At 39.4% G+C, this 57671-nt stretch carries 38 protein-coding genes and 1 pseudogene (2 of these 39 cut by a window edge); 29 read left to right on the top strand and 10 right to left on the bottom strand.

Going from position 1 to position 57671, the window contains the following annotated elements; genetic code table 11:
- The 7 genes from nusB to EZ449_RS22595 all read left to right on the top strand — a co-directional run.
- Window positions 1–613, top strand: partial view of a transcription antitermination factor NusB gene (nusB, locus tag EZ449_RS06140; RefSeq protein WP_131557093.1) — the 3' portion only. Its footprint begins 338 nt before the window's first position; the window shows 613 of its 951 coding nt (coding positions 339–951); its start codon lies off the left edge, out of view; the stop codon is at window positions 611–613.
- Between the two features lie 85 nt (window positions 614–698).
- Entirely contained in the window at window positions 699–1157 is a 459-nt protein-coding gene (locus EZ449_RS06135; protein ID WP_131557092.1) for a DUF1573 domain-containing protein, read from the top strand.
- A gap of 84 nt (window positions 1158–1241) precedes the next feature.
- Window positions 1242–1565, top strand: coding sequence for a preprotein translocase subunit YajC (yajC, locus tag EZ449_RS06130; RefSeq protein WP_131557091.1), 324 nt, complete (start codon window positions 1242–1244; stop codon window positions 1563–1565).
- Between the two features lie 117 nt (window positions 1566–1682).
- Window positions 1683–2630, top strand: coding sequence for a YbbR-like domain-containing protein (locus EZ449_RS06125; RefSeq protein WP_225872244.1), 948 nt, complete (start codon window positions 1683–1685; stop codon window positions 2628–2630).
- Complete coding sequence (gene coaE / locus EZ449_RS06120) at window positions 2630–3238, top strand: dephospho-CoA kinase (protein ID WP_131557090.1); 609 nt, start codon at window positions 2630–2632, stop codon at window positions 3236–3238. The genes EZ449_RS06125 and coaE overlap by 1 nt, the downstream gene beginning before the upstream one ends.
- A gap of 90 nt (window positions 3239–3328) precedes the next feature.
- A complete protein-coding gene (locus EZ449_RS06115; protein WP_131557089.1) occupies window positions 3329–4273 on the top strand; it encodes an exonuclease in 945 nt (314 codons plus the stop codon).
- 84 nt (window positions 4274–4357) lie between these two features.
- On the top strand, window positions 4358–4501 hold the full coding sequence (locus EZ449_RS22595) for a DUF5522 domain-containing protein (protein WP_162799929.1): 144 nt from the start codon (window positions 4358–4360) through the stop codon (window positions 4499–4501).
- 20 nt (window positions 4502–4521) lie between these two features.
- Here the strand turns inward: EZ449_RS22595 and EZ449_RS06110 are convergent, their stop codons facing one another.
- The 4 genes from EZ449_RS06110 to EZ449_RS06095 all read right to left on the bottom strand — a co-directional run bounded on the left by EZ449_RS06110 (window position 4522) and on the right by EZ449_RS06095 (window position 7243).
- Window positions 4522–5157: a Uma2 family endonuclease gene (locus tag EZ449_RS06110; RefSeq protein WP_131557088.1), complete on the bottom strand. Its 636-nt coding sequence runs from the start codon at window positions 5155–5157 to the stop codon at window positions 4522–4524.
- Window positions 5158–5229: 72 nt separating this feature from the next.
- Window positions 5230–5952: a ZIP family metal transporter gene (locus tag EZ449_RS06105; protein ID WP_131557087.1), complete on the bottom strand. Its 723-nt coding sequence runs from the start codon at window positions 5950–5952 to the stop codon at window positions 5230–5232.
- Window positions 5952–6515 carry a phosphatase PAP2 family protein gene (locus EZ449_RS06100; RefSeq protein WP_131557086.1) on the bottom strand — a complete coding sequence of 188 codons (564 nt, stop codon included), beginning with the start codon at window positions 6513–6515 and terminating at the stop codon, window positions 5952–5954. The genes EZ449_RS06105 and EZ449_RS06100 overlap by 1 nt, the downstream gene beginning before the upstream one ends.
- Window positions 6512–7243 carry a class I SAM-dependent methyltransferase gene (locus EZ449_RS06095; protein ID WP_131557085.1) on the bottom strand — a complete coding sequence of 244 codons (732 nt, stop codon included), beginning with the start codon at window positions 7241–7243 and terminating at the stop codon, window positions 6512–6514. The genes EZ449_RS06100 and EZ449_RS06095 overlap by 4 nt, the downstream gene beginning before the upstream one ends.
- A gap of 771 nt (window positions 7244–8014) precedes the next feature.
- On the opposite strand from EZ449_RS06095, the gene glmM reads away from it, so the two are divergent.
- From glmM to EZ449_RS06060, 7 genes are all read left to right on the top strand, one after another.
- Window positions 8015–9403: a phosphoglucosamine mutase gene (glmM, locus tag EZ449_RS06090; protein ID WP_131557084.1), complete on the top strand. Its 1389-nt coding sequence runs from the start codon at window positions 8015–8017 to the stop codon at window positions 9401–9403.
- A 3-nt stretch (window positions 9404–9406) separates the two neighbouring features.
- A complete protein-coding gene (locus EZ449_RS06085) occupies window positions 9407–10555 on the top strand; it encodes a cysteine desulfurase family protein (protein WP_131557083.1) in 1149 nt (382 codons plus the stop codon).
- Window positions 10556–11642: 1087 nt separating this feature from the next.
- On the top strand, window positions 11643–11843 hold the full coding sequence (locus EZ449_RS06080; protein WP_131557082.1) for a hypothetical protein: 201 nt from the start codon (window positions 11643–11645) through the stop codon (window positions 11841–11843).
- A 134-nt stretch (window positions 11844–11977) separates the two neighbouring features.
- Window positions 11978–12181 (top strand): hypothetical protein, encoded by a 204-nt coding sequence (locus tag EZ449_RS06075; RefSeq protein WP_131557081.1) that lies wholly within the window; start codon window positions 11978–11980, stop codon window positions 12179–12181.
- A 77-nt stretch (window positions 12182–12258) separates the two neighbouring features.
- A complete protein-coding gene (locus EZ449_RS06070) occupies window positions 12259–13158 on the top strand; it encodes an MBL fold metallo-hydrolase (protein ID WP_131557080.1) in 900 nt (299 codons plus the stop codon).
- 184 nt (window positions 13159–13342) lie between these two features.
- A complete protein-coding gene (locus tag EZ449_RS06065) occupies window positions 13343–14668 on the top strand; it encodes a cytochrome ubiquinol oxidase subunit I (RefSeq protein WP_131557079.1) in 1326 nt (441 codons plus the stop codon).
- Window positions 14669–14755: 87 nt separating this feature from the next.
- A complete protein-coding gene (locus EZ449_RS06060) occupies window positions 14756–15760 on the top strand; it encodes a cytochrome d ubiquinol oxidase subunit II (RefSeq protein WP_131557078.1) in 1005 nt (334 codons plus the stop codon).
- A gap of 74 nt (window positions 15761–15834) precedes the next feature.
- On the opposite strand, the gene EZ449_RS06055 is transcribed toward EZ449_RS06060, so the two are convergent.
- The gene (locus tag EZ449_RS06055; RefSeq protein ID WP_131557077.1) at window positions 15835–16611 is read right to left on the bottom strand and encodes a DUF2625 family protein; all 777 of its coding nucleotides are present in this window, start codon (window positions 16609–16611) and stop codon (window positions 15835–15837) included.
- A 296-nt stretch (window positions 16612–16907) separates the two neighbouring features.
- The gene (locus tag EZ449_RS06050) at window positions 16908–18944 is read right to left on the bottom strand and encodes a M13 family metallopeptidase (RefSeq protein WP_131557076.1); all 2037 of its coding nucleotides are present in this window, start codon (window positions 18942–18944) and stop codon (window positions 16908–16910) included.
- Between the two features lie 572 nt (window positions 18945–19516).
- Between EZ449_RS06050 and EZ449_RS06045 the strand changes: the two genes are divergently transcribed.
- The 6 genes from EZ449_RS06045 (at window position 19517) to EZ449_RS06020 (ending at window position 30178) form a co-directional block, all read left to right on the top strand.
- On the top strand, window positions 19517–21499 hold the full coding sequence (locus EZ449_RS06045) for a heavy metal translocating P-type ATPase (RefSeq protein WP_131557075.1): 1983 nt from the start codon (window positions 19517–19519) through the stop codon (window positions 21497–21499).
- A 206-nt stretch (window positions 21500–21705) separates the two neighbouring features.
- Complete coding sequence (locus EZ449_RS06040) at window positions 21706–22290, top strand: Uma2 family endonuclease (RefSeq protein WP_131557074.1); 585 nt, start codon at window positions 21706–21708, stop codon at window positions 22288–22290.
- Between the two features lie 515 nt (window positions 22291–22805).
- The gene (locus EZ449_RS06035) at window positions 22806–25496 is read left to right on the top strand and encodes a valine--tRNA ligase (protein WP_131557073.1); all 2691 of its coding nucleotides are present in this window, start codon (window positions 22806–22808) and stop codon (window positions 25494–25496) included.
- A gap of 669 nt (window positions 25497–26165) precedes the next feature.
- Window positions 26166–27521: a Gfo/Idh/MocA family protein gene (locus EZ449_RS06030; RefSeq protein WP_131557072.1), complete on the top strand. Its 1356-nt coding sequence runs from the start codon at window positions 26166–26168 to the stop codon at window positions 27519–27521.
- Window positions 27522–27620: 99 nt separating this feature from the next.
- The gene (locus EZ449_RS06025) at window positions 27621–28985 is read left to right on the top strand and encodes a 3-keto-disaccharide hydrolase (RefSeq protein WP_131557071.1); all 1365 of its coding nucleotides are present in this window, start codon (window positions 27621–27623) and stop codon (window positions 28983–28985) included.
- Window positions 28985–30178, top strand: a complete 1194-nt coding sequence (locus EZ449_RS06020) for a Gfo/Idh/MocA family protein (RefSeq protein WP_131557070.1) — start codon at window positions 28985–28987, stop codon at window positions 30176–30178. The genes EZ449_RS06025 and EZ449_RS06020 overlap by 1 nt, the downstream gene beginning before the upstream one ends.
- 860 nt (window positions 30179–31038) lie before the next feature.
- Here the strand turns inward: EZ449_RS06020 and EZ449_RS06015 are convergent.
- A complete protein-coding gene (locus EZ449_RS06015; RefSeq protein WP_131557069.1) occupies window positions 31039–31497 on the bottom strand; it encodes a type I restriction enzyme HsdR N-terminal domain-containing protein in 459 nt (152 codons plus the stop codon).
- Between the two features lie 125 nt (window positions 31498–31622).
- Between EZ449_RS06015 and holA the strand changes: the two genes are divergently transcribed.
- On the top strand, window positions 31623–32645 hold the full coding sequence (gene holA, locus EZ449_RS06010; RefSeq protein ID WP_131557068.1) for a DNA polymerase III subunit delta: 1023 nt from the start codon (window positions 31623–31625) through the stop codon (window positions 32643–32645).
- Window positions 32646–32735: 90 nt separating this feature from the next.
- Window positions 32736–33098 (top strand): VOC family protein, encoded by a 363-nt coding sequence (locus EZ449_RS06005; RefSeq protein WP_131557067.1) that lies wholly within the window; start codon window positions 32736–32738, stop codon window positions 33096–33098.
- 1081 nt (window positions 33099–34179) lie between these two features.
- On the opposite strand, the pseudogene EZ449_RS23610 reads toward EZ449_RS06005, so the two are convergent.
- Window positions 34180–34436, bottom strand: a pseudogene (locus tag EZ449_RS23610) (transposase); the annotation flags it as partial.
- Between the two features lie 238 nt (window positions 34437–34674).
- A complete protein-coding gene (locus EZ449_RS05995; protein ID WP_205942952.1) occupies window positions 34675–36090 on the bottom strand; it encodes a hypothetical protein in 1416 nt (471 codons plus the stop codon).
- Window positions 36091–36770: 680 nt separating this feature from the next.
- Here EZ449_RS05995 and EZ449_RS05990 point away from each other — a divergent pair.
- Together EZ449_RS05990 and EZ449_RS23455 are read left to right on the top strand one after the other, a co-directional pair.
- On the top strand, window positions 36771–38765 hold the full coding sequence (locus EZ449_RS05990) for a PAS domain S-box protein (RefSeq protein WP_131557066.1): 1995 nt from the start codon (window positions 36771–36773) through the stop codon (window positions 38763–38765).
- Between the two features lie 514 nt (window positions 38766–39279).
- Window positions 39280–39624: a response regulator gene (locus tag EZ449_RS23455; RefSeq protein WP_131557282.1), complete on the top strand. Its 345-nt coding sequence runs from the start codon at window positions 39280–39282 to the stop codon at window positions 39622–39624.
- A gap of 764 nt (window positions 39625–40388) precedes the next feature.
- Here EZ449_RS23455 and EZ449_RS05980 read toward each other — a convergent pair.
- Window positions 40389–44564, bottom strand: a complete 4176-nt coding sequence (locus EZ449_RS05980; protein ID WP_131557065.1) for a hybrid sensor histidine kinase/response regulator transcription factor — start codon at window positions 44562–44564, stop codon at window positions 40389–40391.
- A 362-nt stretch (window positions 44565–44926) separates the two neighbouring features.
- Between EZ449_RS05980 and EZ449_RS05975 the strand changes: the two genes are divergently transcribed.
- The 5 genes from EZ449_RS05975 to EZ449_RS05955 form a co-directional block, all read left to right on the top strand.
- A complete protein-coding gene (locus tag EZ449_RS05975) occupies window positions 44927–48160 on the top strand; it encodes a glycoside hydrolase family 2 TIM barrel-domain containing protein (RefSeq protein WP_205942951.1) in 3234 nt (1077 codons plus the stop codon).
- Between the two features lie 166 nt (window positions 48161–48326).
- Complete coding sequence (locus EZ449_RS05970) at window positions 48327–51080, top strand: glycoside hydrolase family 2 protein (RefSeq protein WP_131557064.1); 2754 nt, start codon at window positions 48327–48329, stop codon at window positions 51078–51080.
- A 21-nt stretch (window positions 51081–51101) separates the two neighbouring features.
- Window positions 51102–52358, top strand: coding sequence for a PQQ-dependent sugar dehydrogenase (locus tag EZ449_RS05965; protein WP_225872243.1), 1257 nt, complete (start codon window positions 51102–51104; stop codon window positions 52356–52358).
- 1537 nt (window positions 52359–53895) lie between these two features.
- Window positions 53896–57003, top strand: a complete 3108-nt coding sequence (locus EZ449_RS05960) for a SusC/RagA family TonB-linked outer membrane protein (RefSeq protein WP_131557063.1) — start codon at window positions 53896–53898, stop codon at window positions 57001–57003.
- Between the two features lie 20 nt (window positions 57004–57023).
- On the top strand, window positions 57024–57671 hold the 5' end (the start) of the coding sequence (locus EZ449_RS05955) for a RagB/SusD family nutrient uptake outer membrane protein (RefSeq protein WP_131557062.1). Its footprint extends 1143 nt past the window's final position; 648 of the gene's 1791 nt are visible here — the first part of the coding sequence; the start codon lies at window positions 57024–57026; the stop codon falls past the right edge of the window.

Below are 57671 nucleotides of genomic sequence, written 5' to 3'. Positions count from 1 at the left end.
AATCCGTAAAACAGTTTACAACTCTCTAAAAGCTTCAACCGAGTATGCAGAATATCTTGCAGATCCTAATGAAAGCTTAGAATCATCAAAAGATATTATCAAGTATATTTTCAGGAAAATTATTCTTAAAAATCAGGGAATTATTCAAGTTTTTGAAGAAAAATTTATCAATTGGCAAGTAGATCACGAAGTGATGAAAGGCATGGTTGCCAAAACATTAAAGAACTTTACCTTTGATGATCCTTTCAAAAATAAACTAACTGAAATTAGTGCAGATTGGATTGAGGACAGTAAATTCGTTCAGGATTTATTTGTGCATACTTTACAAAACGATGCAAAATACCAGGAATTGATTGCCGAGAGAACCAAAAATTGGGAATCTGAGCGTATTGCCTTAATGGATACGATTTTAATGAAGATGGCAATTTGTGAATTGTTAAATTTTCCATCAATCCCAGTTAAAGTAACCATCAACGAGTATTTGGAGCTATCAAAAGATTACAGTACTCCGAAAAGTAATTCGTTTATAAACGGTATTTTAGACAAAATTTTGGGTGATCTTAAGAAAACTAATACGATCAAAAAGATCGGTAGAGGATTAATAGAAGATTAAAAAAAAAGCCATTGTGTAAGTACCTTTCTTAATTGTAATGGTCATGCTTATATGCTTTGGTTAACATTTAAAAAACATTATACTGATGAAAAAAATATTCATCCTTGCAATTGCAGCATTATCTTTTTCGGCTTGTCGCAATGCGAATACTTCAAATGGAGAAACAAGCTCAAATGTTTCTGTAGGAAATGATACTTCTAAGAAATCGGCAATTGCACCCGCCGATGCTCCAGTAATTGTTTTCGAAAGAGATATATTCGATTTCGGAAAAATTGAACAAGGAGAAAAAGTGATTCATGAGTTTAAGTTGAAAAACACTGGAAAAAGCCCTTTAATTATCTCCAATGCGACAGCAACTTGTGGATGTACGGTTCCTCAAATACCAGGGGAGCCAATTTTACCTGGCCAAGTGGGGAAAATTAATGTAGTTTTTAATAGTGAAGGAAAAATGGGTATGCAAGATAAAGTGGTTACGGTTACTTCGAATGCTAACCCAACAATTACAACAGTTCATTTAGTAGGCGAAGTGCTTACTAAAAAATAATTTGATTGATAACTAATGGCAGACGGTTTTTTAACTGTAAACTATTAGCTATAAACTATTCATAAATAAACAAATAAATAAGAAATGACATCAACAGTAATTTTACAGGCAGCAGCAGGTGGTTTTGGTCAATACGGTCAATTAATCATGTTGGGTGCTATCGCGGTAGTATTCTACTTTTTCATGATTCGTCCTCAAATTAAAAAAGCTAAAGACCATAAAAAATTAATTGAAGGCTTAAAAAAAGGCGATAAAATTATCACCACTGCAGGAATCCACGGTCGTATTGCTGATTTAAACGATACAACTTTCTTAATTGAGGTTGAAGGTGGTGTAAAAATCCGTTTCGATAAATCTGCAGTTTCTTTGGATGCGACCAAAGCGGTTGAGCCTAAGGCAAAAGCATAGTATTTTCTTAAATGAATAACTGACAGTCTCGAATGTTTTCGGGACTGTTTTTGTTTCATTACATTTGGCTATATTGTTGCAATAGATTAATTTTTAATTATTCGCTAAAATTGTTTTATGCCCATTATTAGATTAACTAAAATTGAGAGAAGACGTGTTTTCAGCCTTTTAGCTTGCTTATTGCTCGCTATAGCTGCATGGCTTTTTATGGCATTGAAAAATAAATATATTTATAGCGCAAAAACGGTTTTAGTTTTTAAAAATTCGCCCACAAAACGAGCATTTTATCCATTACAATCAGATACTGTTGATTTGCAGGTAGAAGGTACCGGTTGGCAACTCTTGTTTGATCGCTTGCGAATTAGCCCGCCGTCTATTAATATATATCTCAGTCAGTTAAATACGAAAGATTTTATTGTTTGCTCTGACCAACTTTTTAATATTAATAAACAGGTAGAAAGTACACAAAAAGTAATTTCCATCAAGCCAGATACTTTATACTTCGACTTTACAAAACGAGTGGTTAAAACTGTTGACGTTAAATTAATTCAAAAACTAAGTTTTACAAAGCAATATGGAATCGCAAGCGAGATACTTCTAAATCCAAAATCTGTAAAAGTTGCAGGTCCGATAGAAGAATTGAGTAAAATTGAATTTTGGCCAACAGATACTTTGAAATTGAACAATGTTCAGAGCAGTAGTACTTTAAGGATTGCCCTGCAACATAGTATTCATAAAAACATAAGTATTTATCCATCGTCAATCGAGGTGAAACTACCTGTGGATGAGTTCACTGAGAAAACCCTCGAAATTCCCCTAAAAATCACCAACAATAGGAATTATAACAGCATAAAACTTTATCCCAAAAAAGTAAAAGTAACTTTTCTGGTCGCTTTAAGTAATTTTGATCAGGTTAACGAAAGTTTTATTACTGCAACAGTGAATACCGATGAATGGTCTGTTCTGCACCATAATCAATTTACGGTAAAGCTGACCGAGTTTCCAGATTATTGTAAATTGATAAATATAAGTCCATCGAAAGTAGATTTTGTAGTTGAAAAATAATGTATAAAGTTGGCATAACAGGTGGGATTGGCAGTGGTAAAACTACTGTTTGCAAAGTTTTTGAAGTTTTAGGAATACCTGTATTTTATGCAGATACCGAAGCTAAAGAAATCATGATTAAAGATGCTGAACTTATTGAGGGGATAAAATCAACCTTTGGTAAGGAAAGTTATTTGGAGAATGGAAAACTAAATAATAAACACATCGCAAGCATAGTATTTAATAGCGAAGCTGAACTTGCTAAACTAAATGCCTTGGTTCATCCAGCGGTTTTCAGAGCTTTTGATACTTGGGAGGAACAGTTTAGTACGAACGTTCCATACACACTAAAAGAAGCCGCTTTGCTTTTTGAAAGTGGTTCTTATAAAATGTGTGATACCAATATCCTGGTTACAGCTCCAGCAGATATCAAAATAAATCGTGTGATGCAACGCGATAATGTTACTGCAGCGCAAGTTAAGGCCAGGATGGATAAACAAATGAGCGATGGCGAAAAAGCTAAAATGGCCAATCATTTTATCATTAATGATGAAACACATTCCATTATTGAGCAAGTTTTAGCTTTACATAAACAGTTTTTGGAAGTAGCCGCTAATTCGCAGATTTAATATTTTCTAATTTTTTGTCAGATAATTTTTTAACAATATGCCTAATCGAATAAAATCCTGCCTTATCCTTAAATCCCACAAATCCTGGTCATGATTTTAGACGATTTTATTACCATTACCCCAACAGGTTTATACTGCGTTTATGGCGATTTTTATCTAGACCCGCAACAGCCCGTGCAAGAAGCTGTGGTTTCTCACGCTCACGGCGACCACGCCATAGGCGGAAGTCAGAATGTATATTGTACAGCTGCTACCGAAAGTTTTATGAAACATCGTTACCGTAAGTTTGCCGCGGTTGATTTTCATGTAAAGAAATACCACGAAACTTTTAAGATTAAAGATGTAGCCATCACTTTTTATTCTGCTGGACATATTTTAGGCTCTGCACAGGTCTTAATGGAATATCAAGGAATCAAATATCTTTACACAGGCGATTACAAAATTGAACCCGATGCAACTTGTGAGCCTTTTGAGTTTGTTAAGGCCGATGTTTTGATTACAGAAAGTACGTTTGCCAATCCTGAAACCAAACATCCATCGCCAATTGATGAGATTAAAAAACTGAATGAAACGAATTCGAATATCATGCTTGGTTCTTATGCCTTAGGGAAAAGTCAGCGGATTATTCAGCTTTTAAACGAACATTGCCCAACAAAAAATGTGATGGTTCATCATAGTATTATGCCTTTCGTAAAAATCTATGAAGATTACGGAATGAAAATCGGCAATTACAAAATGTACGATAGAAAGGTGATGAAGAATAATCAAGAACATCAGGTTTATATTGTTCCGCCAATGGTTTTTCATAGTTATCATAAGGCAATTAATGTTGTACGGGCATTTGCATCAGGTTGGAAGAATCTGCAGCAACAGAATGGAATTTCACTTTACATTTCCGACCATGCCGATTGGGATGCGATTCTAGAAACAATAGAAAAAGTGCAACCAAAACAGGTTTGGACTTTACACGGGGATGGTAAGCAATTAAAGGAACACTTTGAGGGTAGGCTTGAAATAAAGATAATGAATGAATGATAGAATGAGTGCGTGATTGAATGTTGTAAAGCAAACGAATTGATTAATTCACTCATTCAAAAATCATTCATTCACTAATTAATTATGAAAGAGGGAGAAGACTTTTATTTTAACGAAGATGGATTGATGGTTTTTACAGAAGCTTATCATTTAAAGAGAGGCTATTGTTGCAAAAACAAGTGTAAACATTGCCCTTGGGGTTATGGGAAAAAGAAAGAGAAGAAGTAATTCAGCTGGCAGTTTCAATTCTAACTTTTAGAGAGACGCACATGCTTGTAAATATCGCTTAATGCCACCTCAAAATCCATTGAAACAAACTTAACTGCGTCTCCAATTTGTTTGTATTCAATCAGTTCCCAATTTTGGTTTCCATTTAAGTAAAAAGCCTCAACTGATATAGCTTCAGAATCAATAAGAATATATTCTTTAAGCGTTGGGATATCGCGATACAACTTAAATTTTCCACCTCTATCGTAATTTTTAGTAGAGGGCGAGAGGATTTCGATGATAACTGTTGGTTCTAAAATGGTATCATTATCATCAGTAGAGTGCTTAATTCCATTGCAATACACAGAAATATCAGGATAGGTGAAGAGCGTGTTTTCTGGTATATTCATTCTCACATCACTTCCAAAAGGAATACACTTTGAACCTGCAAGCTTAGTCGAGAGAAATCCAAACAGACTGGAGAAAATAAGATTATGATTAAAACCAGCACCAGACATTGATTTTACTCCATTACTTTCATCTCGGTTTAAAGGAAATATTTCGCCCTGAAAATACTCATGCTTTTCTTGCGATGCTTTTTCCATCTCCAGGTATTCTGCCACAGAGAAAAGCCTTTTTTTGTATTCTACATTTGGCTCATTTACAATCTCTTCCATGTTCTAATTTACATAAATTTTATAAATTGTACTGAAAACTGATAACTATAAATTGCCAACTGTGAAACTGAACTAATGCGAATGACCTGCAAAGAACCCAATCAACGCTACACCGATTCCCAACAAAACAGCAATCATTTTGCGGGTGTTGATTTTATGGTCAGCGCTTGATTCGAATAAAATTGTGGTAGAAATGTGCAAGAAAATACCAATCACGATACCCATTATTTTATTGAAATATGCATCAATTCCCCCGATTGTACCATTACTTAAACCAATACTTACATAGAAACCCAAAGGAGCCATTACCGCAAAAATGAGCAGATATATAATGATGCTTCCTTTTTTGAAATGGTTTTGCATTAAAATACTCGCCAACGCAAATGCCGCAGGAATATGGTGTAATGAAATCCCGAAAATCAGTTCGTTATGCTGGTCTTTGGCAAGCGGCATGCCCTCCAAAAAAGCATGTAAGCAAAGGCTAATCATAATGCCAAAAGGGAAAACATTTCCATCATGATGTTTGTGGATATGACCGTGTTCTACACCCTCCGAAAATTGTTCAAGAAATATCTGCAGTAAGAATCCAATTAAGATGAATATTCCGATTTGTCCTTTATCTGGCCCGCTGTACGCATCAGGAATGAGGTGTAAAACCGTAATGGCAAAAAGGTAAGCCCCGCTAAAAGATAATATTAGTTTCAGCAATTTAGATTTATCGCTTTTTACCAAAAATATGGCAGCGCCTCCTAAAAATGCGCAGAAAAAAAGTACGGCAAACTTCCAAGCTTCCATTAAAATTCAGGTTGTATTTTTTTAAAAATTCTCGAACATATAAAACCGATTATCGTTCCCAGTATTGCACCACTAGTTACATCACCAGGGTAATGTACGCCAACATAAACTTGTGCAAAGCTAATAATTGCCGCCCAAAATATCCCGATTGGTAAAATTGGTTTCCATCGACTGTAAAGTACACAAATTAAAAACACGGCAATGGCAAAATGATTGGTTGCATGCGCCGATGGAAAACTCAAACCGCTGCCGCAAGGCACACGATGAATAATATCGTTAGCCAAACTAAAATCATTACAAGGCCTTACACGAGCCACAAAAGGTTTTATTAAGCGAGATGCAATTAAATCGCCCATTGCGAAAGTAAAAAGCGTCATCCCGACAATGTAGTAACCTTGTTTTTTGTATTGTTTAATAAAGAAAACTACAATAAAAAGGTAAAGTGGCGACCAGAAAAAACGGTTGCGCATTAAAGGCATCAGCCAATCGAATAAGCCATTTGAAAGACCGCGGTGGATTTTCAAAAACAACTCAACATCAAATTGCTGTATGCTTTCTATCATGCTTTTTTGCAGATTAAAATTAAACGGTCTGAATTTGATTCGTCAAAATCATCGAGTAGATAACTGCCAAATGCTTTTTGGACAACCATTCCTGCCTTGATTAACATTCTCTCAAAATCTGCGAAACTAAAAGCCTGAACACGTTCCTCAAAATTGTATATCTTGCCCTTATCGTCGAAATTTATCTTCTTGATAATTTTACCGTCAACCACATTTTTTGTGATGTTAAAAGTAATTCCATCGAGTGATTTAGCTTCGCAATGATTTAAATTCCTGATAATTTTTTCAGTGTTGAAATAATCGACCACCAAAGTGCCATCAGCTTTTAAACACTTTCTAAATGTTTTTAAGGCATTTACATGTTCTTTTTCGGTATCGAAATAACCAAAACTGGTAAACAGATTTAATGCAACATCGAAATAATTAATGTAAAACAGCCTGCGCATATCGTGCACCAAAAAATGCAGTTTATTGTTCTCAAATTGCTTGGCGTATTTTATACTTTGCTCAGATAAGTCGATTCCTGTAACATCGAAGCCCTTTTTGTTCAGGTAAATGGAGTGTCTGCCTTTGCCGCAAGCAATATCGAGCATTTTCGAATCAGCTTCTGGATTGAGGTATTTCGTTAAATTATCAATAAAAAATTCGGCTTCTGCATCGTTTCGTTGTTGGTAAAGAATATGATAATAGGGCGAATTAAACCAATACTGAAACCACTTGCGCTGCATAAAAAAGCCTTTATTGTTTTGGAATTTGCAAACTTAGATAAAATTGGGTTAAACAAAGTACATTAATTTCATGGCTAAGCAATTTTATAATCGCTAAAATGATTTTGTTTTGGAAATCAACGTTCAGTTTTTCATTGGGGAGTACAGCCCTGCCATTCGCTGTAGCCCTCGTGGAAAAACTCGGGGCTGCCGCTGTTGTCAGGTTTAGAAACAAAGGTTTGTATTGGACCAATCGTCGTTGCGGGGCACGAAGCAATCTTAAAGCTATGGGTTAAACGGAAAGATAAAGTTCAAGTAGTAAGATTGCTTCGTGCCTCGCAATGACGGCAGCAGTTATTAGTTTTCACTCACAATCTTGATTCCTCCAAACCCGACAGTAATGGAAATACTTTTTTATTGCAGCAACCCTGAATATACTGTCATGCTGAGGCACGAAGCATCTGCAAACGATGAAACAGATTATTCATTTTAGCTTATTTTTTTTATAGGAATTCATGCTTGCCTCGCAGGTCTTCGTGCCTCAGAATGACAGAGGTTTGAAAAAGATTGTAATGAATGGCGGGACTGCTTTAACCGAAGCATCACAACAATTGCTTTTCAAAAAAAAGAAAAAATCAGTCACACGTTTGATTGAAACCAGCAACCGAATATCTATTAAATATATCGTATAAATAGATATAAAAACAATGTAAATTAACAATCCAAACCTGTCTAAAATAGCTGCTATCTTGTTTTTTTTCTTATTTTTGAGCTTCAAATAAAATACACGAAGTGACTTTAATAAAATCGATTTCAGGAATACGAGGAACCATTGGCGGACAAGCTGGAAACGGCCTAACACCGATAGATATTGTGAAATTTACGGCTGCTTTCGGTAGCTGGGTAGTTCAAAAAACAGGAAATAAAAGAATTGTTTTAGGTCGTGATGCACGCATTTCTGGCGAAATGGTTAACAATTTGGTTATCGGAACCTTGCAAGGTTTGGGTATCGAAGTTATCGATTTAGGCTTATCGACAACACCAACTGTAGAAGTCGCCGTGCCTGATGAGCAAGCTGGCGGAGGTATTATTTTAACGGCCAGTCACAATCCAAAACAATGGAACGCCTTGAAATTATTAAATCATGACGGCGAGTTTATCAGCGATTTAGATGGTAAGGAAGTTTTGGATTTGGCAGAAAGTGCAAGTTTCGAATTTGCTGAAGTAGATAAATTGGGTAAGGTAATTAAAAACGACACTTACCTGCAAAAACATATCGATAAAGTTTTAGCACTGCCTTTGGTTGATGTTGACGCCATTAAAAAGGCCGATTTTAAAGTCGTAATTGATTGTGTGAATTCAACTGGTGGCATTTTTATTCCTGCATTATTAAAGGCTTTGGGCGTAACCCGAGTAACCGAATTGTATTGCGAACCGAACGGCCAATTCCCGCATAACCCTGAGCCACTTCCTGAAAATTTAACTGAAATTTCGAAAGAAGTACAAAAGCAAAATGCCGATTTAGGTATTGTAGTTGACCCAGATGTTGACCGTTTGTGCTTCGTAAATGAAGATGGAAGCATGTTTGGCGAAGAATATACTTTGGTTGCAGTTGCAGATTACGTGTTGAAAAATACACCTGGAAATACGGTTTCCAACCTTTCATCAACACGTGCTTTACGTGATGTTACCGAGAAAGCAGGTTCAGAATACAATGCATCGGCAGTTGGCGAGGTTAACGTGGTTAACAAAATGAAAGAAACCAATGCCATTATCGGCGGCGAGGGTAACGGTGGAATTATCTATCCTGAATCGCATTACGGCAGAGATGCTTTAGTTGGAATTGCGCTATTTTTAACGCATCTGGCAAAATTTGGTAAGTCTATTTCCTTGTTAAGAAGCAGTTATCCGCAATACCACATTTCGAAAAATAAGATTACCCTTACGCCTGAAATGGATATAGATAATTTATTGAAACAGGTAGAAGAAAAATATAAAAACCAGCCTTACAGTACCATTGATGGATTAAAAATCGAGTTCGATAAAACTTGGGTACATTTACGTCGTTCTAATACAGAACCGATTATCCGTATTTATAGTGAGGCGGAAAACGAAACCATTGCAGAAAATTTAGCTAATAAAATCATCTCCGACATTAAAGAAATACTTAAATTAAACTAGTAAATGAAAAGGGTTTATTTAGATAATGCGGCTACAACGCCTTTAGATAAAGATGTAATCGCCGAAATGACGAATGTAATGGAGAACTATTTTGGTAATCCGTCTGCTATTCATGCGCTTGGTCGCGAGGTGAGAACATTGGTTGAGAAAGCCCGTAAAACGGTTTCTGGCCTTTTAGGTGCCTCACCATCCGAAATATTTTTTACTTCGGGAGGTACCGAAGCCGATAACACGGCCATCCGTTGCGGTATTTCTGCTTACGGAATTAAACATGCCATCACATCAAAAATTGAGCACCATGCTGTTGAACAAACTTTAAACATTATGCTTAAAAATGGCGAAATCGATAAGTTGAGTTTCGTTAATATCGATGAAAAAGGTAATGTTGATTATGCCCATTTGGAAGAATTATTGCAAAATAACGAACGCACTTTTGTATCATTAATGCATGCAAATAACGAATTGGGTACCTTAACCGATATGATTAAGGTTGGCGATATCTGCGAAAAATACAACGCCATCTATCATGCCGATACCGTTCAAACGATGGGCCATTACACGCACAATGTACGCGAACTAAAAGCCCATTTTATTGTTTGCGCAGCGCATAAACTTCATGGTCCGAAAGGTGTGGGTTTCTTGTATGTAAATAGCAATATTAAAATTCCGCCGATGATTTATGGTGGCGCACAAGAGCGTAACATGCGTGGCGGAACGGAAAATGTTTACGGAATTGTAGGTTTGGCGAAAGCTTTAGAAATTGCTTATGCTGAAATGGAACAACACCAAAATCATATTCAAGGACTAAAAGATTATTTAAAAGAAGCTTTAATTGCAGAAATTCCTGGTATTGCTTTTAATGGCGAAACCGATGCAGATAAAAGCCTTTATACAGTGTTAAACGTGTCTTTCCCAGAAATGGATATGGCCGATATGTTGCTGTTTAATTTAGACATCAACGGAATTTGTGCATCTGGCGGTAGCGCTTGTTCTTCAGGCTCAAACATTGGTTCTCACGTTTTAAACGGTATAAATGCCGACCCGAATCGTCCGTCTGTTCGTTTTTCTTTTAGCAAATACACTACGAAAGAAGAACTGGATTACGTAATTGAAAAAGTTAAAATGGTGGTTAAGCAAAACGCTTTAGCCTAAAATATCATTAACCAAATAGGAACAGTCTCGAAGCAATTCGGGACTTTTTTTTCCTTGTTATTTTATCGATACTGTCACGTTGAGCTTGTCGAAACGTTATTAAAAGATTTTAGTATTTTGGAAAGCAATAGCAGTTCCTTTATTAATGTTAGTCCTGCTTTCTGTTGCAACAAAAGCAGAAAAAGCTTTTGGTTTCCACGTCAATCAGGTTTGGATTACAAAGGTTTGTGGTGCTTGGTTACGTCAGTTTGATATTAATTGCAAATAAACCACCCCGCCTTTCAGGCACCCCTCAAGAGGGGAATTCTACCGCCTTAAAAAACAATGAGGGAAAGCAAAATTTCAAAAGATTTGCCACGGAAATACAGAAGTCACTGAAAAATGAGATGTGTTTTTATGGCGGATGCTTTAAGCAAACTTTCACAACACCACAAATTTTCCGAACAACGGATACGGCATAGCAAATGATTTTAGGAAAAAGCGTTGAAACCGTTTGCAAATCCTTTCAAAATCCACTGCACAAAAGAATTTGCAGTCTGTGTATTAGGTTTATAGCGCAAAGGCAGAGACCTCAAATTATTTTCAAACACGGTTTGACGAATTTTTCCAAAATCAGGTGCAAGCCTTGATTTTTGCTCCACTTTTTATCAAGAAAAAGTGGAAAGCCTGTCTGGCAAAGACAAACCACCCCGTCTTTCAGACAGCCCTCAAAAGAGGAATTCTACCGCCTAGAAAGATAAGAGGGAAACAAATTTTCGAATCCGTCTGCTGATGCAGGACGGCAATGAATTTGATAGCGATAGATTTAGCTTAGTTGCATTTCATTGCCGTTGACTTCAGTCAACGGATGCAAGACCCCTTGCATATCTCAAAACAAAAACTTATATTTATGTAAGATAAAGGCAATCCAAAACTGCCAATAAGATTTAGTTCCTCAACGAAACCTTATCAAAAATCCCTTTGGTATAAGGTTAAGCAAAATTTTAGAACATATTTTTTTGAATTCTCATTAGGAGAGTAAATACACATTTGTTTGAAAATTTAATCAACCCACAAAAGCAACCAAGCTTTTATAAAATTTATCGTTATGGAAAATCAGGAAACCAATCCACAATCAACAAATCTTGAGACTGGAAAATCGCTAGAGGAAAGAAAACACATCTACAAGTTCATTTTGTCGCCATTTTCATTTGAATCATCACATCATTTTAACAAGATTCATAAAAGGAAGTTTAACTCCTTTGGCTGCATACATGAGTTGAGAAAGTTATCTGGTTCAATGATGTAATTGCAAATCTAAGTTAAATAGAAACCTTTTTAAACGAAAGGATAGGATATGTTATGCTTAAACTCATTCCTAAAACAGCTATTAAAAACAATATTATTTCTCGCTTGTTCTTTTATTACATCAAATTGAAAACAATGGAAAATAATAAAGAAAAAGGTAAAGTCGTTGAGAACGATTTGCTGGATAAAACCGCTGAAGATATCAAAGAAGATAGAACGCTTGATGAAAACAAATCATCTAAAGTCGGGACTAACTTATTTAACAAAGATAAAGGCCGTAAAAACAATTCATTTGGTCCAGGACATGAGCCAGGTACGACGCCAGGTTCTAGTATTTAGGAACACCTTAATTTACAAGTAAAAATTATTAAATTTAAGCCACAGCATTTGTTGTGGCTTTTTAAGTTAATCTCAAAATGGAAAGAAGAAATTTTATCAAAAATTCAGCATTGGCAATGGCCTTGTTATCGATTTATAAATCAGACGTTTTCGCTCAACAAGAAATATTACGGGCTTATAATTTCAAACCATTAAGAAATAACGTCGGAGTTTTTACCGAACAGGGTGGAACCATCGGTTGGTTAAATTCATCAAATGGATTTGTTGTAGTTGATGCACAGTTTCCAACATCGGCACCTCATGTAATCGAAGAATTGAAGAAACTTGGCGAAAAACCATTCAAGTATTTAATTAACACGCATCATCACGGCGACCATACCGCAGGAAATATTGCCTTTAAAGGTTTAGCCGAAAAAGTGGTGGCGCATCAAAACTCATTGGTAAATCAAAAGAGAGGTGCAGAGAAAGCCAATAATTTAGATAAACAATTACTGCCAGATACTACTTTCGGTATAGGTTGGAAAGCACCTGTTGGCGATGAGAAAATCAGTGCTTACTATTACGGTTCAGGCCATACCAACGGCGATGCGGTTTATCACTTCGAAAATGCAAATATCGTACATGTTGGAGATTTAGTTTTCAACCGAAGATTTCCTTATATCGACAGAGAAAACGGCGCACATATCGGCAATTGGATTACCGCATTAGATAAAATTCAAAATCAATTTGATAAAGATACCATGTTCATTTGGGGACATAGCTTAGACCCAGAAAAAGTAACGGGAACAAAAGCGGACGTAAAAGCTTATCAGGATTATTTAAAAAACTTGATGTCTTATGTTGGCAGCGAGATTAAGGCTGGAAAATCTAAAGAAGATATCTTGAAAGCAACCACAATTCCAAATGCTCCCGAATGGCAAGGCGACGGGATTCAAAGAAGCTTAACTGCAGCTTACGATGAATTGAAAGGGGTTTAGGTTTTAGCCGCAGATTCGCAGATTAATTTAAAAATAATCTGCGAATCTGTGGCCAATATTTTCCAAATCTTTCTTCAATTTATAAACATTCTATATTTAAAATAAATCTAAACAACCAACCCAAAACCACTATATCCTAACCCTTATCTGCTATATTTGTGTTACACAAAATCCAATATCAGATATGGATGATTTTTTAGCAGCCCGCTCCCAAATGGCCTTATCATTAGGCTTTCATATTATCTTTTCTTGCATCGGTATGGTGATGCCATTTTTTATGGCCGTTTCACATTATAAATGGTTAAAAACCAACGATGAAGTTTATAAAAATTTAACTAAAGCATGGAGTAAAGGTGTTGCTATTTTTTTCGCTACGGGGGCTGTTTCAGGTACCATGTTATCATTTGAATTGGGCTTATTGTGGCCAAAATTTATGGAACATGCCGGACCGATTTTCGGGATGCCATTTTCGTTAGAGGGAACCGCATTTTTCATCGAGGCAATCGCATTAGGATTTTTCCTTTACGGCTGGAATAAGCTGAATAAATGGTTCCACTGGTTTACGGGGATGGTTGTTGGCGTAAGCGGATTAGCTTCTGGAATTTTAGTGGTTGCAGCAAATGCATGGATGAATAGCCCTGCAGGCTTTGATTTTGTAAATGGACAATACTTAAACATCGACCCAATTCAGGCGATGTTTAATAAAGCGTGGTTTTCACAGGCCTTGCACATGTGCCTGGCCGCATTTACAGCTACGGGCTTTGCCGTTGCAGGCGTTCATGCGCTTATGATATTGCGAAATCAGAATAAGGAATTCCATTTAAAAGCCTTTAAAATTGCAGCTGTTTTCGCATGCATCAGCGCATTATTGCAACCTTTAAGTGGCGATATTTCTGCAAAGGATGTCGCTAAAAGGCAACCTGCAAAGCTTGCTGCAATGGAAGCGCTGTATCAAACGGAAAAACCCGCAGCTCTTTTAATTGGAGGTATCGTAAACGAAAAAGATAAAACCGTAAAAGGAGCAATCAAGATTCCTGGTGCACTTAGTTTTTTAGCTCATGGTAATTTCAAAGCTGAAGTAAAAGGGCTCGACCAAATTCCAGAGAACGAACATCCGCCGGTGGCGATAACGCATTATGCTTTTCAAATTATGGTTGGAATAGGAACTCTGTTGGCCTTAATTTCACTAATTTACTTTATCAATTTATTTAGAAAGAAACCGCTTTTAGAGAAACGTTGGTTGCTAAAGCTATTTGTATTGGCTATTCCGCTTGGATATCTCGCCTTGGAAGCTGGTTGGGTGGTAACAGAAGTTGGTCGTCAGCCCTGGATAATTTACGGCATTATGCGCACTAAAGATGCCGTAACACCTATGCCTGGAATTGCCTATTCATTTTACATTTTCTCGGCGATTTATTTATCGCTTAGCTGTATCGTTACATTTTTACTTTACCGACAAATAAAAATGGTTCCTGTGCTTTATGATAAGACAGTAATCAAATCGAAATAACCAATAATCAAAATAAAATAACCAATCGGTGTTATCATCTATTAATTGGTGTAATCGCCTAATAATCTGAGTAATCATTTTCATAATATGGAATACGTTGTAATCGCTTTTTTATGTTTGGGCATTTTGCTTTACTTCCTTTTGGGTGGAGCAGATTTTGGTGCAGGAATCATTGAGCTTTTTACGTCTACAAAAAACAGAAGCCGAACTCGAAAAACCATGTATCAGGCAATCGGACCGGTTTGGGAGGCGAACCACATGTGGCTCATTATTGCAATTGTTATTCTATTTGTTGGTTTCCCGCACATTTACACCACCATGTCGGTTTATCTGCATATTCCTTTGCTCATTATGCTCATCGGCATTATCGCCCGTGGAACAGCTTTTGTGTTTCGCCATTACGATGCCGTGAAAGATGATATGCAATGGCTGTACAATAGAATTTTCCGATATTCTAGTTTTATTACAGCGCTTTTTCTCGGAATTATCGCTGGCAGTTTAATTTCAGGTCATATTGATTCCGAAGCAAAAGATTTTGTGTCTGCTTATATCTACAGCTGGCTCAATTGGTTTTCGATTGCTGTAGGTTTTTTTACTGTTGCACTTTGTGGCTTCCTTGCGGCAGTTTATCTAATTGGCGAAACTAAAGATGAATATGATAAACGCCGCTTTATTAGAAAGGCAGAGTTTATGAATATTGCGGCAGTAATTTTTGGTGCCTTGGTTTTCCTTGTCGCACAGTTTGATAACATTCCTTTAATCGATTGGGTATTCAAAAACACTGTAGGTTTATCTGCTATTATTTTGGCAAGTTTATCCTTGATATTGCTTTGGTATTTGCTGATAAAAGGCAAAACGAAAGTATTGAGGATTTTAGCTGGTTTTCAGGTTACGATGATTTTGTTGGCGATTAGTTATGCGCATTTTCCAAACTTCATTCGCTTAAAAAACGGTGATGCCATTTCACTTTTCGAAACCGTTGGTCCGCCGAAAACAATTTATAGTTTGGGATTGGCCTTGTTATTAGGTAGTATTTTGATTTTGCCTTTTCTTGGTTATTTGTTTTATAAATTTCAGAAAAAGGAGGAGTAGGTATTCTTACTCTACCTAAATAATCTGTTCGAAACGACATAAAATTTATATGATAAAAATATCAGCAAATAATCTTATTGTTTAGTCTCATCTTTCTTTATCCCTTTATCGGCATTAATCTCTTTCGATTTCATAATGTTGAACCTATACATTTCCTCTATTCCAACAAATTTTCTTGTGCACTTATCTATATCTGTTCCCTCCATCCATAAATAAGGGCGGAAACTATAAGTTTTGGTGCCGTCTAAACTGCCAATAAATTGGCTCCAATTGGTCCAGCGCAAGCCTTTGTAAAATTTAGAAAGGTCGCTATCAAAACAAAATACAAGAAACTCTCCGTAGCCTGCACCTAACGGTTGCCAAGTAAGCGTATTTGGTTCTAAATAATATACATTTTTAATATCAGGTCCTAAACCTCCATAGTTAATTGCAAAAAACCCACCAATTGCATCATCAGCAATTAATAGGTAAGGAATTTTATCGCCGTATTCTTTAATGGTTTTTCCTTTGTTCCATTCGGCAACATTGCGATTTAATCGTTCGCTACCAGAACCTAAGATTCTAATCCAACCATTATCAACCATGATGCCGCCAGTATTGTAAATTACTGAACCCAACGTAGCGTAGGTAGAAACCTGTGCGTTATGAAGTGTCTCTTTCGCTTTTGCAGAATCGACAGGCAAAACCTCAACCTTATTCTTTGCAGAATCAATCCATTTTTTAACCAAAGGCCAGGCAGGGTCAGTTTTGTTTACCAAGGCTTCAAGACTTATTAAATTATCTTGTGCAGAAACAACTGAAGAAGATAAAGTCAGGCTAAGAATAAAAAGTATTTTGATGAGGCTTTTCATGTATAATGCTTATGTTTTTCAAAGATATGATGATAATTAAGAATTACTAAAAGGAACCCGTTTATTTTTAAAGCGATGGGTTCGTTAATGATTCGAGTGACATCCTTTTCTGGATTTTTCACCAAAAAGATAAAGTCCCGAAATTTCGGAATTAAAATGACCAAATAAATTAAAAACTTCTTTAAACAAAACGTCCCGAATAAATCGGGACGTTTGCATTATAGGTTTGATATTCCTCTCTGGGATGAAGTTCTTTGTAGATTTGAAAGAAAAGACCTAAGCCCTTTACCTTAAATCTACCACATTCTTATTCTATCTTCTGGTTTTTTGTATAATTTATCACCAGGTTTTACGTCAAAAGCTGTGTACCAGGCATCCATATTTACCGGAGCACCAATTGTACGGTACGGACCCGGAGAATGTGGGTCGGTTTTAATTAACTGAGCAGCACTTTCTGGCAAAATGTTACCTCGCCAAACTTGTGCCCAAGATAAGAAAAAACGTTGGTCTGGCGTATAACCATCAATTTTCTCGTTGCTTTGACCTTGTTTTGTCATTTTAAAAGCAGTATAAGCAGCATTTAAACCACCTAAATCGCCAATGTTTTCACCCATTGTTAATTTACCGATAACATGTACTGTATCTAAAACGGTGTAAGCATCAAATTGTTCGCCCAAAGCTTTTGTTTTTGCATCAAACTTAGCTTTATCCTCTGCAGTCCACCAGTTTTTTAAGTTACCGGCTGCATCATATTGGCTACCACTATCATCAAAACCATGACTCATTTCGTGGCCAATAACAGCGCCAATTCCACCATAATTTACGGCATCATCTGCATTTGGGTCGAAGAAAGGGAACTGCAAAATTCCGGCAGGGAAAGTAATATCGTTCATTGTAGGGCTGTAAGATGCATTTACCGTAGGAGGTGTCATGCCGAAACGATTACGGTCAACCGGTTTACCCAGTCTGTTTACGTTTTCATTGTATCCCCAAACACTAGCATTACGTAAGTTTTGGAAATAGGTATTTCTGTTAATTTCCAATCCTGTGTAAGTTTCCCATTTGGTGGTATAACCAACTTTAGATTTAAAAGCTGCTAATTTTTCTAATGCTTTTTTCTTTGTTTCAGCGCTCATCCATTCCAAACCATTAATTCTGATTTCAAAAGCTTTACGCAAATTTACAATCATGGCATCCATACGGGCTTTCGCCTCAGGCTTGAAATATTTAGCAACATATAATTGACCTAATAATTCGCCAATCGTGCCATCAGTTAATGATGACATCCGTTGCCAACGTGGAGTTTGAATTTTCTGACCAGTTTGTGCCTGCGTGAAAGCAAAACTTGCTTTAACAAACGGAGAACTTAAACTTCCGGCAGAACCTTTTAAAATGTTCCATTCCAAATAAGTTTTCCAATCGGCTACCGAAACAGATTTCAACATCCCATCTACACTTGCCAAAAATTTAGGTGAAGAAACCAATAAAGTATCCTGTCCTTTAATTTTGAATTTTGGTAAAAAAGTTGCCCAGTTAATATCAGGTGTCTTTTTGTTTAATTCGGCAACGGTAAGTTTATTATAAGTAGCGTAAGGGTCACGCATTTCCAAACGGCTCATTTGTGCCTCGGCAAATTGCTTTTCTATTTTGAAAACTGTTTCTGCTTTTTGCTTAGCAACTTCAGGCGTACTTCCGGTTAACGAAAAAAGCGTAGTCATGTAAGTATTATAAGCCTCACGAATTTTTACACTCCGCGTATCATCTTTCAAATAATAATCACGGTCTGGCAAGGTTGTACCACCCTGACCAATATTAACCATGTATTTGTTAACGTTTTTACGGTCTTGGCCAACACCAACGCCCAACATTGGCGCACCTAAGCCATTCACTCGCATGTAAGCAACTTGGTCTAAAACGCCTTGAATATCTTTAATCTGTTTAATTTTTTCTAAATCAGCTTTGATTGGCGTGTAGCCTAATTTTTCAATGGCAACTGTATCCATTGCGGCGGCAAAGAAATCGCCAACACGGCGTTTAACTGAACCAGCAGGTGCAGATTTATTAGCAGCAGCATCTTCAACCAACGTTTTTACGGCATTGATATTGAAATCGCGAAGTTCGTTAAATGAGCCCCAACGTGTTTCTTTGGCCGGAACAGGATTGTTTTTTATCCAATTACCACTAGCATAAGTGTAGAAATCGTCGCCTGGCTTAACGGATAAATCCATGTTTGCAGGGTCGATAAATTTTTTGGTGGTTTGTGCATTTGCAGAAAAGCCAGCAGCGACTATACCCAATGCCGCAAAATATCTTTTCAAATTTTGGTATTTCATTCGCTTAATAGTTAGTTTTAACAGCGAAATTTATGAAATACAAATCAATAGTAAAACAATATATTAAGAATATTACTTGTTAAACCAATAGTAGATTTTTGCTAAACCCAAACGTCTGATAAATTCAGCAGGAGAAAAATGGAACTTTAGAGATTTCATGATTTTTTAATCTTTATACACTATTAACATTTTTTAACATAATTTATTGTGTGGTTAGAAAAAAATTGATTATCAAGAATGATTCATAATAAAGCATTATTTTTGGAGAAATGCATGTTTAGGTTTACAGGATTTGGAAAAGGGCGTTCGGTATTTCATCGGATTTTGTAGTCCCGCCATACGCTGCAATCTTTTTTGTGATTGCCATGCTGAGCCCGTCGAAGTACGAAACCAAAAAGTATTTTCGCTACTGTCGGGTTTATTTACGTTTGATAGTACTACTATTTTTGCCACCTAAACCCGACAAAGCGTAAAACCCGGAAGCCAATTTTTCTTTGGCTGAGGATTTGCAGCGATGGCGGGAAGAAAGAAACCGAAAAGTATCTGAAATTGCTTTTCAAATAAAAAAAATAATGAGCCACCCACACGATAAAGAAGATAGCTGCTGCAGCAGTAAAGCGCATTCAGAACACAAACACGAACATAGCCACCTACATGAAGATGGTGATGAACACGACCACGACCATGGCGGCGACCCATCATCATTTAAAACCTATTTACCAGCCATAGTTACTTTAGCAATGCTTCTAATTGGTATTGCTTTCGATAATATATTCAAGGTTGAAGCTTTTAAAATTATTCGCCCTTACTGGTATATAGTAGCTTATTTGCCAGTTGGAATTCCGGTTTTAAAAGAAGTTTGGGAAACCTTTATGGCGAAAGATTTCTTTACCGAGTTTTCGCTAATGTCTATCGCTACAATCGGCGCTTTTGCAATAGGCGAATATCCTGAGGGGGTAACGGTAATGCTTTTTTATACCATTGGCGAGCTTTTTCAAATGGCTGCTGTAAACAGAGCAAAAAGAAATATTTCTGCCTTGCTTGATGTAAGGGCCGATGTGGCCAACGTTTTAAGGAATGGGAAATATGAAAGTGTAAACCCCGAAAAAGTAGAAATAGGCGAAACCATCCAAATTAAGGCGGGCGAGAAAATTCCTTTGGATGGCGAAATGTTATCAGAAAAAAGCAGTTTCAATACGGCTGCATTAACGGGCGAGAGTAAACCAAAAACCATTAACAAAGGCGAAAATATATTGGCAGGAATGCTGAATTTGGATAAAGTTATTGAAATAAAAGTAACCAAAGCTTTTGCAGATAGTGCTTTATCCCGCATTTTGGAGATGGTTCAGAATGCCACCACTCGTAAAGCTAAAACGGAATTGTTTATTCGAAAATTTGCAAAAATTTATACGCCAATTGTGTTCTTTTTGGCTTTGGCCTTGGTTACCATCCCGATTTTAGTTTTGGGTAACGATTATCATTTTCAAACCTGGTTGTATCGTTCCTTGGTTTTTCTGGTAATTTCCTGCCCCTGTGCTTTAGTTATTTCTATTCCACTAGGTTATTTTGGGGGCATTGGTGCTGCATCTTCTAATGGAATTCTGTTTAAAGGCTCAAACTTTTTAGATTTAATTACCAAGCTGAACGTGGTGGTAATGGATAAAACCGGAACACTTACAAAAGGTGTTTTCAAGGTTCAGAAAGTGGAAAGTAACATCGATGAAAAGGATTTCCTTGCTTTACTGACTGCTGTTGAAGCAAAATCTACACATCCGATTGCAAAAGCGATAGTAGAATATGCCGGCGAAAAGGAAATTCATCCTGCAGAAAATATCGAAGAAATTGCGGGAATGGGCTTAAAAGGAATTGTTAATGGCAAGGAAATTCTTGCTGGAAATGTAAAGCTACTAGAGAAATTTAAAATTGATTTCGATTCAACGATTAAAGATATTGAAGAAAGCATCGTAGTTGTTTCAGTCGATGGAAAATATGTCGGTTATGTTTTAATAGCCGATGAAATTAAAGAAGACGCTAGCGAGGCGATAAAGCAATTACATGCCAATGGTGTTAAACAAGTGGTAATGTTGAGTGGCGACAAAACTTCAATAGTTAAAAAAGTTGCGGGTGTTTTAGGCATCGATTCTTATTTCGGCGATTTATTGCCAGAAGATAAAGTTGCCAAACTCGAAGAAATTAAAAAGGATAAAACGAAAATCGTGGCTTTTGTTGGTGATGGCATAAATGATACACCTGTTTTAGCCATCAGCGATATTGGCATAGCGATGGGCGCAATGGGCAGCGATGCCGCCATCGAAACTGCTGATGTTGTTATTCAAACCGACCAACCCTCGAAAATCGCAACAGCCATTAAAATCGGTAGGGCCACTAGAAATGTAGTGATTCAAAATATTGTGTTGGCTTTTGCAGTAAAAGCATTGGTTTTAATTTTAGGTGCAGGCGGCATTGCAACCATGTGGGAGGCCGTTTTTGCTGATGTTGGTGTTGCGTTTTTGGCTATTTTAAATGCGGCTAGGATTCAAAAGATGAAGTTTTAACAAAGAAATTTGTTATTGCAAGGAACGAAGTAACCCTAATGCGCTAATCTTGGGGAAGTCGTCACACTAAATTCATTTCAGGGTCTTAATTGTATATAATGGATGCTAAAATAATTCAGCATTGCGACAGCTTTAATTCTGCAATTTGTTATATTTAATGATAGCTTCAACAATATGAATAATTATCAATCTTCTAGTTAAAGGATATTTCGATTTTAGAATTAAAAGATTTAGATAAGTCTTTAAAATATAGTTATGAAGATTATTATTCTTGGAAATTTTCTGACAGAGTAGAATTAATAAATGGCCAAATTTTTAGTAGTAGTGGCGAAACAATTTTGCTATCACACCAAGAAGTGCTCGGTAATATTTTCATTCAAATTGCTAATTATCTAAAAGGTAAGACGGCAAAAGTAATTGTTGGGCCGTTCGATGTTTATTTTGAAAAGAAAGACGCCATCACCATTCTCCAACCCGATATTTGTGTAATCTGCGATAAAAATAAGCTCGATGATAGAGGTTGTATTGGCGCTCCGGATATTGTTGTAGAAATTTTATCTCCTGGAAATAATATAAAGGAGTTGCTGAATAAATATCAGGTTTACGAAGAGTTCGGTGTTAATGAATACTGGGTGGTTAGCCAAAGCGACCAAAGTATTTTAATTTACACCCTAAATGAGTTAGGTAAATTTCAGCCATCGAAAATATTTACTTTAAGCGAAAAAATTGCATCATCGGTTTTGCCAGGGTTTGAGCTTTTATTGGATGATGTTTTTGAAGATTTGGATTAAGCCATTTCTTCGTCAGTGACGGCTGTTTTATATCTAACTTTCTATAAACTAACCGATTACATTTCTTAATCATTTTTATCCGTTGGTTGAAACCAACGGCAATGAAATTGAAAGCATGTAAGATTGCAACTTGCGTTGTGTACTGCATTTCATTGAAGGCTGCTTTAGCTGCCTGTATGCAGGTTGGATTAGTTGGCTTCAGCCAAAATATGCAATCTGAATAAGCAGGACAATCAAAAGCGCAATAGACTTAAGTTTTTTAAACCTGATTGAAGTGGAAATACTTTTTGATGCAGCAATTCAACAGCCTCAACTGCCATTCACAAAAAGATTGGAACAAAAAGCAGGACTGACTTTAAAATGAAATACTGAACTTGCTTTTCAAAAATAAACGAAACACCTCGCCTAGCAGGCACTCCTCTGGGAGAGAGGAATTTTATTGCACCAAACTTTTAGCTTTGCACTTTAGTCTTTCAGCTTATTTAGCTATTTTTGGGCTTTTATAACAATTTTTCATGAGCATTTCCACACATTATAATCCTGCAGAAACCGAAGATAAATGGTATAGCTATTGGCTATCGAAAAAGTTTTTTCATTCAGAACCTGATGAGCGTGAGCCTTACACTATTGTAATTCCGCCGCCAAATGTGACTGGAGTGCTGCACATGGGGCATATGTTAAACAATACGATTCAAGATGTTTTGATTCGAAAAGCTCGTATGCAGGGAAAAAATGCATGTTGGGTTCCTGGAACCGACCATGCATCTATCGCTACAGAGGCGAAAGTTGTGGCTATGTTGAAGGAAAAAGGCATTAATAAAAAAGACCTTTCTCGTGAAGAGTTTCTGAAATATGCCTGGGAGTGGAAAGAGAAATACGGTGGTATTATTTTAGAGCAATTGAAGAAATTGGGTGCAAGTTGCGATTGGGACCGTACTCGTTTTACAATGGAAGAAGACCTTTCTGCGGCCGTTATCGATTCATTTATCCATTTGTACAAAAAAGGCTGGATTTATCGCGGCATCCGAATGGTAAACTGGGATCCTGCAGGCAAAACAGCGGTTTCTGATGAGGAAGTAATTCGTAAGGAAGTAAATCAAAAGCTTTATTATATCCGCTATACCATTGTTGGCGATAAGACTTCGGACTACGGACTTCAGACTCCTGACTACCTTGTTGTTGCTACTACTCGTCCGGAAACTATTATGGCTGATGCCGCCATTTGTATTAACCCGAATGACGAGCGTTTTGCGCACCTAAAAGGCAAAAAAGTTTTTGTGCCTTTGGTTAACCATGAAATTCCGGTTATTGAGGATGAATATGTGGACATTGAATTTGGTACAGGTTGTTTAAAAGTTACACCGGCCCACGATTTGAACGATTATGAGTTGGGTGTTAAGCACAATTTACCGGTAACTGATATTTTAAACGATGACGGAACTTTAAATGAATTGGCAGTCATTTTAGTGGGCGAAGACAGATTTGTTGCCCGTAAGAAGATTGCTAAAATGTTGGAAGAGGCCGGTCATTTAGATAAGGTTGAAGATTATAAATCGCAGGTTGGTTTTTCTGAACGTACCGATGCGGCTATCGAACCAAAACTTTCTATGCAATGGTTTGTGAAGATGAAAGAAATGGCTCAGCCAGCTTTGGATGATGTTTTGAACGGAGAAGTTAACTTAATTCCGAATAAATTTGAGAACACCTATCGCCACTGGATGGAAAATGTTCGCGATTGGAATATTTCTCGTCAACTTTGGTGGGGACAACAAATTCCCGCTTGGTATGATGATAAAGGAAACTGGGTAGTTGCCAAAACCAAGGAAGAAGCTTTAGAAGAATTCTGGAAGAAAAAACATTTGGATGAAAATTGTTCAGATACTGAAAAAGCAGGATTCAAACATCAGTTAGAACCTTTTTTAAGGCAAGATGAAGATGTAATGGATACCTGGTTTTCATCATGGTTATGGCCGATTTCTGTTTTCGATGGATTTAAAGACCCGAATAATAAAGATATTAACTACTACTATCCAACCAACGATTTGGTTACTGCACCGGAAATTTTATTCTTCTGGGTGGCTAGAATGATAATGGCCGGGCATGAGTTTATGGGCAAAAAACCATTCACCAACGTTTACTTAACGGGGATAGTTCGCGATAAGTTAGGCCGTAAAATGTCTAAATCTTTAGGTAATTCACCAGACCCAATTGGATTAATTGAAAAATATGGAGCTGACGCAGTCCGCGTTGGGATGTTAATGTCGTCGCCTGCGGGTAACGATTTAATGTTCGACGAAAGCTACTGCGAACAAGGACGTAATTTCGCTTCGAAAATATGGAATGCTTTCCGTTTGGTAAAAGGATGGGAGGTAGACGAAAATTTAGAAAATCCCAATAAGCAAGCCATTTCCTGGTTTGAGAATCGTTTTAACGAATCTTTATTAGAAATCGAGGCCAACTTTAAGCAATATCGCTTATCGGAGGCTTTAATGACGACCTATAAATTGGTTTGGGATGATTTCTGCGCTTGGTATTTGGAGATGGTTAAGCCTGCTTACCAACAACCAATTGATGCCGAAAGTTATAGCGCAACCATTGCGTTCTTTGAAAATATCATCAAGTTATTGCACCCAAATATGCCTTTCTTAACCGAAGAATTGTGGCATGATGATTTGTTTGCTGAACGTGGAGAAATGGATTGTTGCATTGTTGCCGAATTCCCGAAAGGTGGTTCGATTGATGAGAAACTATTGAAAGATGTGGAGGTAATTAAAACTGTTGTAGCTGAAATCAGAAATATTCGTAACCAGAAACAAATTTCACCAAAAGAGGCTTTGCCTTTAAGCTTGAAAGTAAATTCTGATATCGATTATGAAAAATGGCTAAACATTGTTTACAAAATAGCAAATGTTTCTGCCGCAGAAATAGTAAGTGATAAGGTTGCTGGTGCAACAGCTTTTATGGCGGGCAAAGATGAATTTTTTATTATACTAACTGAAACAATTGATGTTGAAGCAGAACGCATTCGCTTAAATGCTGATTTGGTTTATTTGCAAGGTTTCTTGAAATCTGTTGATGCGAAGCTGAGTAACGAACGCTTTGTTCAAAATGCAAAGCCAGAAATTATCGCAAACGAGCGCAATAAAAAAGCAGATGCCGAGGCTAAAATCAAGATAATTGAGGAAAGTTTAGTGGTTTTGGGATAATCTAATTATTAACCTCGCAGCTTTTTAAAACCTGCGAGGTTTGTAAAAGCCCTTTAGAATTAGGTTTCTAAGGGGCTTTTTGTTTTAACCTCACACTATCAATGTTTGGAAGTTAAGCAATTATTCTGCTCTCCCTCTCCTTGAAGAGAGGGAATAATGGGCGGTAATTAAAATTCATAAGGTGAGGTTTTTATTAAGATGCTGAAATGAATTCAGCATGAAGTGTGTGTTAGCATGACTGATAAAAACAAAGTTCAAACTACAATCTTTCGTTTCCCTCTCTTCGAGGAGAGGGATGGCACTAAATCAACAATAACTTCTTCTTTTCATAGGGTAAGGTTTTTGATAAATAGAAGCGGCTTTATTCTCACCTCACCCTATCAATGTTTGTGCTTTGGCAAATTATTGCTCTCTCTCTCCTCGAAGAGAGGGATTTATGGGACAATGCTTTTAACCCGGTTCAAACCATAAAACTTTGTTTCCCTCTCTTCAAGGGAGGGAATGCACAAAATTCACAATAACTTCTTCTTTTCATGTGATGAGGTTTCTAAATTGTTACCAAAGCCTACTAAATCTTTCAACTAAAAATCCTATTTTGGATGCTGTTAAATGCAGATAAAACGTTTAACGTTATGAGCTTTTCTAACCCAATCTAAACCTATTTATTCAATGGAAAATTCCAGAAGAAAATTCATTAAACAATCTGCAGTGTTTGCTGCTGCAACTTACGCCGGCACAATGGGTATGAGCGCTAAAAGTTATGGCCGCATAATCGGTGCAAACGATAGGGTACGGGTTGGTGTTGTTGGATTCTCAGACCGATTTAAAGATACTTTACTGCCTTGTTTTCTAAATCATAACAAAGAATTAAACTTCGATATCGTCGGACTTTCTGATTTGTGGAGTTACCGAAGAGATTTAGGAATTGCACATTTAAAGCAAAAGTTTGGTCACGATATTAAAGCCTGTCGAAACAACGATGAACTTTATGCTACAAAAGATTTAGATGCAGTAATCATCAGCACAGCCGATTTTCAACATGCTTTACATTTGGTGGAGGCGATTAAAGGTAATTGCGATGCTTATGTAGAAAAGCCTTTTGCGGAAACGATGGATGATGCAAAAGCCGCCTTAAAAGCGGTTAAAGCATCTGATAGAATTGTTCAGATTGGTTCACAGCGTAGGAGCGGAGAGAATTATGCAAATGCCGCAAAATATATTCAAGATGGCAAATTTGGCCCAATTACAGCAGTTGATTTAGTTTGGAATGTAAACCAACCAGGACGTTGGCGCAGACCGGATTTAGTTGCTAAACTTAAGGAAGAAGATATCGATTGGAAAAGATTTTTATTAAATCGTCCAAATGAAGCTTTTGACCCAAGAAAATATTTAGAATATCGGTTGTTCTGGCCATATTCATCAGGAATGCCAGGTCAATGGATGTCACACCAAATTGATACCGTACATTGGTTTACAGGTTTAAAACATCCACGTAGCGTAGTTGCAAACGGTGGAATTTATACTTGGAAAGATGGTCGTAGAAACTGGGATTCGATGGTTGCCGTTTTTGATTACGGTCAGCCGAATTCTGAAGATGGATTCCAAGTTACTTTTACCTCAAGAATGCAAAACAGCGTGGGCGATGTGGGCGAAGTTTATTATTCAAATGGTGGGGAACTAAATTTAATCACCAATAAAGTTTCGCCGAAAGGTGGTTTGAGACAGCAAGAAGCATCAGCAATGGGTTTGAAAGCTAATCTTTTACCCGAATTTGATTTGAGTAAAACTGAAATAAAAGCAGCTACTGGCGCTAACATGGGTGGCGATGCGTTAACTTCTGGTCACATGCGAAACTGGATGGAATGTGTTCGAAGTCGTAAAACACCAAATGCACCAGTTGAAGCTGGTTATTCGCATTCAATTGCAAACATTATGACAAATGCTGCGGTTCGCACTGGGGCAAAATCAGTTTTCGATGAAAGCAGACAAGAAGTAATCGCGAACGGAAAAGTTTTTAAATATTAATATTCAACACGTCGTCATTGCGAGGCACGAAGCAATCTATATTCCACCGCATTAAGATTGCTTCGTGCCTCGCAATGACAGCGAACCAATAAATCAACCATGTTAAAACTCAAAAAATACAGCATTCTAGCCCTTTCCCTAATCAGTTTATCTGCCGCTGGCCAAAAATCAAAACCACTTTTCGATGGTAAAACCTTAACCGGCTGGAAAGCAGTGGCGGGTGCTGCACCTTATAAAGTTGAAGATGGAGCAATTGTAGGCACCATGACCAAGGGTACTCCAAATTCATTCTTAATTACAGAAAAAGAATATGGTGATTTTATTCTTGAACTAGATGTTAAGCTTGAGGGTGAAACTACCAATTCAGGCATTCAAACCCGTAGTCACATCAAACCCGAGGGGAATAATGGAAAAGGTTTGGTTTTCGGTCGCCAGGTAGAAATTGACCCAACGCCAAGAGCATGGACGGGTGGTATTTACGATGAGGCAAGAAGATTATGGTTATATCCATTGGAGCTAAATCAATCTGCAAAATCACTGTATAAAAAGAACGAATTTAACCACTACAAAATAGAATGTATTGGAAACGAAACTAAAACTTGGGTTAATGGAAAACCAGTTGCTTATGTGATTGATACCCTGGATAAATCTGGATTTATCGGTTTACAGGTTCATGGAATTGGAAATGAATTGGGCAATGATGGCAAAAAAGTTTACTTCAAAAACATCAATATTCAAACTGATGGATTAAAATCTAAAGCTTTCCCGAAAGGAATTTATACGGTTAATTTAACACCGAACACCTTATCAGCTTACGAAAAATCGGAGGGCTATAAATTGCTTTTCGATGGAAAAACTAATTCTGGATGGATTGGAGCTTATAAAACTGCTTTCCCTGCCAAAGGTTGGAAAATTCAAGATGGTATTATTAGCGTAGAGCCATCAGGCGGTGCCGAATCAACAAATGGAGGTGACATTGTAACCAAAGAAGAATTTGCTGCTTTTGATATGTCTTTCGAGTTTAAATTAACGCCAGGAGCCAATAGTGGCGTTAAATATTTTGTAACACTCGAAGAAAAAAATACAGGCTCGGCAATCGGCTTGGAATACCAGGTTTTGGATGATGTTTTGCATCCCGATGCGAAATTAGGAAGAGATGGAAACCGTACTTTGGCATCGTTGTACGATTTAATGACAGCTAAAAAAGAGCCTCGTTATCTTCGTCCAATTAGTAGCTGGAACAATGCCCGATTAATCGTTTATCCAAATAATAAGGTAGAGCATTATTTAAATGGCGTAAAAGTTTTAGAATACGTTCGTGGGTCGGAAGAGTTTAAAAAATTGGTAGCCATCAGTAAATATAAGGATTGGAAAAACTTTGGTGAAGCACCCAAAGGCCATATCCTAATTCAGGATCATGGCAACAAGGTGGATTTTAGAACCATTAAACTTAAAACTTTATAATGCATCGTAGGTCTTTTGTTAAGAAATCAGCTTTGTTAAGCTCAGGTCTTTTGGTTGGTAATCAGGTTATTGCAAGTTTATATTCCGATCAGGTTATAAATGTTGCCATGATTGGTTGTGGAGATAGAGGCAAAGGTGTTTTGTCGGTTATTAAATCCATGCCAGCAAAATACAAAACTGTAGCCTATTGCGATTTACTCGATTTCCGATTAAAGGAAGCTGAAAAATACGTCCCAGTCGATGCAAAAGCGGTTAAAGATTATCATCAAATTTTAGATAATAAATTGATTGATGCTGTTTTTATTGCTACGCCTTTGAGCGAACATTTCAAAATCGCTAAAGATGCAGTTTTAGCTGGAAAACATGTTTACGTTGAAAAAACGATGACATACAACATTGCTCAAGCCTTAGAACTGAAAAAATTAGTTAAAAATTATCCGAAACAGGTTTTTCAGGTGGGTTATCAATACCGATATTCGCCACTTTATTTCAAGGTTAAGGATATGATTCAGAGCGGTTATTTGGGCAAGGTTTCTCAAATCGATTGCCGCTGGGATAGAAATGGAAACTGGCGTAGGAATGTTTCAGATCCATCCTTGGAGAGAAAAATTAACTGGCGAATGTATAAGGAATATTCAGGTGGATTAGCTGCCGAACTTTTATCGCATCAAATCGACTTCATTAATTGGGCTTTCCAAACCCAACCCGATGAAATTATGGGTGCAGGAGGGATTGATATTTTTAAGGATGGTCGCGAAACTTATGATAACATTCAGGCCGTGCTTCGTTATAAAGAAAAAGGCATGATTGGCAATTTCGGTGCAACTTGTGGCAACGCACATGATGGTTATTTGTTTAAAATTAAAGGCACAAAAGGTTCGGTTTCGCTTTTAACCAACACCGGACTTTTCTATCCGGAAGAAAGCGCTAAAAAGGATTTAGGCATTGTTGATGGAGTTTCTGGAGCCACAAAAATCGTGGTAAATAAAGATGGTGGAATCCCAATTTTGGATAAAGCTACGCTCGATGGAACCAATTATGCCTTGGATGAATTTTATAAATCGATAACGTTAAATCAAGAGCCAGCATCAAATATTAATACGGGTACCCAAGCTGCAATATGTGTTGCCATGTGCAACGAGGCCATTTATTCTGGTAATAATCAATATTGGAAGAAATCGTATGATGTTTAGTATTCATCAGTTTTGACAAATTTTTTATTTCGCTAGTTTCAACGCTGGTGATGTGTAGTGTTCAACAGCTTTAACAAATTTTTTCTATGTCACTAGTAATTTGTCAAAGCTCATTTTTTTTTTGGAAAGCATTTGGCAACACATTTAGGTTACTTTGTTCCTGCTTTACTCTGCAATTTTTTTGTTTATGGTAGATTAAGCTCCTCGGAACAGCTACCAAAAAAGATTTCCATTCCAATCAGGTTTAGGTGGGCAAGACTGTGCAACTATTGAAGTTTTCCAAACATGATGGATAAAAAAATGTAAAAAAAATGCTTGCACTTTGGTTCTTGTCCTCACGAACTGAAACAGTGCATTATTTCTATCTCAATATTTTTTCTGCAGTTGGCAACCCCAAATAGCATTGCTTGCTGCGACACCCAAACCCGATCGGAGTGGTTCCGGTTTTTCACCGGAAAGAACAAAGAGCGGGACTAAACAGAGCTATCGACCACTGCAATTGCTTTCCAAAAACTTATAAATCCAAATAATTCGGCATTTCCTCCCTAAAAATAAAACTGCCTTTTTCCAAATCCATTTCGCTTGGTGCATGGAATTGTATCAAGATGCCTGTTCATAATCAATATTGGATGAAACCGTATGATGTTTAGTATTTAACAGCTTTGACAACTTTTTTCTATGTCACTACTAAAGTTGTCAAAGCTCAAATAATTAATATTCTTGTTTTGCAGTTTGCAACCCAAAATAGCATTTCTTGCTGCGCCACCTAAACCCGATCGGCGTGGTTCCGGTTTTTCACCGGAAAGAACAAAGAGCGGGACTACACTAAGCTATCAAATACTGTAATTGCTTTCCAAAATTTATAAATCCAAATACAATGGCATTTCCTCCCTAAAAACAAAACTCCCTTTTTCCAGATCCATTTTAGCGTAAACGTGTTGTAAGCCATTGGTAAGCACAATCCATTTCGCTTGGTGTATAGAATTATATCGAGATGCCTGTTCAAAAACAGACGGAGTGATCTTAACTTTTGGGGCTTTGCATTCAATTAGCATCAGCTTTTCGCCAGCATTATTGTATACCAAGATATCGCTCCGTTTTTGTAATTGATTTAAAATCAAACCACCCTCAATTTGAATTAGGGTTTTTGGAAACTTCTTTGCTAAAATTAGATTCTGAATAAAATGCTGCCGAACCCATTCTTCAGGTGTGAGCACCAAATGCTTTTTCCTCAACTCATCGAAAATAAAAACCACATCATCTTTTTGGGTAATTTTAAAAGGATATGGCGGAAGATTTAACGGGGTTGGTTTGAACATCTTAAATAGGCAATTTTAGTTAACAATTTAGCAATAAAACATTGCAGCAATTATTAACCGCCAAAGTTAATATTGTTTATAAACATTTGCATAAATCCTAAAAGCTAAATTGTAATTTTACGGCAATGACTGCTGCCGAAATTATTAAAGATATTAAAGCCCGAAAGTTTAAACCGGTGTACTTATTGCATGGTGAGGAATCTTACTACATTGATGAGGTAACAGATTATATTGAGGAAAAATTGTTGAGCGATGCCGAAAAGGGCTTCAATCAGACCGTTTTGTATGGCAAGGATACCGATATGGCAACCGTTTTAGGTGCCGCAAAGCGCTATCCAATGATGTCTGATTTTCAGGTGGTGATTGTTAAGGAAGCGCAAGATTTAAAGTGGGCAAAAGAGGAGGGGAACAGTAAGGAAGCAGAATTTGTGCTTAATTATTTTGAGAAACCCTTGTCGAGCACTATTTTGGTTTTGGCTTTTAAGTATGCCAATTTCGATAAGCGTAAAAAAATATACAAAGCAATCAGTAAAAGTGGATTGATTTTTCAATCAGATGCTGTTCGTGATTATAAAATTGTTGCTTGGATAGAAGATTTTGTGAAATCTAAAGGTTATAAAATTGATCAGCAAGCATCGGCCTTAATGGCAGAATATTTGGGGACAGACCTTTCTAAAATTGCCAATGAGATCGAAAAGTTGATGCTGAATGTGGCCAAAGATGTAGTGATAAATACAGATCTGGTTCAAAAAAATATTGGGATTAGCAAAGAATACAATGTTTTCGAATTGCAAAAAGCGTTGGCTATCCGCGATGTTTTAAAGTGCAACAAAATCATCAATTACTTCGCTAGCAATCCAAAGGCTAACCCAACGGTGATGGTTTTGGCCAACTTGGGTGGTTATTTTACCAAGCTTTTAAAATATCACTACATTCCAAATAAGGCAGATGCTGCATCGGCACTGGGAGTTCCTCCATTTTTTGTAAAGGATTACGAAATGGCAGCAAGAAACTACAATACTGGAAAAGTTTTTCAGGTAATAAGTTTACTTAGAGAATATGATTTGAAAAGCAAAGGCTTGGATAGCACTGGGAATGTTGAAGATGGAGAGCTTTTAAAGGAATTGGTTTTTAAGATAGTGCATTAATCAGTTTTCAGTAAACAATTTTCAAAATTGAAAGTTGCCCCTAAACCCTAAACCCTAAACCCTAAACCCTAAACCCTAAACCCTAAACCTATGTTACAAGGATTAAGAACAATTGTTTATTACGTTGGCGATTTGGTCGCTGCGAAAGAATGGTATAAAAAGGTTTTCGAAATCGAGCCCTATTTTGATGAGCCATATTATGTTGGTTACAATATTGGCGGCTTCGAACTCGGCTTAGATCCTGATGATTCGGGTTACAGCAATGGAAATCATGCTATAACTTATTGGGGTGTGAACGATATCAAAAAAACATTTGAGCGTTTTACGGAATTAGAAGTTGAGATTCATCAGTCGCCAAATAACGTTGGCGGTCCGATTTGGGTGGGCAGTATTTTTGATCCATTTGGAAACATAATTGGGTTGATTGAAAATCCAGAATTTACTTTAAAATAAAATATAAATATGAATTATTGGTTAGTAAAGAGCTAATGTACAAGCCAATAAAAGTGGGTTTAAATATACCTCAGGGCACTATTAATTATTTCAAATATACGAAAAAAGTGCGATTCCAGCAAGCTTTGTCAACGATTTTGTCAACGATTTTTAGGTAAATTTTGGCGAAAATAACCGTTTTTTTCTCAAAATTTGATTGGCTCAAAAACGCCGAACCAATAAAATGCGAATTTTTGATAGGTTCGTAGGTGACAAACCAATATTTACTGATTTTGATAAGGGTCTAAAATTCTGAATGTCAGTGTTTTTGCTGTTTACAGATTGTTGATAGAAATGATGCGTCTGATCAGGGCAGCTTAATTTCATCGATCTGTCGTACTTGAGGAGATACTCGTTTACCGCCTCGGATTTGTCTACCTTCTTATTGGTTTTTTTAGGCTTTTCCCGAGTAAAAACAATCTTGACAAAATCGGGATTTTGACGGGTTACCTTTGCGATCCATAAAAATATGTTATAACTCCAAATTTGTAAGCCTTGGTTTTATGATAGTGTTTTTGGTGAGATGGCGTCAATTTAATTTCGTCTATATATAGCATTGCAACAATTAAAAATTCAAGGAAAAATGTGAAAGTAATCACCTTAGCATTTGCCAAATTTTTGTATTCTAGTTATAACGTTTTTTAATATTTGATAAATTGAAATATTTAAATATATCTCTTGATTTTTAGGTCATCAACAATTGTCCCTAGTGCCTGTAAGAAAGCACTTGAGTGTTCAAAGTAATCCCCCGAGAGGGTAAAAGGCAAGAGACTTAATTAAGGTTGTTTCATTGATAGATTTATCGAATTGGAGATAATGTTCGTGCGACCGGTCTTTCCACCCTCATTCGCATCAATTGCACCAAATCGGGAAATCAGCCCCTCCTCCCCAATGTCATTAACCTAAGGAATTATATTGCTCTTTTGTAATTCGACCATGTTTGATATTTTTCTTCAGATCTCTTAATTTTAACCACCCTTTTATATGGATTTAGAATTCCTTTATCCAACAGGATTTACCTCCTTAGTTTATTACAAACCAGAGCTCGATGCCTGGAATGCTCAATCTGACAGTTGTTTTTACGTTCGTCGTTAATGGTTACTATTACGGATCTTTTCCTGAGCATAATCTTATCGCTCATGTTAGTCAGGCAATTTTTCATTTTGTTACGGATCCCAGTGACCAAATATATGCCTTCTGTAAAAAGGATTTCAAACAGCTGTTGGATATGTAGCCCTCGTCGCCAAACAACTTTCCAAATATCTTTTTGGGGAAGGTTTCTCTTTTTAAGGGCTTCCTATAATGTGTTCTAGTTGTCAGTTTTGGCCGGAACTGACTGACTCCAAGTTCCGTAATGACATAGTCCCTTGCGAGATCTCCGAGAGGGGACTTTAAAAGGCTACCCGATGGGGGTAACCTTTTTAAAATTGACAACTAACCAGAGAAGCAGATTCTTTTCAAGGACTATCAGCTACTAAAAATATCGTTCCGCGAGCTAAGATTCATATATTCTATTTTCTTTGTCCTTCTTTAACCGCTAATCATAATCCGTTAACCTTACGGCAAATACACAACGGTTGTCGCTGCCATACTTGGCTTTTTCAAATTCTGTAAGACACCAAAGCAGGCCCGTTGCGCTTTCATAATAGAGATCTTCGGCGCCATGTGGCCACCTATACCTTACGCCGAGAGCGGCGCCGTCATTATACCTCAAGAATCTCGCCGTGGACCCCTCATATTCTGAATTGTTGGTGATGCTCATAAATGTCTGGGTGCCTTTTCTATATGCCCCCTGCATATTGAATACCTTGGTGTCGCCCGCAATATCGTCTCTCGGGGTTATAGCCGTTGGGGCTGCACCGGTAAGCTGTCCGCTCGTATTTAGGGCAAACCCGCTGACCGCAGGAGTCTGTGACGGCGGGGTGCCGGTACCGTTTTTATTAAAACCATAATACTGACCGAACCAGAGATTATTTCCCTCTCCGAACTCTACGCAGGAGTAGGGCGATGCCCCCGAGAGCTGATACCATCCCGTTTCCGGAAGTATATATCCATAATTGAATGCCTGCAGGGTATTGTTCGCCATTTTTCCGCACTGTGACTCGCTGTCACTGGATACGGCAATAAAGTTGTTCAGGTCGAATACCCGCAGTCCCCTGCCGGTGTCAGCAACATAAACCTTTGTGCCATATATGGCAACCCCGCCCGCATGGATGGTTATAGGGGCAAACAGTGATCCCTTGGTATAGTTATGGGCCGCGTTCCCGTCCTGTGCATAAAGGTTGTCCCAAAGCAGGCTGTTCGATGTATTTGAATACTGCTGCACGAGCAGGATCAGTCTGTAGGTGACGTTGGACAGATCGGTGATGTCTGCCAGTGCAAGCCTAACGCCCTTATGTCCGTTATGGACGCCGGCCACGTCGTCAGGCTCCGTCCCGTACCAGGTCGTCAAGATAAACCTACGCCCCCCCATCGTAAAACCAGCAATTCCCTGCGGACGCCATTCTGCCGTCTCCTCATCGCCAGCATTCCATTTGAACCCCCCCGCACGGTTGGCCGCTGGAATGTTAAAGCCATGGGCAGAGGTGTAATTGGTCTGCCCCGTTCGGTTATAGCTGAGCTGGGTAGGGTTTTTAAAGCCATAGGAAGATAGCGATGCGACAAAGGCACTCTCATCGGTATAGGTGGAAGAGGCTGCGGCCTGAGCCAGGGATGTACCGGCGAAGGCCAGTTCCGTTTTCCCTAAACCTGAAGCGTCCGGTTGGGGTATATCTTTTTTTGAACATCCGAAAAGCAAGGCAGTCGCGATTACAGTAATTAAGGTGGGTTTTTTCATATTGATTATCGGTTTACGTTTAAGCTGCTTAAAAAGGCGATCACCTGTTTCCAAAAATCCATCTTTACGCCTGCCATTTAATATTGGTAACTTTCCCCTTATTTCGAAATAAATCATAAGCGTGAAAATAATGGTGCGGCTTTAACTTAATGTTAACTTTCCAAAACCATTTTCCCAGCGGCCAATATTGATCGAGGTGAGTCGCAAGGGAACCTATGGATTCGGGATTCAAGCTACAAACCCATTGACTTCACCTGTGACCCTTATGGGGTAACAGTAAAGTTCTCTTGGTGCTGAATGGCCTTGTTAGGGGCAACGATGGCAGGCGGTAGTCTTCGCCTTCCCAATAAACTAACTGTTGACCTTTCTCAGTCCAGATCCCGAGCTTTTGATACTAATCCCTCTAGCGGTCAATGCTGATGGGCTTTCACCAGCAGTCCCGCTACCAAATACGATAGACCAGCTGGAAGACAATGGCGACTTTTGAATCGGTTGGTGATATCGGCGCCAATGATCAAGCGATTCGGTACCAAATTCCCAAATTCCGGAAATTTTACTGCACACTTCCGTTCTTAGCTGCCAATATGTTGCGCGGTCGATTTTGATGGAAAGCCATTCCCCAAAATCCCGAGATATGGTGATCGCCCGCTTGCGAAATCTCCACTAGATGCAAAGGAAGGATTATATCGACCACGCGTGCCAACTTGGGGATAAAAACTGATATTAGTAAAAGATTTGGAGTAGAAATCTAAACTAAATGCTAAATTTCCAACCTCAAATATATTATTCACCGCGTTATGAACGAATCTACATCCAATCGGAATCTGCAATCCTCATTCGAAGATCGTTTTAAAGCCCTATTGACCGCGACATCTGATGTAGTTTATAGTGTAAGTCCGGACTGGGGCCTTATTTATGAACTGGATGGACACGGATTTCTCCAGGATGACAGGGAAGCCACCAAGGACTGGAAATTAAGAAATGTGTATTTGGAAGATCATGACATCCTCGATGCCGCTATAGCACGCGCCATCGCGACCAAGACAGTTTTTCATTTGGAGCACCGGGTCAAACGGACTGATGGCACTATCGGTTGGACATCTTCTCGTGCTGTGCCAATTCTAGCAGAAGATGGCCAGATAAGAGAATGGTTTGGTTTGGCCTCGGATATCACCGAACGGAAATTAGCGGAGGAATCATTAAAAGAATCCAGGGAGATACTTGAACAGCAAAAACGTACATATGAAACGATAACGGCCGGCACGCCCGACCTGATGTATGTTTTCGATCTTGGGTACAGGTTCACCTATGCGAACCGGGCCCTACTTGAAATGTGGGGGAAAACCTGGGATGAGGCTGTTGGAAAGGGGCTTCTTGAGAATGGTTATGAGCCCTGGCACGCAGAGATGCACGAGCGAGAAATCAATAGTATAAAAGCAACCGGAAAGCCAGTACGCGGCGAGGTCTCTTTCCCACACGCAACTCTGGGAATAAGGCTTTATGATTATATTCTTAATCCGGTCTTTGATGAGCACGGAGAGGTGGTTGCCGTCTCAGGGACAACAAGGGATGTCACTGATCGAGACCAATGGGAACGGCAGTTAAAGGAAAGTGCGGAAAGGCTTCAGGCAATAAACGAAGAATTTGCGGCAGTTAATGAGGAGCTCAGCGCATCCAATGAACAAATTCTGGCTGTAAACCAGAGTCTTTCGGAGGCAAATGAAGACATCCTTTCTGCCCAGCAGACCATTCAGGAGGGAAAGCTGGCCTTAAGTCAGGCGATTGAGGCCGCAAACTTTGGTACCTGGTACATTCATTCACAGACCAGGGAGTTTATAACCGATGCCCGGCTGAAAGAACTTTTTGGATATTACCCCAATGAGCCGCTTTCCATTGAGCAGGCAATTGCGCAGATAACTGAGGAATACCGGGAATTCGTATCGAACAAGCTCGAAAATGCAATTTACAACAACGGAGATTATGATGTGAGCTATCCGGTAATAGGCCTGCACGATAACCGCTTAAGATGGTTGAGGGCAATTGGCAATCTTATTGCCGATGCATCCGGCGCATTCTCCTCTTTTACAGGGGTCGTGATGGATATCACTGAACAAAAGATGGACGAGATCAGGAAAAACGATTTTATGGGAATGGTCAGCCATGAGCTGAAAACCCCATTGACCTCACTCTCAGCCTATCTTCAGTTATTGGGCATGCGGTCCAAAAATATTCAGGATGAAACGAGCCTGCGGGCCATTTCGCAGGCTATAAAACAGACTAAACGGATGTCGGATATGATAAACGGCTTTCTGGAGTTCTCAAGACTGGAAGCAGCAAAAATCATTTTAAAGCATGCGCCTTTTGATATTGCTGATTTGATTTATGAAGCCAAGGAAGAAGCCCTAATGCTTTACGGTACACATAAATTTATCTTTGAACCGGTCGATAGCCAGATCGTCAATGCGGACCGGGTAAAGCTCGGACAGGTAATCGCAAACCTGGTTGGAAATGCTGTCAAGTATTCAAGGCCTGAATCCACAGTACAGATTTCCTGTGTAGCATGTAACGAAGAAGTGAAAGTAAGTGTTAAGGATGAAGGACTTGGTATGAAGCGGGATGAACTTGATAAAATTTTTGCCCGCTTTTATCGGGTAGATACCAATAGCCTGATTGCCGGTTTTGGAATCGGGCTTTATGTCTCCTCAGAAATTGTGAAGTTGCATCATGGGGAAATCTGGGCGGAGAGTGAGATCGGAAAAGGGTCTGTTTTTAGTTTTACCTTTCCGCTATAATTTTAGGAGCAATTGATTGCGGGAAGACTGGATTCCATATTAAGCGGCTATTTAACTCTTCCAAGTCTTTTTGACTAAGTCCTCCCAATCATCGAACCCGGAAAACTGCGCAAGACTATTTATGATAAAAGGTGCTAAGACCCATCTGTTCGAAATGAAAATACTCTGGATTGTCCGCTCGGACAGGTAGTTTTTTGTTTTATTAAATATCTGCTCAGATATATTCTTACAGTCTTTAAGCGTAGGATGCTCCAAGTTCATTTTTGATAAAACCAGAACTTTAAGCTGTGCAATTTGTTCAGTATTTGTCATACCGTTGTAATTTGAGTGCGTTTAACTAAATTAGTCTACCGGAACGTACCGATAGCTTTGATTGAAGATAGTGTTTTATATAGAGACCATCCATATTTACCAGTAGGAAGATTACAGAAATTGATTGTAAAAGCAATATATAAGCCCAGTTAAATTGCCGTTACCTTCTAAAGAAATTTTACATGAATAAGAAAATTTTGTTCTGGATGACGATCCAGTGGCGCTTTGTAGTTTCGGGGCGGTTCTTAGCGATGCCGGCTATAAGGTAAGGTGTATTGAGTCGCCCGAACTGGTTTCTTCGGAGATTGATAATTTTGTGCCTGATCTGATTATTTTGGCCATACGGCTGGGAAATATTGACGGCAGGGAAATCTGTAACAAGTTGAAGCATACTATGGCAACCCGGCACATTCCCATTGTAATGCTCACTGCATTGTCTCATAGGGAAATCAGCAAAATGGAATGTGAGGCTGATGCCATTATCGGAAAATCCCTTGAATCCGCAAATTTACTCCTGACTGTTGGAAATCTTTTGTTGGAAGTATAAGAACCCACAACTCGTTATGTGGGAAGTTTTCTCCAGAAATGCAACAGCTGATTTGAGCAAAATTTCAGTTTTTCGACGTTGAATTTGTTTTTGATAACTTTGTGAAGGGTTATTTATTTTATCCGCCCTGGCAGGAAAGTCTAGGTTGTTTATGGCAAGGTTTATTGTCAGTTCAGCAAGGCCATTGCCGGTCAATTAACTGGCTATCCGTTTTCATCACTAACTCATAGTAACACATTCCATGATCGGATTCCCCATTATATGGTTTACCTAACTTAGCAAAACCATGCCCTCCAAAAAACGCTGACTGATGAATAAGCCGTCGTTGAAAAAATAATCCCGCTCATATTTTTCATTTCCAAGAGTAATGGATCTTTTATTTGGGCTCTTATCCCTTTCTTCCTAAAATTGCAGTCGGTAAATGCTTCAGGTATTGCAAATTTGAACTCATCTGACTCGCTTGGGACCTGCGCTTTCTTGATTATCTTCTCTATGTATATGGTTAGTGATCTGGAGACTTCGCAAGCCATGATCCTATCATTTCGGACTTTCGAGTCCGTGTGTTTCGTTCGAGATTGACCATCTCAATATGTTGATAGTTGGTGTGTTTGCGAAGTGTCTAAGGTTTTCTTAAGCTGGTCAATCTGCTACGGAATTGCCTGCTCATTCGCGCCGAGCCCCAGATATTCCTTTGTGGAGGTTTCCAGCCCTGGGCTTTCTCTTATTCGCCAATATGTTGCGCCTCCCTTTTGAAATCAGGTTATTTATCTTGACAAATCGTTTTTCTTAAGGGCCTGAATATAATGTAGGGGTGATTTTCCGAACTCTTTTTTAAATGCCCTTGAAAAGGTAGAACTGCTTTGAAGCCCTGTCCGTTCAGCTACCTCATATAACGGAACATCCTCATGTGTCATGATCTTAATGGCTTTTTTCAATCTTGTGGTTCTGATAAAGTCGCCGACAGATTGATTAAATATGCTTTTGATCTTTTGATACAGCTTTGTTCTGCTGATGAAAAGGCTGTTACAAAGGAAATCAACATCTAAATCCGGATCTTTGATATTATTTTCTATTACATCTAAGAGCCTGCTGACAAATTCTTTATCTTTATCCGACTTTACAAGTTCAGTTGCTTCGCTCAAATAATTTTTGGCATACTTGTCTTTTAGTCTCTCTGATTGCTCAAACAGATTATATATCGTAAGAAGCAAAAGTTCTGCACTTAGAGGTTTTGCAAAATAAAAATCGGCACCGGATTCCATGCCGGCAATTTTGGCATCTATAGCATCCCTCGCCGACAAAATGATAAAGGGAATATGGCTGGTCTCAAACTTCTCCTTTATCAGCCTGCAAAATTCAATTCCGTTCATTCCCGGCATCATCACGTCACTGATAATCAGATCAGGAATATGTTCAATGGCAAGTCTTAGGCCATCGTTACCGTTTCCGGCCTGATAAATCTGATAGCTATGCTCCAGTGTTGATTTTAAGTAATCTAACAGCTCATCGTTATCCTCCACAATTAGGACCCGTTTTCCTGATTTTTCATTGGAAGAAAAAACATCGTTTCCCTTTTTTGCTGGCGGAACAAATATTGAATGATCTATAGGCTCAAGCTTGAGCTCCGTTATATTATGGCTTGATAAAATTTCGTTTTCGGAGTAATTCACCTTGCTGATCGGAATGCCGATCAGGATTTCGGTTCCCTGGTTCCTTTCGCTGTAAACATAAATATCACCCTTATGAAGTTCAGTCAGGCTTTTTACCAATGCCAAACCTATGCCGGACCCCAGATGCTCTGTACTGATGCGGTAATATCGGTCAAAAATTTTATGGATGGACTCTTTGGATATTCCTATTCCAGAATCATTGATACGGAAATAGATATGTTCTTTTCCGGCATAGCTCTCATTGATCAGCTTAAATCCTGTCTTGTAGGAAGGCTCGAACGTGTTTAGTTCCGTGAATGTTTCAAACAGGATTTCCCCATTTTCCGGGGTATATTTAAAAGAGTTGTTGAGCAGGTTGAAAAGAATTTTTTCCACTATCTGGATGTCCAGAAATCCTCTTAAGACCCCTGGACCGGTTTTGGCTGAAGAATGTCTGGTGGCAAATGAGATATTCTTTTTGCCCGCCAGTTCGTTAAACTCTTGTGCCAGGCCATTAACAAAATCATTGATTGCAACCTCTTGGACCTGAAGCTTGATAATCTGGTCGGCTACCTTTCTGAAGTTCATGATTTCACTGATCAGATTTAACAGCCTTTTTGCATTCCTGTACATCAGCTGATATGGATGTTCGAGCATCTCATTTAGGTTCTGCTTCATCAAGGTCTCCAGTGGTCCCAGTATCAAAGTCAGTGGTGTTCTAAACTCATGTGAAATATTGGTGAAAAACATCAACTGCTGCTCCGAAAGCTCTTCCTTATGCCGGTGCATCTCCGCTCTTCTCTTTTCATTTACTTCCCTGATCGCGATTTCTCTCTTGAGCCTGTACCACCTTGCCTGGGAAATATAAACAGCTGCCAGTCCGGTAAGGATAATGATAATATAGAATGATTTGGCTGCAGTCGATTTCCACCATGGTGGTGATATCAATATTGACGTTTCTGCAGTAATATCACTCCATGCCCCATCGTTGTTCGTTGCCTGAAGGATAAACTTATACGCCTTGAAATCCAGGTTGCTGTAGGCAGCGCTCGGGTTCTTCCCGTCAGTATACTTCCAGCCGCTGTCAAAGCCGATAAGTTTGTACCTATAACTGCATTTGAGCGGGTTTGCAAAATGCATAGCCGAAAAGAAAATAATGAAATTGTTCTGTTTATAGTCAATCCTGATTTGCTTTCCATATCCGATCGCATCGCTGCTCAGGTGAGCAGCAGAATTGGGGTCGTTATAGTCAGGTTTAAGATTGTTGATCAGGACATCTGTCAGAATGGGGCTTGCCATTATGGTATTGGGTTTGATCTCCCTTGGATAGAAATAGTTCAGGCCGTTGATCCCTCCGAAGTATAACTTTCCATCTTCGCCCTTAAAGGATGATCCGACCTTAAAGCTATTGCCCTGCAATCCGTCATTTTTGTCATATCGCGTTAATTTTCCCGTTTTTGGGTCCAAGCATTCCAGTCCGTTTCCACCCATCCATATATTTCCGTCATCATCGATTTCCAGACTTTCAACATCATTGAATACTCCGGATTTATCGTTATATATCTTTATAGAATAGGATTTGTCCCTATTCAGGTCAAGCCGGTTTAATCCGCCGCCGATGGTACCTATCCAGTAGGTATTGTCGTTCTGTTTACCGATGGGATAGGTGTAATCCGAACTTAAGGAATTTTTTTTCTCTGATCCCCGGTATTCAAAGGTTTTAATGATATTGCCCTGACTGTCAATATACATTCTTTTCAAGCCATTGGTACTCGATACGAAAAGCTGCGGCTTATTTTGATCTGCAAAAAAGAAATAACCCTCACCGTAATATCTGACTTTGAAACTGTCCTCACCGTCCCTGTATATTACACCGAATTTTTGGGTATGATTACCAAACCATATATTCCCATAGTAATCCTTGACCAGCGTTTCGATCACATAGGATGGGAACTTATCATAGCCCTTGGGCTTATAAAAGCTAGTGCGGTTCGGTGCGAGTATCTCTATTCCCGAATTTGTGCCTATCCATAAGTTGCCCACATTATCTTTGGTTAAGGCGGTTACCACATCATTTTTTATCTGGATGGCAGAACTGTATGTGTTATAAAAAGTAAAGCTTTTGGACTTAAAATTATATCGGTTTAACCCATTTCCCCCAGTTCCGATCCAAAGATAATCCCCCTCGGAGAAAATTGACCTCACAAAATTCCCGGATAGCGAATTCCGTGATCTGGACTCGTTTTTTAAGGTATAAAAAAGCTTCTCGTTGAGATCACAATAACTTACCCCTTTTCCAAAGGTACCAAGCCATAGGCACCCTGACCTGTCAATCATCAGTTTGGTAAAAGAATCTGAGATTAAGCTTTGGGTATTTTTGTTATTTACTACCTGAATGAGATCCATATTGGCGTCCAGTCTGATCAATTCCGTTCCCGTATTTAACCAGTAACCCCGCTTTTGATCCTGAGATATATTTTTTAGCCTTTTGATTGCAGGATGGGCAAATTGTCCTGTGACTTTTAACTCCTTATCTGTGTGTTCGGAAACCAGATAGATTTTGTTCAGGTCTGCTGTTATCAGGTTTTTATTCTTATCGATATAGACCAATGAGAGCCCCTGTCCGTTCAGCCCACTTATCTTGACAGGCTTCAGATGGTTAGTTTTATCAACCTTCCAGATCCCTTTATTGCTTGATAGATAGATTATTCCCCTGCTGTCTAGAAATATGTCAGAAAAACTGGTTTCCTTAGGTTGCTCTACCTTTAAAGGAATTAACAAGCTGTCCCTAACGATATATGTCTTAAGACAACCGTCAATCAGGCCATAAATCCTGTTACCTGATGGCTTGACCATTTTTCCGATGTAAGGAGACATCCCGCCCGTAATTTCCATTAAATCGTGATAACGCTCTTTTCGCGGATCAAAATACTGAAGGCCATCCTCGGTACCAAGCCAGATATTTCCCTCACTATCGGGATAAACGAAGCGTATCCTGTTCTTGTAGGCATTTTTTATGGGGTGGTTGCTGTTGTAATACTTTTTGACCGAATAGCCGTCAAATCTGTCAAGGCCAAAATAGGTAGCGATCCAGATATATCCTTTGTTGTCCTGTGCGATATCGTTGGCATCAGTGTGCGAGAGTCCTTCATCTACAGTTAGATGCTTAAAATTAAACGAATATGGCTGTGCTGAAGTTACGGAACTCCCGACAAGGAGAACCAAAAATATAAAAAGGGCCAATTTAGATAGCTTGGCTGCAATCAGGGTTGACCGGTTTTTTAAGCTCATTTTAAGTGTCTGGATTAGGTTGCTATGAAATTGTCGTAGAAGTGCTCTTTGAACATGCAATTTAATTACAAAACTTCAAATATCAGTTTCTTCTCTTGTCAATGTATTCTTCTGCTAAAAGTGGTCAGATAATTATTTATGACAAAAATGGGCTTATATGTTTAATAAAACAGTTTCCTCGTTGAAATAATGTACATGCTGCCAAAAAAAAAGCACGATTTGACAATCGGGTAGAGTCCTTAATTTGGGTACTTTGTAGCGGCCAGGTATTGGATGCCACATGCCTGGGGAAGGTATGCTATCTCCGGGTATGTTACAGGTAACACATGCTTAACATATTATATAAAATCGGGATAATTCTGATGATACACAAAAATAACCAAACCAATAATCAATTTCCTAAAGCCTTTATGTGCAAATTATTCCTTAACAAAACCATTTGGATACTCATTCTTCTTCTCGCGTCCCTTACTGATTTGGAGGCCCAGAACAAAGAGGGCAACTTTTTATCTGCTCGTGATACGGCATCGGTTCCCAAAGAGATAGAAGATCCTGAGAACATCGGGATCAACAAAGAACAGGCCCATGCAACATTAATGCCTTATGCCAGCTTAAAGCAGGCGCTTGCCGCAAACAGGCATGCCTCAACTTTCAGTAAAAGTTTAAACGGCATGTGGAAGTTTAACTGGGTAGACTGGCCTCAGAAACGTCCGGTCAATTTTTACAAGCCCGGTTATGACGTTTCAGGATGGAAAGAGATTAAGGTTCCATCCAACTTTCAGGTAGAGGGATATGGTACGCCTTATTACAGCAATTTCAATTATATTTTTCAGAAAGATTTCCCCAGGGTAATGAGTACGCCTCCCGAAAAATTTACCGCCTTTAAGGAGCGGAATCCGGTAGGAAGTTATCGCCGCGATTTTACAATCCCCGCAGAATGGAAAGGCCGTAGAATCTTTATTAGTTTTGATGGTGTAGACGCAGGTTTTTTCATCTGGGTTAACGGGCAAAAAGTAGGTTACAGCGTTAATAGTCGTAACGCTGCGGAATTCGATTTAACGAAATACCTGCAACCGGGCAAAAATACCCTGGCTGTAGAGGTTTACCGTTTTACCACAGGAAGTTACCTGGAAGATCAGGACATGTGGCGTTTGAGTGGTATTTTCCGGAATGTTACGCTTTGGAGCGCTCCCTTGCAGCATATCCGCGATTTCTTTATCAAAACCAATCTGGATAAGCAGTTTAAAAATTCCGAAGTATTGGTATCTACAAAAATCAGGAACTATGGTGCAAAGGCTACTAGACCACGAATTATTGATGCATCACTGTACAACGGACAGACATTGGTTTCCGGATCTGCGGACAAAAAAATAGTACCAGCTTTAAAACCTGGCGAGGAGGTAACAATAGATTTAAAATTTAACGTGAGCAATCCTAAAAAGTGGACTGCGGAAACACCCGCCCTTTACACGACGGTGATCAGGCTTAAGGGAGGACAAAATGATGTAGAGATCCTGTCCTCGAAGACCGGGTTCCGGCAGATTGAGATAAAAGGCAGACAGTTTCTTGTAAATGGTGTTGCCATCAAATTAAAAGGGGTTAATCGGCACGAGAACTGGCCTGATGTGGGGCACGCGGTAACAGAAGCACAGATGGTAAAAGACATCGTGCTGATTAAACAGGCCAACTGTAACCATGTCCGTACAAGCCATTATTCCAATGACCCCCGCTGGTACGAACTATGCGATGAATATGGTATCTATCTTGTTGCCGAAGCCAATGTTGAATGCCATGGCGCGATGAACGAATTTAACGATGAGCCGCGTATCAAAGCCGCTATCATAGACCGGAATGTCGCCAATACCGAAAACTTCAAGAACCATGCATCAGTAGTCATCTGGTCATTAGGGAATGAAAACGGCAGTGGGGGTAAAAATTTTAGGGCAGCATTACAGGCCATAAAGGATATCGATCCCACGCGCCCAACACATTACGAGGGTTTTGGTACAGGTAAAAATAATCCTGCAGATATCGACAGCCAAATGTATACCGATGTGGCAAGCCTTGAGCGACATGCGAATGACCAGAGCCTGCATAAACCTTTTTACCTATGCGAATATGCCCATGCGATGTTCAATTCAATGGGTTCGGTTGATATCTACAACGAACTTTTTGATAAATATCCTGCCTTATTGGGCGGTGCCATATGGGAGTGGCAAGATCAGGGGATTTATAATAACCGTGATCCAAAACATCCCATTACCGCATTTGGTGGTGGTTTTGGCGAATATCCTAATGATCAGTATTTTATCCATAAAGGCGTTGTTTTTTCAGACCGTTCGCCCAAACCGCACTTTCCTGAACTAAAACATGCCTACCAATGGATCAGTATTCGGGATAAAGACCTTAAAAATGGTATTATAACCCTTAAGAACCGCTATCAGTTTACCGATATCAGCAGCTTAAATGCCAAATGGGAGTTGACCGAAGATGGAAAAACGCTTTCTTCCGGCGTATTTATTACCGGATCAATCAGGCCGGGTGATGAAAAGAATATAAAAATTCCATATACATTCAATCCTAAAGCGGGAGCCGAATATTTTTTAAGGATTTCGTTTGACCTTTCGGCAGATAAAAACTGGGCAAAAAAAGGATATGAGGTTGCTTCGCAACAATTTGAACTTCCCGTTGCTCTCCCATCTGCAGCTGTTCAGGTTTCCGGCAGCTTGACCATGTATGATTCGAAAGAAAGCATTCAGGTTAAAGGCAATGATTTTGCTCTGGAATTTGATAAATCAAAGGGTACTTTTTCTAAAATGGAGAAGGATGGAAAAAGTATCCTCCAGGCTAATGGCGGACCAATGTTGCACCTTTGGCGTGCACCCCACCGTAAAGATGATATGTGGGCTTATCCGGATTGGGAAAAAAAGGGGCTGAAATCAATCAGTTGGGTAGCCAATGAGGTTAAGGCCACGCAGATCAGCAAAGGCATTGTCGAAATTAAAGTCGATCTTACCGGAACTGGTAAACAGGATTTTAAGGTTCACCACCATATCGTATATACTATTAATGGCAATGGAATGATAAACGCCGCAAACGATGTTGATTTTAGCGATCCGAAGTTAATACTGGCCAGAATCGGTGTCCGCCTGCTTTTGGACCCGGATCTAAATAAAGTGGATTACTTGGGCCGTGGGCCTATGGAAAACTACGCCGACCGGAAAAGCGGATTTGATATCGGTCATTATTCAAGCAGTGTGATCCAACAGATGACACCGTATGAGAAACCGATGGAAAGTGGGAACCACGAGGATGTACGATGGGCCAATGTTACGAATACCAGTGGCCTCGGCCTGAGTATCAAACGCGGAAAAGATCTTTTTCAGCTTGGCGTACTGCCCTACGGCGATGAGGAAATGGAAAATGTGGAATATAAAATCGACCTGCCCAAAAGCAAGGGAACAGTAATGTGTATAAGCCATAAAACACTGGGTGTAGGCTCTTGGGGCTGCGGACCAAAACCTTTGAAACCCTATCTTGTTTACGCAAAACCAACATCTTTTAGTTATCAGATCATACTTACCGGCAAACAATAAAGAACAATTTATACAGGTCCATAGCTAGCTATAGACCTGTAATTGTAATAAAATAGATAGCTAAGTCTTACCTCCGTGCAAATTCTTTTATCTTGTAAGCGCCGGATTTTAGGGCTGTAGAAGGCAACTAATTCTGAGGCGGCTACTATTGCTAATTTTAGACATCATGATTAAACGATTACTTTTCCTGTTTTTATTATTGGTTTCATATCCCGCTTTTTCGCAGGAAACCATAAGAACCTACCTTTCCGGGACAGATAAAGACCATACCAGACAATGGGACTTTTATTGTACTGGTGGCCGCAAGAGTGGGGTATGGAGTAAGATCCCGGTACCTTCCAATTGGGAGTTGCAGGGTTTTGGAAGCTACAATTACGGGCATGATAAGGATAAGGCAAAAGAGCAGGGGCTATACCGTTGCGAATTTACAACAGGTAAGATTACCGGAAAAAAAATATTCATTGTTTTTGAGGGATCCATGACCGATACCAAGGTTACGGTGAACGGGAAACTTGCGGGAGAGGTGCACCAGGGCGGTTTTTATCGTTTTAGATATGATATCACAACATTGTTAAAAGCCGAAGGCAAGAATAAGCTGGAAGTTACGGTAGATAAAATGTCGGCCAATGCTTCAATCAATAGCGCCGAGAGGAAAAGTGATTTTTGGGTTTTCGGCGGTATTTTCAGGCCTGTTTATCTCGAAACCGTTCCCGATAAGTTTATCGAAAGGGTTGCGGTTAACGCCAAGGCAGATGGTTCGTTTCAGCTCGATGTGTATGGACAGAACCTAGGAGCAAACGATGTGATCGAAGCCCAGGTGAAGAAATTAAATGGCGAAAATGTAGGCAAGGCGTTTTCCGTGAAAGCAAATCTAACGGATAGCATGCAAACCTTGAAATCCAGTATCCCGCATCCATCCTTGTGGAGTTCAGAATTTCCAAATCTGTATCAAGTGGTGGTGCGTGTAAAAAATAAACGGCAGACTATTCATCAGGTAAAGCAGAAATTCGGTTTCCGTACGCTCGAGGTACGTCGCAATGATGGCTTTTATGTGAATGGTGTTAAAATACTTTTAAAAGGGGTTAACCGACATAGTTTTTGGCCCGAAACTGGTCGCACATTAAGTAAAGCCGTGCATTTGATGGATGTAAGGCTGATGAAAGAAATGAATATGAACGCCGTCCGAATGTCGCATTACCCTCCCGATGCCGAATTTTTGGATGTTTGCGATTCACTTGGCTTGTACGTAATCAATGAACTTACGGGTTGGCAGGCCAAATACGATAATAGCGTAGGGCATAAGTTGGTGAAGGAACTTGTCATTAGAGATGTGAACCACCCTTCGATTATTTTTTGGGCCAACGGCAACGAGGGCGGTTTTAATACTGATCTCGATAACGATTATGCCATGTACGATCCGCAAAAACGTACTGTAATCCATCCCTGGGAGAAATTTAACGGAACTGATACCAAACATTATCCAGATTATAATTATATGGTAAAGGCGGCTACCTCAGGTAAGGAGGTTTTCTTCCCGACCGAGTTTATGCATGCCCTTTATGATGGTGGGGCCGGCGCTGCCTTAGATGATTTCTGGAACCAGATGATGCTCCACCCACATGGTGCAGGTGGTTTTATCTGGGCCCTGGTTGATGAAAATGTAATCAGAACCGACAAAAACGGTATTTATGATGGCGATGGAAACCATGCCCCAGATGGGATTGTTGGTCCCCACCGGGAAAAGGAGGGAAGTTTTTACGCGATAAAGGAAATATGGTCCCCGGTTTTTGTCGATCTGCCAAAAATTGATGAAAAATTTAATGGTAAAATCTCCATCGCCAACAGGTTCGATTTTACCAGTTTTAATCAATGTACTTTTAAATGGAAGCTTGTCAATTTCCCTTCCGCTAAGGATGTAGCAACAAAAGCAACTGTGAATGCAAGCGGATCTGCCATATCAAACCTAAAGCCAGGTATAAAGGGGATCCTTGATCTATCATTACCCAAATCATGGGCGCAGAGCGATGCCCTGTATCTAACAGCCTATGGTCCCGATCAAAAGGAAATATTTACCTGGAGCTGGCCGATTAAGGCCGCTCAATTCATTGCCCGAAAGCAAGAAACGACCGCTTCCAGTTCGGCTGTGACAGCTGAAGAAAAGGATCAGTCGCTTTTGGTTAAACAGGATGGTATTACCTATTATTTCGATAAAACAACTGGTTATATCGAAAAAGTGCTTAAACCCAATGCCGCCATTTCCTTATCAAAAGGTCCTTTATTGGCAGGCGTAAAGATGACATTGAAAAATTTCACCTTCAAGGCCGTTGGACAAAAATATACCGTAGAATCAGATTACGAGGGTGCTGGACATTTAAATGCAAAATGGACATTCGAACCCGGAAAATTGGTTAAGCTCGAATACCAGTTTAGCCAGCAGGGCGATGCCGATTTTATGGGCATTACTTTTAATTATCCGGAGGAGAAAATTACTGGAATGAAGTACCTCGGCCGCGGACCTTACCGTGTTTGGAAAAACAGGTTGAAAGGTCAACAATTTGGTGTTTGGCATAAAGATTACAACAATACCATTACGGGTGAATCCTGGGGCTATCCGGAGTTTAAAGGTTACCATGGCGAAGTAAACTGGGTGGTGTTCGAAAATAAGGAAGCGACGTTTACCGTTTACACTCCTGATCAGGACACTTACCTGCAAATGTACCGATCAGCCCGCGAGGCTGCTGCGTTAAGCAATAACAATGTGGAGCCCGCTTTTCCAGATGGAAGTATCGGTTTCTTAAAAGGCATAAGCGCAATCGGTACCAAGTTTCAGTCGGCCTTAGTGATGGGCCCGCAAAGCCAAAAGTACAAAACAGATGGCAAAACCTTTAGCGGTACCTTACTTTTCGACTTCATCCATTAAACGATACAACTAAAACCTATAATGAAAAACATACCGTCCCATAAAACTGTTTTTAAGTTATTTTCAATGCGCCGCGCAATTGCTGCTAATGGCATACTTTCGGCAATGCTGATCTTGCCAATGCTGGTTGCGGCACAAAAGAAGGCCATAAATAAAAAAGAAGTAACTCCGGCAATTTCGGTAGGGGTCCAGGTCATGGCCTCGAACATACAGGCACCTACGGCAATCGTTTTTCCAGATAATGGACAGGCCTGGATTACCGAACAGTCTGGCAGGATCAGGGTTGTACAGCAAGGAAAATTGCTCGATGAACCTTTAATCGATCTGAAAGATAAATTGGTCAAACTCAATAACGGTTACGAAGAACGCGGTCTGCTTGGTATCGCACTCCATCCTGCATTTAAAAAGAATAAAAAAGTTTACCTCTATTACGATATACCCTCGGTTAAAAAATCCAACCACACCGGTGTGCTGGCAGAATATAAACTGGCGGAAAGTGGGAATAAAATAGATGTGGAAAGCGAGCACATCATTTTAACCATTGAAGAACCCGATGGAAACCACAACGGCGGGTGTTTACAGTTTGGCCCTGATGGTTACCTTTATGTCTCTTTTGGAGATGGCGGCGGGCAGGGAGATCAGCATGGTAAAATTGGCAATGGGCAGGATATGAATACCTGGCATGGTAAAATATTGAGGATTGATATCGACGCCGATTCGGGTTATAAAGTGCCTAAAGATAACCCATTTGTTGGTAAGACCAATGTTAAGCCCGAAATATGGGCCTATGGTTTCAGAAATCCATGGCGCTTTTCTTTTGATAAGGCTTCAGGACAGTTATTTGCAGGAGATGTTGGGCAATCTGCCTGGGAAGAGGTGGATATTGTAAAAAAGGGTGGTAATTATGGTTGGCGATTAATGGAAGGTACACATTGTTATAATCCTGATAAGGGCTGTAAGATTAAGGAAATGATTGCACCCATTGCGGAATACCACCATAGTGAAGGGGTTTCGATAACAGGTGGTTATGTTTACAATGGAAGCGAAAACCCGCAGATCAAGGGCAAATATATTTTTGCCGATTGGACCGGTAGGGGCTATTATCTCAAACAGGTAGGAAGCAAATGGACAAGGGGCAAATTGTCTTTCACCAACATTGCCCAATACGCTAAAATAACAGCTTTTGGTGAAGATCCCTCAGGCGAACTGTACGTGTTGATCAATACCGATACCGGTCCGGAAAACAAAAATGGTAAGGTGTATAAGATCGTGAGATAAAATAATTAAGTTTCAACTCTTAAAGTCTGCTTCCCCAAAAAAACCTCATAGAGAAATACATAAAGTGCATGCATTTAATTGGAGTTTAATATAACAACTATCATGAATTTTACAATTTTTTCCTGCTCCGGCAGGAGCTTTCCTTAAATGTTTGCCCGAGGACCAAAGGTGACCGACACTTTGCAAATGAACGTATCGAATTTCCTAATGTGTACTGCATAGTGGTCAAGTTTTTAGGTCTGTATTGATTTATTATGTGATCTTGGCTTATTGCAATAATTCTATCTCACTACAGTTTTACGATAAGCGACCTATCCTGCAAGTGTTAGCGGAGGAAATGTTGCTCTGAGCCGGGCCTTGTTCTTTGGGGTTCCGGTCGGTAGCTTATTTATTGCCAGGGAAATTTAAGAACCCTGGACATGCACCGAATTTTTTCAGTCTTGTTACCGCGTAAAACAATTATTCTCCAGCCTGTTCTAAATGTACCATGTTATAGCAGGCGCTCTCAGCTTGTATTATGCCGCTTTGGTGAATTGGGAAAGCATATTATTGGAGCATGCTCTCTCTAACAATTAAGCTAGCCGGCGGATAGAAATTAAACAAAAGTATTGGTAGAGGTTCGCAGGATCGTTCCGCAAATTTTGTTCGTGGAGAATGCATCATCCATGACCGTATTATGCCTACCCCGCGCCTTTTTGCCATTCCTATTTCTGTAGCCATATTCCTTTTAAAATCAGTTTTCAGTCTCTAATATACCCTAGAGCCAAATAAATGTACAATCTGCCAAAAAAAATGAATGATGCGACAATCTCAGCAATAACATATTTGATGTTATTTGTATCAACAAATTGAATGTAATTATTAGAAAATGACAAAAGCCATTTAACCTTTTTGCCGAAACAAACTGTAGGAAATGACAATAAAATGGGATAAAATTTAGAATCGGCAAATCCTCCCATTTAAAACCTTTATGGGTGTAGGTGTGTGCGTGTCTACCGCTCTCTAACGTTTTAACCCCTTGGTTAACAGTGTAATCTGTATAGTCAGATAGGCTACAGGCATTGCAGTCATTTAGTATAGAAATTAAATTTAAGCCGATAGCACACACTTGAAGTTTGTAATAGAGCTGCCGGTATTCACCGGCGCTCTTAAAACTGTCTGGTAATTTAAAGGCCAACTAGAGCTATATACTACAGCTTACAGAAAGAAAGCGAAAACTATCAATCAAATAAAACCCAATGTACTGCTACCAAAAAAGATTATATTTTAAGCTGACAGGTAACAATCTATCTGCTATGAACGTTATCGGTACGCTTAAACTTTCAATTATATCTGTAGAATTTCATTTATCACCATCTACCTTTTTACAACTCCAGCAACCATATTCTAAGAACAACAGAAAGGAGGGCCTTTTGATAATATAATTCCTAAACTTTGGATGCATTGGGTATTTGTCATTAGTAAAATCACTGAAGACTTTACTGATGTCGTCTGACAATCAAATTTCCAAACAAATATTTATTTAAAATCTAACCAAATGTATAAAACCTATACAGCATACCGCTGTGGAAAACCATTCCACGTAGGATCAATATCAAGTCATGCCCTGAAAATGTTTTTTATGATCGGGCTTTTTGTGCTTTCTGCCAACATTTTACTGGCGCAACAGCTTCAGGTAACCGGAAAAGTTAGCGACCCAAAGGGGCTGCCTGTCCCTGGAGTTTCCGTAAAGGAAAAAAACGGAAGCGCATCCGCGCTAACTAAAAAAGATGGTACCTACAGTATTGGTGTAAGTTCAGGGAATGCTACCCTTGTTTTTAGTTTCGTTGGTTTCGTCAATCAGGAGATTGTAGTCGGTGACCGTAGAAATATTGACCTTACACTTAAAGATTCCGAAACCGGGCTTGATGATGTGGTGATTGTGGCCTATGGTCAGCAGAAAAAAATCACCTCAACTGGAGCAATCAGTACTTTAAAGGCCGAAGAACTTAAACAGCCCGTGGCCAATCTTACAAATTTACTTGCCGGACGTGTCGCAGGGATTATCGGCGTGCAGCGTAGCGGTCAACCAGGCTACGACAATTCCGAAATTTATATCCGGGGTATTTCAACCTTTACCAGCAGTGGTCCCCTTGTCCTGGTCGATGGTGTTCAAAGGGAGTTTGCCAACGTGGATCCCGAGGATATTGCCAGTTTCAGTATCCTCAAAGATGCCTCGGCTACAGCAGTATACGGCGTGAGGGGTGCGAATGGCGTAATTATCATTGAAACAAAAAAAGGCAAGCTGGGCAAACCGGTCATAAACCTTCAATATGACCAGGGCATTACCCAGTTTACCAAAATACCCGAGTTTGCTGATGGCGTAACTTATCTGCAGATTGCAAATGAGGCCTATAAGAGCAGTAATCCAACTGATCCAAATCCAAAATACTCGGCAGACAGGATCAATAAAACCACCTCTGGAACTGATCCTGATCTCTATCCAAATGTTAACTGGTTTGACGAGCTGTTTAATAAAACAGGTCAGAACAGACGGGCCAGGGTGAATGCAAATGGAGGCTCGGAAAACGCACAGTATTATCTTTCCCTGGGTTATTATGATGAGGAGGGATTGTTTAAAACAGATGAACTTGCCAGTTATAATTCAGCCATAAAATTCACAAGGTATAATTTTACCTCTAACCTGACCCTAAACGTTACCAAAACCACCAAGGTCGATTTTGGCGCATCAGGCTGGATCAGTAATGGTAATTATCCGGGCAGCTCAAACGAATCGATCTGGGGTTCAGCATATATCATGCCCCCGATCCTTATCCCCAAGGTCTATTCCAATGGCTTGAATTCCGCTATCAGAACAGGGGATATCGCCAACCCATACACCTTGTTGACCCAAAGTGGTTATGTTACCGAGTTCAGGAGCCAATTATGGAGCAATATCAGGGTGACACAAAATCTGGATATGATCTTAAAAGGTCTTTCTGCGACAGCGATGTTTTCTTTTGATAACTATAATTCACATACCATCAGACGTACCAAGTCAGTTGATGGGTATCTGGCCAGAGGAAGGGACGCTGTGACCAATGCGTTGCTGTTAGATAAGGTATCCAATGGTACGAGTTTCCTCGGTTATGAGAGAGCCAATGGTGGAACCAGGCAGTTTTCATCCGAAGCACAGATCAACTACAACCGTACTATCGATAAACATGCTATAGGAGCAATGACTATTTTCAATGCACAGGATAGGGAGGATGCCTTCGCTGGAGATTTCATCGCCTCTATTCCTTACCGCTACCTCGGGGTTGCGGGCCGGGCAACATATGCATATGATAATAAATATCTTGCTGATGTTAATTTTGGCTATAATGGGTCAGAGACCTTCGCCCCTGGCAAGCGTTTCGGATTTTTTCCTGCTTTCAGTGTGGGCTGGGTATTGTCTGAAGAAAAATTCTTCAAACCCTTAACGAACATTGTCCAGTTTGCAAAAATCAGGTATTCATGGGGCCAGGTGGGAAACAGTGACATTGGCGGGCGCAGGTTCGGTTATATCTCTACAGTTAACGGGGGCAATGGCAACTACTCATATGGTAATGGCGTTGACCAGAATATCACTGGATATGATATCGGCGATTATGCCGTTAACGTTAGCTGGGAAAAAGCAACCAAACAGAACATCGGGCTTGAGCTGAAAACCCTCAATAACAGTCTGTCGATCACGGCTGATGTTTTCCAGGAATTCCGCACAGCGATTTTCCGTCAGCGTGGTGATGTGCCGGATTATCTAGGGGTGCGGACACTGCCATACGCAAATCTTGGCGAGATCCATAACCGTGGCCTAGAAGGAACCATCGAATACAACAAGCGTATTGGTGATGACTGGCAACTGGGCCTTAGGGGATCTATGACCTGGACCAGGGCGATTATAATCAATGACGCCAACGCTCCATGGCCATACCCATGGCAACAGCGCATCGGCCGGAAATTCGGGCAACGTTTTGGTTATACTGCCCTCGGACTTTTCACCAGTGACGAGGATGTGGCAAACAGTCCTTATCAAACAGGTGCCAACAGGGCGGGTGACATTAAATATAAAGACCTGAACGGCGATGGAAGAATTGATGGATTTGATCAGGGGCCTATTGGCTACGGCTCAATCCCCGAAATTGTATATGGTTTTGGTCCAACAGTCAATTGGAAAGGCTTCGCCGTTTCTGCCTGGTTCAAGGGGATCAGCAATGTTGACGTCAGCCTTAATGGTGATGGACTGCAGCCGTTCAGCCAGGGTGGTGAACGTGGCAATTTATTGGCACAGATCACTGACAGATGGACACCGGAAAATCAGAACCAGAATGCAATGTACCCAAGGCTGACCTATGGCAATGACAATATGAACTATGCCAATAGTACCTGGTGGGTTAGAAATGGTGCCTTTCTACGCCTGCAGACCCTTCAGGTGAGTTACGATTTCAATAAGGCAAACTGGCTTAAGAAAACGGGCATGTCGAATCTAAGCATATACTTTATCGGCTATAACCTCTGGACGGTCAGTGATTTCAAGCTATGGGATGTAGAGTTGGGTGATGGTAAGGGAGCGAACTACCCTTTGCTGAAAACCTATAACCTTGGCATCAAATGTACTTTCAAATAAATACCTGAAGTTTAAACGAAATGAAAAATAAAAATATAAAAATCTGCATGGTAATGATCATTGCATCGTTACTGGCAAGCTCAGGCTGCAAGAAATACCTCGATCAGGTCCCAGACGACAGGATCACCATTGAATCTGTTTTTCAGAAAAAAGGCCCAACAGAGCAATACCTCGCAAATGTGTACAGCTATGTGGATGATGTTTCGAATGTTTGGGAAAATACCCCTTGGGAAGGTAACTCGGACGAAGTGGATATTACCTGGTCAAAGTATTCGAACTATAGCCTGAACATCGGTAATCTAGGGGCAAGTAATGCACTGTTCGACCGGTGGGGATATTACTATAAGGGTATCCGTTCTGCTACATATTTTATCAACCATATCGATGGGAATGCTGAAATACTGGCATTGAATGGTCAGCAGTTAATCAATCAATATAAAGCTGAAGCACGCTTTTTAAGGGCATATTTCTACTTTTTGTTGATGCGCCAATACGGTCCGGTAGTTATCATGCCCGAAACTGAAATTCCTGTTGATGTGGAGTCCAGTGAAATGCAGTTTCCGCGAAACAGTTATGACGAATGTGTCAATTATGTATCAAGTGAACTCGATAAGGCTGCGGCGGTGCTGCCAGCTGTACCATCTAGTAACGGACAGCTTAGTAATAAT

The organism is Pedobacter frigidisoli (genome assembly GCF_004331675.1).
Classification (GTDB): Bacteria; Bacteroidota; Bacteroidia; order Sphingobacteriales; family Sphingobacteriaceae; genus Pedobacter; species Pedobacter frigidisoli.
This window is presented reverse-complemented; position numbering and strand designations above follow the sequence as displayed.

What these genes read in the sequence shown, in the direction of transcription:
- yajC (WP_131557091.1), top strand. Translation starts at nt 1,242, where the DNA reads ATGACATCAACAGTAATTTTACAGGCAGCAGCAGGTGGTTTTGGTCAA.
- EZ449_RS06095 (WP_131557085.1), bottom strand. Translation starts at nt 7,243, where the DNA reads ATGCAGCGCAAGTGGTTTCAGTATTGGTTTAATTCGCCCTATTATCAT.
- holA (WP_131557068.1), top strand. Translation starts at nt 31,623, where the DNA reads ATGACTGCTGCCGAAATTATTAAAGATATTAAAGCCCGAAAGTTTAAA.
- coaE (WP_131557090.1), top strand. Translation starts at nt 2,630, where the DNA reads ATGTATAAAGTTGGCATAACAGGTGGGATTGGCAGTGGTAAAACTACT.
- EZ449_RS06070 (WP_131557080.1), top strand. Translation starts at nt 12,259, where the DNA reads ATGGAAAGAAGAAATTTTATCAAAAATTCAGCATTGGCAATGGCCTTG.
- EZ449_RS05960 (WP_131557063.1), top strand. Translation starts at nt 53,896, where the DNA reads ATGTATAAAACCTATACAGCATACCGCTGTGGAAAACCATTCCACGTA.
- EZ449_RS05990 (WP_131557066.1), top strand. Translation starts at nt 36,771, where the DNA reads ATGAACGAATCTACATCCAATCGGAATCTGCAATCCTCATTCGAAGAT.
- EZ449_RS06045 (WP_131557075.1), top strand. Translation starts at nt 19,517, where the DNA reads ATGAGCCACCCACACGATAAAGAAGATAGCTGCTGCAGCAGTAAAGCG.
- EZ449_RS06100 (WP_131557086.1), bottom strand. Translation starts at nt 6,515, where the DNA reads ATGATAGAAAGCATACAGCAATTTGATGTTGAGTTGTTTTTGAAAATC.
- EZ449_RS06050 (WP_131557076.1), bottom strand. Translation starts at nt 18,944, where the DNA reads ATGAAATACCAAAATTTGAAAAGATATTTTGCGGCATTGGGTATAGTC.
- EZ449_RS06060 (WP_131557078.1), top strand. Translation starts at nt 14,756, where the DNA reads ATGGAATACGTTGTAATCGCTTTTTTATGTTTGGGCATTTTGCTTTAC.
- EZ449_RS06115 (WP_131557089.1), top strand. Translation starts at nt 3,329, where the DNA reads ATGATTTTAGACGATTTTATTACCATTACCCCAACAGGTTTATACTGC.
- EZ449_RS06015 (WP_131557069.1), bottom strand. Translation starts at nt 31,497, where the DNA reads ATGTTCAAACCAACCCCGTTAAATCTTCCGCCATATCCTTTTAAAATT.
- EZ449_RS06055 (WP_131557077.1), bottom strand. Translation starts at nt 16,611, where the DNA reads ATGAAAAGCCTCATCAAAATACTTTTTATTCTTAGCCTGACTTTATCT.
- EZ449_RS06065 (WP_131557079.1), top strand. Translation starts at nt 13,343, where the DNA reads ATGGATGATTTTTTAGCAGCCCGCTCCCAAATGGCCTTATCATTAGGC.
- EZ449_RS06035 (WP_131557073.1), top strand. Translation starts at nt 22,806, where the DNA reads ATGAGCATTTCCACACATTATAATCCTGCAGAAACCGAAGATAAATGG.
- EZ449_RS05970 (WP_131557064.1), top strand. Translation starts at nt 48,327, where the DNA reads ATGATTAAACGATTACTTTTCCTGTTTTTATTATTGGTTTCATATCCC.
- EZ449_RS06005 (WP_131557067.1), top strand. Translation starts at nt 32,736, where the DNA reads ATGTTACAAGGATTAAGAACAATTGTTTATTACGTTGGCGATTTGGTC.
- EZ449_RS06105 (WP_131557087.1), bottom strand. Translation starts at nt 5,952, where the DNA reads ATGGAAGCTTGGAAGTTTGCCGTACTTTTTTTCTGCGCATTTTTAGGA.
- EZ449_RS06030 (WP_131557072.1), top strand. Translation starts at nt 26,166, where the DNA reads ATGGAAAATTCCAGAAGAAAATTCATTAAACAATCTGCAGTGTTTGCT.
- EZ449_RS05975 (WP_205942951.1), top strand. Translation starts at nt 44,927, where the DNA reads ATGATACACAAAAATAACCAAACCAATAATCAATTTCCTAAAGCCTTT.
- EZ449_RS22595 (WP_162799929.1), top strand. Translation starts at nt 4,358, where the DNA reads ATGAAAGAGGGAGAAGACTTTTATTTTAACGAAGATGGATTGATGGTT.
- EZ449_RS05965 (WP_225872243.1), top strand. Translation starts at nt 51,102, where the DNA reads ATGAAAAACATACCGTCCCATAAAACTGTTTTTAAGTTATTTTCAATG.
- EZ449_RS06110 (WP_131557088.1), bottom strand. Translation starts at nt 5,157, where the DNA reads ATGGAAGAGATTGTAAATGAGCCAAATGTAGAATACAAAAAAAGGCTT.
- EZ449_RS06020 (WP_131557070.1), top strand. Translation starts at nt 28,985, where the DNA reads ATGCATCGTAGGTCTTTTGTTAAGAAATCAGCTTTGTTAAGCTCAGGT.
- EZ449_RS05995 (WP_205942952.1), bottom strand. Translation starts at nt 36,090, where the DNA reads ATGATTTATTTCGAAATAAGGGGAAAGTTACCAATATTAAATGGCAGG.
- EZ449_RS06080 (WP_131557082.1), top strand. Translation starts at nt 11,643, where the DNA reads ATGGAAAATCAGGAAACCAATCCACAATCAACAAATCTTGAGACTGGA.
- EZ449_RS06135 (WP_131557092.1), top strand. Translation starts at nt 699, where the DNA reads ATGAAAAAAATATTCATCCTTGCAATTGCAGCATTATCTTTTTCGGCT.
- EZ449_RS06125 (WP_225872244.1), top strand. Translation starts at nt 1,683, where the DNA reads ATGCCCATTATTAGATTAACTAAAATTGAGAGAAGACGTGTTTTCAGC.
- EZ449_RS06085 (WP_131557083.1), top strand. Translation starts at nt 9,407, where the DNA reads ATGAAAAGGGTTTATTTAGATAATGCGGCTACAACGCCTTTAGATAAA.
- EZ449_RS05980 (WP_131557065.1), bottom strand. Translation starts at nt 44,564, where the DNA reads ATGAGCTTAAAAAACCGGTCAACCCTGATTGCAGCCAAGCTATCTAAA.
- EZ449_RS06075 (WP_131557081.1), top strand. Translation starts at nt 11,978, where the DNA reads ATGGAAAATAATAAAGAAAAAGGTAAAGTCGTTGAGAACGATTTGCTG.
- EZ449_RS06025 (WP_131557071.1), top strand. Translation starts at nt 27,621, where the DNA reads ATGTTAAAACTCAAAAAATACAGCATTCTAGCCCTTTCCCTAATCAGT.